Here is a 51684-nt window from a genome sequence, read left to right on the forward strand (position 1 = left end):
CGCCGGCGCGGATGCCTGGCTCGCGGCGCGCGACGTGCAGCCGCCGAGAGGCAGGGAAAGGGCCAGCGCGGCAAGCGCGGCGGCCGGGAATACGGGGAAAAAGCGAAGCGGATCCATGGCTCTGGTTTATCGTTAATCGTGCAGTCTAGAATATGAGCCTTTGCTCATATTGTTAACTCGCATTCGCACGCGCCGCGGCGCGCGCGCAGGCTGCGGCAGAGCGGCGCCTGGCCGCCCGGGCGGCCCGCGCCGGCTCGCATCTGGCGCCATTTGCGGGCTTTCCCGGCGGCGCAAACTGGCCGATAATTGCGCCGCCGCGCCAGCGGCAAACCTACTTTTTAGTACGTCTTCAGGGCGGGGTGCAATTCCCCACCGGCGGTATGGCCTTACGGGCCGAGCCCGCGAGCGCCCGCCACTTGGCGGGGTCAGCAGACCTGGTGCGATGCCAGGGCCGACGGTAACAGTCCGGATGAAAGACGATGTGCCAAAGCGTCGACTGCGCCATTCCCGGATGGCGCCGCAGCCGTTCGGCGATCAATTCCCTGGAACGTCTTTTGCAATCTTTACCTGCGGAGCGTTTCACATGTATCTGAATATTGAATCCCCAAGCACCGAATCCAACCCGCCATACCGTCCGCAAGGACTGGCGCCGTTCGAGCAGCGCCTGGCGCGCGCGCTGGACGACCTGCGCGCCGGCCGCGCCGTGCTTCTGATGGACGACTTCGAGCGCGAGAACGAAGCCGACCTGATCGTCGCCGCCGAGAAGATCAACGTGGAAGGCATGGCGCGCCTGATCCGCGATTGCAGCGGCATCGTCTGCCTGTGCCTCACGGACGAACGCCTGCAACAGCTTGACCTGCCGCCCATGGTCGAGAAGAACGGCAGCCGCAACGGCACCGCCTTCACCGTCACCATCGAAGCCCGGCACGGCGTCAGCACCGGCGTCTCGGCCGCCGACCGCGTGACCACCATCCGCGCCGCGATCGCCGACCATGCGGTACCCGATGACCTGGCCCGTCCCGGCCATGTCTTCCCGCTGCGCGCGGTGCCGGGCGGGGTGCTGCAGCGCCGCGGCCACACCGAAGGTTCGGTCGACCTGATGCGCCTGGCCGGCCTGAAGCCGGCCGCCGTGCTGTGCGAGCTGATGAACCCGGACGGCAGCATGAGCAAGGCCGAACAGATCGAGGTGTATGCCGCCGCCCACGGCCTGGTGCAGCTGACCATCGACGAACTGGCCACTTACCTGGCGCAGAAGCAGTAGGCTGTGGCGGCGCCTGGCGGCGCCGCGTTGCGCTCAGGCGCGGCGCCGCAGCGGCTCCGCCCTGGCCTGCCCGATGAAGCGCGGCGCACGCTTCTCGGCGAAGGCGGCCAGGCCTTCGCGGTAGTCCGCGCTGTCGCCCAGCTCGGTGATGTAGTCCCGCTCAAGTTCAAGCTGCGCATCCAGCGTGTTGTTGATGCTGGCGTGGAAGGCTTGCTTGGTGCGGGCCAGGCCCAGCGTGGCGGCGCCGGCGAAGTGGCGGGCCAGCTGTTCCGCCTCGGCCGCCAGGCGCTCGTCCGCCACACATTTCCAGATCAGTCCCCAGCTTTCGGCGCGTTCCGCGCTGAGCTTTTCTCCCAGCAGGGCCAGGCCCTTGGCGCGGGCGGTGCCGATCAGGCGCGGCAGGAAGTAGGTGCCGCCGCTATCGGGCAGCAGGCCGACATGGCAGAACGATTCGACGAAACTGGCCGACTTGGCGGCGATCACAATGTCGCAGGCCAGCGCGATGTTGGCGCCGGAGCCGGCCGCAACGCCGTTTACCGCACAGATCACCGGAATCGGCAAGGCCTGCAACGCCTGCACCAGCGGCGCGTAGTAGCGGCTCACCAGTTCGCCCAGGCCGGCGGAAGCCGCGTCCTCGTCCTCGGCGCTATGCTGGGCAGGGTGGAAGTATTTGTCGACAATCTCGACCAGCTCGTCGGTCTCGCTGCCGGCCGGCTTCACGTTTTCGCTCAGGTCGTGGCCGGCGCAGAAGCCGCGCCCGGCGCCGGTCAGCAGCAGCACGCGCACCGAGCCGTTGCGCCTGATGGAACGCAGCGCGCCGCGCACCTCCATATGCATAGCGGCGGTGAAGCTATTGAGTCGTTCGGGACGGTTCAGCGTCAGTCGCGCGATGCCGTCTTCGATGGAAAACAGGATGTGTTGGTACGCCATGATCAGCTCCAGTCGGATGAGGGGGTTGCCATTACGCGCGCACCACAGGAATGCCGCGCAGGGTGCTGCCGTTGCCGGCGCTGGTACGTGCATGCTCGGCCACCAGCGGGCCGTAGCCGGTTTCGATGCCGAGGCGTTGCGCCAGTTGCGCCTGGCGCGCGGCGGCGCGCGCCACGTTGCGCAGCTTGACGTGGCCGAAGCCCAGCATCATGGCCGGCAGGCCGGCCATGGCCAGGGCCGCGTCCATGTGCTCCGGCGCCAGCTTGGCCGCGACCTCGCGCATCTGTTGTTCATAGTGCGCCGCCAGCTCGCGCTCCAGGCGGCGTTCATGCTGGTAACGGAATGGATCGAACCAGCCGCCCCGCAGGCGGCGCAGCGCCGACAGGGCTTTCAGCAGCGGCAGCATCCAGGCGCCGAAAGTGCGCTTGCGCGCTTCGGCGCCGGCCTTGCGGCCGAGCGCCGGCGCCATATGGAACTGCAGCTTGTAGTCGACGCCGGGCCGCCCTTCGAACTGGCGCTCCAGGCTTTGCACGAACCCGGCGCCGCTGTACAGGCGCGCCACCTCGTATTCGTCTTTCACCATCAGCAGGCGGGCGAAGCCGTGCGCCACGGCCCGGCTGAACGGCAGCTCCGCTGCACCGCAGCTGCGCGTTTCCGCGCCGATGACCTCGTCCAGCAGGCACTGGTAGCGCTGCACCCAGGCGGCGCCGCCGTATTCCTGGAGCTGGGCGCGGTGCTGCGCCATCAGCCCGGACAGGCTGCCGGCATCGGCCCGCGCCGCCGCTGGCGCAGCGGCCGGCGCCATCAGCTGCTGCAGGCGCTCCGGCGCGGCGGCGGCCAGGCGGCCGAGCGCCAGCGCACGCAGGTTGAGCGGCACCGCCACATTGTTCAGGCGGATCGCGCGCGTCAGGGCCGCCAGCGAGACCGGCACCCAGCCGCGCTGCCATGCCATGCCGAGCATGACGATGTTGGCACAGATGGTGTCGCCGAAGAAGTACTCGGCCAGCGCCTGGGCATCGCAGGTGGCGCTGTCGCTGCCGCCCGCCGCGTGGCGGACTTTCTCCAGCAGCGCGTCCGCATGCAGGTTGGCGTCCGGGTCGCGCACGAAGCTGGCGTTGGGGATCGCGTGGCTGTTCAGCGCCAGGCGGGTGTGGCCGTGCTGCAGCGTCTGCAGCGCCTCGGGGCTGGCGGCCACCACCAGGTCGCAGGCCAGCAGCAGGTCGGCCTGGCGCACATCGATGCGCACCTGGTTCAGGTCGGCCGGCGATGCGGCGAGCCGCACGAAGGACAGCACAGCCCCGCCCTTTTGCGAGAAGCCCATGAAGTCCAGCACCGAAGCCTGGCGCTGTTCCAGATGGGCGGCCATGCAGACCAGCGCGCCCACCGTCACCACGCCGCTGCCGCCGACGCCGGTCACCAGCAGGTTGTACGGCTGCGCCAGCGGCGGCGGCGCGGGATGCGGCAGCAGGGTCGCGGCCTCCTCGAGCTGCTGCATGACGCCGGCAGCAACCCGGGACTTGCGCGGCACGGCGCCGACCACGCTGACAAAGCTGGGACAGCTGCCGCCCTGGCAGGCGAAGTCCAGGTTGCAGGAGGACTGGTCGATCCTGCGTTTGCGCCCTTGCGGCGTCTCCGTCACGCCCACCGACAGGCAGTTCGACTTGGCGCCGCAGTCGCCGCAGCCCTCGCAGACCGCTTCGTTGATGAACAGGCGGCGTCCCGGCGTGCCCGCCTTGCCCTGCTTGCGCAGGCGGCGCTTCTCGGCGGCGCAGCCCTGGTCGTAGATCAGCGCAGTGACGCCCGGGATTTCGCGCAGCTCGCGCTGCAGCGCATCCATCTCGTCGCGGTGGTGGAAGGTGGCTTGCTGCGGGAACTCGCGTTCGCGCCCTTTGTACTGCTGCGGCGCATCGCTGACCACGGCCAGGCGCTTGACGCCTTCCGCCACCAGCTGGTGCGCCAGGCGGGGCACCGGCAGGCTGCCGTCGATCGGCTGGCCGCCCGTCATCGCCACGGCGGCGTTGTGCAGGATCTTGTAGGTGATGCTGGTGTTGGCCGCTACCGCCTGGCGCAGGGCCAGGATGCCGGAGTGGAAATAGGTGCCGTCGCCCAGGTTCTGGAAGATGTGCGGGCGCCGGGAGAACAGCGCCTGCGCGGCCCAGTCCACGCCCTCGCCGCCCATCTGGATCAGGCCGGTGGTGTCGCGCTCCATCCACGATGCCATGAAGTGGCAGCCGATGCCGGCGTGGGAAATCGAGCCTTGCGGCACCTTGGTCGAGACATTATGCGGGCAGCCGGAGCAGAAGTAGGGAATGCGGCGCACGCCGTCGGCGGCGTTGGACAGCGGCGGCGCCGCCAGCGCCCGCGTGAGCAGGGCGCGCCGGTCATGCGCGGGCAGGTGGCGCGCCAGCCAGGCGGACAAGGCCGGCAGCAGGCGCGAGGGACGCAGCTCGGCGTCGTCCGGCAGCAGCGCCATGCCATCGGCGTCGCGCTTGCCCAGCACGCGCGGGCGGGCGCTGTCCGGCCGGTTGTACAGGTGGTCCTTGAGCTGCTGCTCCACCACGGCGGCCTTCTCTTCGACCACCAGGATTTCCGACAGGCCGTCGGCGAAGGCGTCAAGGCGGCCGGTCTCGAGCGGGTAGCTCTGGCCGACCTTGTAGATGCGCACGCCGGCTGCATCGAGTTCGGCGGCCGTCAGTTCCAGGCGGCGCAGCGCTTCCAGCAAGTCGAGGTGGGCCTTGCCGCAGGTAACGATGCCGATGCGGGCGTGCGGGCTGCGCGCGATCCATTTGTCGATGCTGTTGACGCGCGCGAAGGCGCGCGCGGCGCGGATTTTCTCGCTCAGACGCAGCTCGATCTGCGGCCCGGGGAAGTCCGGCCAGCGGTTGTGCAAGCCGCCGGCCGGCGCCACGTAGTCGGCCGGCGCGTTCCAGCGCGTGGCAATGCGGTCGAGGTTGACGGTGCCGGCCGATTCCACGGTTTCCGAGATCGCCTTGAGGCCGACCCAGGCGCCGCAAAAACGCGACAGCGCCCAGCCGTACAGGCCGAACTCGATCAGCTCGGCAACGTTGCACGGGTTCAGTACCGGCATATGCCAGGCCATCATGCTCGGGTCGCTGTGGTGCGACATCGAGGACGAGACGCAGCCATGGTCGTCACCGGCCACCACCAGCACCCCGCCCAGCGGCGAGGAACCATAGGCATTGCCGTGCTTGAGCGCATCGGCCGCGCGGTCGACGCCGGGGCCTTTGCCGTACCACATGGCATACACGCCGTCGACCGCGCGCTCGCTGTCGCTGGCCAGGCGCTGCACGCCCAGCACGGCGGTGGCGCCCAGTTCCTCATTGATGGCGGGCAGGAAGCGCACCGCGCTTTCCTCCAGCGCCTTCCTGTTCTTCCACAGCTGCTGGTCGACGGCGCCCAGCGGCGAACCGCGGTAGCCGCTGACGAAGCCCGCCGTGTTCAAGCCGTTCTCGCGGTCCAGCTTGCGCTGCATCAGCAGCAGGCGCACCAGCGCCTGTGTACCGCTCAGGTATATCTGTCCCGAGGCCGCATGCAAGGCGTCGCTAAGCTGGTAGCGCTCGTCCACGGCGGCGACGGCCAGTTTTTCATTCATCTTGCCCATGTGTTCTCCAGGTTGTAGCGGGGAATGCGCGGCGCTCAGTCGCCGGCGGTGCGGATGCGCTGGCGCGGCAGGCCGGCTCGCTGCAGCAGGCCGGACAGCTCATCCATCATGGCGGGCGAGCCGACCACCAGCGCCAGGTCGACGCTGTCGAGGTCGACCTCGCGGGCGCAGATGCGCGCGAGCGTGTCCTGGTCCAGGCGGCCGTGGTAGAGCGGCAGGCCGGCCGGTGCGCCCGGCCGCGCGCAACTGAACACCAGCACGCAGCGCAAGCGCTCGCCGAGGCGGCGCCGCAGCTCTGCGAGCGCCGGCAGGAACAGGGTTGACGCGTGGTCCTGCTCGCCGATCAGCAGGGTGAAGCGGCTGCGCGGTTCGCTGTGCAGCAGATGCTTCAGCAGCGAATACAAGGCGGTGACGCCACTGCCGATGCACACGCCCAGGTAGTGCCGGCGCCGCGCCGGCTCGGCGGCCACGGTAAAGGCGCCGGCCGGCGGCGCCACCGGCAGCTCGCTGCCGGGCGCCAGCCGGTGCTGGATCCAGGCCGCCATCGCGCCCTGGCCGTGCTTGATGGCCACCTGCAGCGGCGCTTCGTGCGGCGCCGAGCAGATGGCATACTGGCGCTCCAGCTGCTCGCCGCCGACGCTGGCGCGCAGCGTCAGGTACTGGCCGGACTGGTAGCGGAAGGCGCTGCGCAGCCGCTGCGGCACCTCGAAGGTGAGTACGCTGGCGCCAGCTTCCGGCGCCACGCCACATACGCGCAGCGGAAAGAACAAGCGGGCGGGGCTAGGCATGGGAAGCGCCGCAACTTACTTGCCCAGCCGCACAAGCTGGTTGTAGATGTTCTTCCGATGCATCTCTTCGGTACCGCCGACGCTGGCAAAGCCCAGGGCATCGCGCGCCAGCCTGGAAATGCCGTTGTTGTGATAACCGATGCTGCCGTACAGCTTGACCAGGCTGATGGCGCCGTTGATCAAGTCTTCCGCACCGACCAGCTTGGCGGCCGAACAGGTCAGCAGCGCTTCGCGGTCGCCCGCCATCAGCTGGGTCAGCGCGCCGTACGCCAGCCAGCGGCCGCGCTCGGCGCCGATCTTCAGGTCGGTCAGGCGGCGCTGCACGTACTGGTGCTCGGCGATGCTGTCCTGGAAGCTGCTGCGCTGGCCGGCGTACTCCATGGCATCGGCCAGGAACGGCGTGACCAGGTGTGACGCCACCAGGCCGTAATACAGGCGGCCCAGCGAGATGATGTCGATCAGCTGCTGCAAGCCCTTGCCCGGCTTGCCCAGGATTTGCGAGGCGGCCACCGGCACATTCTCGAAGTGCAGGGCGCCGGTCGGCAGGTTGCGGTTGCCCAGCTTGTCGTCGGCCTTGCCGATGCGCAGGCCGGGTGCGTCCTGGTCCAGCAGCACCAGCGAGATCGCGCCTTCGTCGTTGGCGCGCGCCACGATCAGCATGAAGTCGACCACCGGTGCGTGCGCGATATTGAATTTGCCGCCGTTCAGCACATAGCCCTCGCCGGCCGGCGCCAGGCGCGTTTCGATGCTGCGCACATCGGTGCCGGTACCCGGTTCGGCGATGCCGGTCGACGACAGGTCGCCACGCAGGATGGCGGCGAAGTATTTGTCCTGCTGCGCCGGGCTGCCGTAGTTCACCAGGGCGCGCACCAGGCCCGCCTGCGCAATGACCGACAGCAGCAGCTCCGGCGTGCGGATGCTGCTGGCCAGTCCTTCCAGCGCGGCGGTGAAGGCCCACCAGTCGGTGCCCGTGCCGCCGAAATTGGCCGGCACGATCAGGCGCCACAGCCCGGCGGCGCCGAGCTGGCGCCAGCCGTCGTGGTCAAAGCCCTCCGGCTGTCCGGCGCGCGCCGCGAGTTGGGCGCCCAGCGCCGCGTAGCTCCCGCGCAGGGCGAGCTGTTCCTCAGTCCATTGCAACATCATGATAAGTACCTGGGTGGTTGATCGTGGAATGGCCGCCGGCGCCCGGCCGGCGGCTCGCTGCGCCGGCGCTTATTCGCCCTGGTAGGCGGCGACCTGCTGCTTGAACTGCTCGGGCACCAGGGTGGTGCTGTTGGTGGCGTAGTCGAACATCACGTGGGTCGATGCGCCTTTGGCGACGATGGTGTTGGCTTCGTCGTTGCGGCGCATGATGTGCTCCATGTCGAAGCTCTTGCTGCCGAAGCGGGTCACGCGGCTGCTGACGGTCAGCATGTCGCCATACATTGCAGGCTGGGTGTACTCGCAGGAAGTCTTGACCATGATGTGCGGCAGCTTCTCGGTCTTCGGGATCTGCAGCACGTCGAACATGTAGCCCAGGTAGGCGTGCTGCAGGTAGTCGTAGTAGACCGGGCTGCTGACGTGGCCCATGGAATCGGTGTCGCGGTACTTCACTTCGATGGTGGTTTGAAAACCGTCCTTCTTCATGCTTGGCTCCCCATTTCTTGGTGATTGATAGACGCTTTCAGCGAAAGCATGAAGCCATTTTATTGTTGCAAATAAGAGTAGATAAATACGTAAAATTAGGTATGGCGCCGCTGGCCGCCCGCGCTCAACCTGGGGCCGGCCCATAAAGAAAAACCGGCGCCGTGCCCGGGGGGCAGCGGCGCCGGCGAGCTGGCGGACCGGAGGTCAGGTGGAGAGCAGGCCCTGCAGGCGCGCCTGGTACACCGCTTCGGTGCGCGATTTGGCGAACAGCTTGCCCGAGATGTTTTTCAGGTGCGTTTGCACGGTGCGGAAGGAGATCGCCAGCTGGCGCGCCACTTCCTTGTCGCTGCTGCCTTGCGCCACCAGTTCCAGCACGGTGGTTTCGCGGGCGGTGAGCACGCTGGCCGGCGCCACGCCCGGCCTGGCGGGCGCCGGCCGGTCGCCGCGCGCACGCTCCAGGATCATGCGCGCAATGTCCGGACTGATGGGCGCGCCGCCGGCGTGCAGGTCGAGCACGGCGCCGGGCAGGCTGGCCACGGCGTTCGGGCCGCACAGGTAGCCGGCGGCGCCGGCGTCGATGCAGCGGTGCAGCACCGCGTCATCGCACAGGCGCGACAAGGTCAGGATGCCGCAGCCGGGGTGGCGCGCGGCGCAGGCTTCGACCACCGCGATGGCGCGGCCGTCGGCCAGGTCCAGGTCGACCACCAGGATGTCCGCTGCGCTGTGCTGCAGCCAATCCAGCGCGGCGCCGCTGCTGTCCAGTTCAGCCAGCACCTGCAGGCGCGGTTGGCTTTCCAGGACCAGCTTTTGCGCGTCGCGCAAGCGTGGGCAATCTTCGACGATGACGATGCTGATGCACATGATGCGCTCGCAATGTCAGCGGTAGCCGCGCTCAGGCGGCCGCGAGGCCTGTCGTGCGCTCAACTGGGCATGGCGTAGCAGCAGCCGCTGTGCCGCCAGGTAGCTCGGCACCTCCACCACCAGGCCGTCGACTTCGGCGCGCATCAGGCCCTGCCGGCGCGCCGCCTCGAAGGCGGCCACCTGGCGCTGCGCCAGCGCGGCCTGCTCGCTGGTCGGCGTCAGCCAGCGGTTGGCCACCGCCACGTGGCTGGGGTTGACCACCGCCTTGGCCTTGTAGCCGATGCCGTGGCCGGCGCGCATATCGGCCTCGGCCCCCAGCGCGTCGGAGTAGGTGTAGGGGCAGTCGATGGCCAGCACGCCGGCCGCCGCGCATTCGAGCAGGAAGCGCGAGCGCGGATAGTGCAGTTCGGCGCCGTTGCGGCTGCGGTCCGCGCCCAGGTCCGCCACCGTATCCTCGGTCGCCACCAGCATGGCCTTGATGCGCGGGCTGGCCGCTGCGATCGGGATGGCGCGCACGATGCCCAGCGCGGTTTCGATGTTGGGCACGATTAGGGTGGCGCCGTGCGCGATGCCCAGTTCCGCCTCGAAGCGGCTGATCTCGCGCTCGAGGGCCGCGACCTGCTCCACGCTTTCCACCTTGGACATCATGACGATATCGGGCCGGCCCGGCATCACGCCGGCCAGGTCGGCCAGGCCGCAGCTTTCGAGCGGGTTGATGCGCACGGCAGGCACCACGCCGCGTGCGCGCCATTCGGCGTAGGCCCTGGCCGCCAGCGCGCGCGCTTCGGCGCGCCGCTGCGGCGGGGTGAAGTCCTCCAGTTCCTGCACGATGACATCGGCGCCGCAGGCGGGCGCATCGCGCAGGACGGACATGTCCATCCCCGGCACGAACAGCCAGGAGCGCAGCAGGGACAGGGGGTTGTCGGTTGAAATTGCCATGGTCTTTTTCTTTTCCTTGAATGATCTAAGCCATCGACAGGCCGCCGTCGACCGCCATGGTGGTGCCGCTGACAAAGGAAGCCTGCGGCGACAGGTACCAGGCGATGGCCGCCGCCGCCTCTTGCGCGCTGCCTTCGCGGCGCAGCGCGGTCAGGCCGTGCAGGCGCTCGATATGGCCCGGCGCCGCGGTGGTGGCGTCCAGCATGGGCGTGCGGATCAGCGCCGGCGCCACGCAGTTGACGGTGATGCCGCGCGGCCCCAGTTCGCGCGCCAGGGTCTTGCTCATCGCCACCACTCCGCCTTTGCTGGCGGCATAGGCCACGGTGCCGGCCAGGCCGCCGCCGCGCAGGCCGGCCACGCTGGCGACGGTGCAGATGCGCGCACCGGCCGCCATGCGCGCCGCCGCTTCGCGCACCGGCAGGAAAGTGCCCAGCATATTGATGCTGGCCATCTCCATGAAGCGCTGCGCCGAGAGCTCCATCAGCGGCGTGGTGTCGACCACGCCGGCACAGGTGGCCAGCGCATCGATGCGGCCGCGCCATTCGATGACCTGGCCGACAATGCGCTTCACCTCGGCCTCGTCGCACAGGTCGAGCGTGAAGCCGCTGTGGCCGGGGCCCAGTTCCCGGAGCAGCGCAGCCAGGCGCGCGCCATCGCGGTCCAGGCCGGCGATGGCGTAGCCTTGCTGCGCCAGCAGCCTGGCGGTGGCGGCGCCGATGCCGCTGGCGGCGCCGGTGACCACCGCTACCTGGGCGCTGGCGGATGCCGTCATGACGTGCGCCATGGCCTTAGGCTCCCGGCGCCAGGGCGGCGGCCGGCGCCGACGCGGCCTTCAGGTCGGGCGCGATCCAGCCGTTCAGGTCGTACTCGGCCAGGCAGCGCTCGACGAAGCCCTTCATCTCGCCCACCAGGCCGGTGCCGTTGGCCACGGCCAGCGTGTCGAGGCGGCTCTTCTCGTAGCTGCCCGAGTAGTTCAGCTCATACAGCTCGTGGCGCGAACCGAATTCGGAGCCGACCGCATCCCACAGCAGCTTCATCAGCTTGACGCGCTGTTCGGCATCGACGCCGTCGGCGCCGCGCACATAGCGGTCCAGGTAAGGACGCAGTTCGGGCTGCAGGAAATCGTTGGCGTGCGACGGCAGGTAGATCAGCGAACTGGCCACGTTCTTGCGGATCAGGTTGATCACGCGGCTATAGGCGTCGCCGGCGCTGGCGCGGTAGGCCAGGGCCGACTCCAGGTTCGGCAGCACGAAGTCCTCGACCCACGGCTCGGCCTTCCAGGCCATCGAGTCGGACAGGCCCCACAGCATGTGGCGCAGCGCGATCGCTTCGCCCAGCGCCCCCTGCACGCCCTGGAAGCCCTTGGTGCCCGCCATTTCCGTGGCTTTCAGGAACAGGCCGCAGATGAACTCGAACTTGACGGCCAGGCGGGTGCAGCCGTGCATCAGGGTGCGGCCGAAGAAGCCCGAGTGCTCGATGAACTTGTTCGACATTTCCACCCCGTACATGAACACGTCCTTCCACGGGATGAAGACGCGGTCCAGCACCAGGATCGAATCGTTTTCGTCCATGCGGCTCGACAGCGGGTGGTCGTACGGCGCCCCGGTGGCGGCGGCGGCCAGCTCGTAGGACTTGCGGCAGATCAGCTTCACGCCCGGCGCATTGGTCGGCACCATGAACACCGGCGAGTATTTCTTGTCCGCGTACATCACGTTGTAGTGGGCCACGAAGGTGAAGTGGGTCAGGGCGGCGCCGGTGGCGACCACCTTGGCGCCGCTGATCACCAGGCCCTCCGCGGTTTCCTCCTCGACACGGATGAAGACGTTGGACTGGTTCGGGTCCAGGTGGCGGTCGACCGGCGGGTTCACCACCGCGTGGTTGATGTAGGGCAGGCGCTCGCGGGCGAAGTCGTACCAGCGCACGGCGTTTTCCCTGTATTCGCCGTACAGGTCGCGGTTGGCGCCGAAGGTGCCGATCCAGGCCGCCTTGAAGTCCGGCGTGCGGCCCATCCAGCCGTAGGAGATGCGGGCGCTTTCGGCAATCGCGTCGCGCGCCTTGATCTGCTCTTCCGGCGAACGCGGCGCCTGGAAGAAGCGGTGGCAACGCAGGCCGCTGCCATTGTCGATCTCGGTGGTCAGGAGCTCGCGCTTGGCCGGATCGTGCAACGAATCGTAGAAGCGGGCGATCATGCGCACCGCATTGCGGAAGGCCGGATGCTCCGCCACGTTTTCCACACGTTCGCCGTTCAGCCACACTTCGCGGCCGTCGTTCAGGCTGGCCAGGTATTCGGCGCCGGTGTACATGGCGTTGTCGGCAGCGCGGCCGCCGCTCGACGGCATATCTTTAAAATCGACTTTCATCAAAGGTTCCCCTTGTAGATTGGTAGTAAATGATTCTCATTCACATAAAAAATTATAACTTGTGCAATACGGTTTGATTTAGTGCTTTATTTCTGAAAGATTCCTGTTCAAGCCGCGCTGGGCGGCTGCAACAGGCGGATGGCAATCAACAGGGCGCCCGACACCGCCGCGCAGCCGGCCAGGTAGACCGCACTGACGCCGTGGGCGCCGGCCAAGGCGCCGGCCAGCGGGCTGGTCAGGCCGAGCGAGATGTCCAGGAAGGCGACATAGGCGCCCATCGCCGCGCCGCGGCTTTGCGGCGGGGTGCGCTTGACCGCTTCCACGCCAAAGCCGGGGAAGGCCAGCGAGTAGCCGAAGCCGGTCAGGGCGGCGCCGGCGTAGGCCAGCATCGGCGACGGCGCTTGCCAGATGCACAGCTGGCCGATCACCTCGATCAGCACGCACACCAGGGCGACGCGGGCGCCGCCGATCTTGTCCGGCAGATGGCCGAACAGCAGGCGGGCGCCGATGAAGGCCGCGCCGAAGGCGCTGAAGGCGAGCGCAGGGCTGCCCCATCCCTTGCCGGCGAACAGCAGCGAGATGAAGGCGGTGATCACGCCGAAGCCGACGCTGGAGAGCGCCAGGCCCATTCCCGGCAACCAGACCGCGCCCAGCACCTTGTAGAACGGGATGCGGCGCATGGCGGCCGGCGCCAGGCCGGCGGTCTTCGCCAGCAGCAGCATGGCCAGGGCGGGCGCCAGCATGCCGGCCAGCGCGATACCCTGGAAGCCGTACTGGCGGTAGAGCGCCATCCCGGCCGGCGCACCGGCGGCATAGGCGCCATACATGGCGATGCCGACCCAGGCCATGACCTTGCCGGCGTTTTGCGGGCCGACCAGGCCGACGCCCCAGCTCAGGGCGCCAGTTACGATCAGGCTCTCGGCGCAGCCCAGCAGGACGCGGCCGGCGACCAGCACCGCCACCGACGTCGCGGGCTGGTTCGCCACCGCCAGCGAAGCCAGGTAGACCAAGGCGGCGCCGACGGCCAGCACGAAGCCGGTCATCACGGCCAGTTTGGCGCCGCGGGTGTCGCACAGGCCGCCGGCCCAGGCGCGGGTCAGCAGGGCGGCCGCGAACTGGGCGCCGGCCACCACGCCGACCGTGAAGGTGCTCTGGCCGAGGTGGCCATGCACGTGCAGCGGCAGCACCGGCAGGGCGATGCCGATGGCCATGAAGCTGGCGAACACCGCCAGCACGATAGGGAAAATCCTCGGTACCACATTGGCAGCCTGGGGGGCGGCTGCCGCGGCCGGGGTGGCAAAATCTTTAGGCGGGCTCATGTAAAATCTTTCAAAGTTCACAATAGAATTAGCGAAGGCGAGCAATTGCTCACAAACAGACAAAATTCTAAAATTAACAACCCACCCCGAAAACTCGCATTAGGAATCCCGCATGCTGGACATCCCCCGCCCCCGCAAAGTCCCACGGCAAGCGCGCTCCAAGAACACCGTTGAGATCATCCTGGAAGCGACGGCTCGCGTTTTTGCCGAGCATGGCTATGCCGGCACCAACACCAACCTTATCGCCGAGAAGGCCGGCATCAGCGTCGGCTCGCTTTACCAGTACTTCCAGAACAAGGACGCGCTGATCGCGGCGCTGCACCAGCGCCATGCCGAACAGATGCAGGAAACCGTGGAAGCGGTCCTGTCCAAGCCCAATGAGCCGACCCTGGCCGGCCACATCGGCGCCATGGTGCGGGCCCTGCTGGCCGCCCACCTGCTGGAACCGGACTTGCATAAGATGCTGGAGCTGCAATTCCCGTACTTCGATGCGCCGCAGTCGGAGAATGAAGCCGACAAGGGCATCTTCACGCGGGTGCGCTCGCTGCTGGGCGAGTGGCGCAACGAGATCGTGCCGCGCGACCTCGACCTGGCCACCTGGGTGATACTGCACATCATGGAATCCATGGTGCATGCGGCCGTGATCGATGCGCCGCACTTCGAGATGGCCGACATCGAGTCATCCATCACCGATGCCGTAATGGGCTACCTGACTTACCGCCCGTGAAGCGGCAACCGATACGTGCTTGCCGGAATACTGGTATTATGTACAGTATTTGATGACCGGGTTTGAGATAGCTCAAACCCGGCGTAAGAATTTATTCCCAGCTATAGTATCGGGCTGACCCGAAAGGCATACACGCATGGAAGAAATCCGCATCCGCGGTGCACGCACGCACAACCTGAAAAATATCAACCTCGACCTGCCGCGCAACAAGCTGATCGTGATCACCGGCTTGTCCGGCTCCGGCAAGTCCTCGCTGGCGTTCGACACCCTGTATGCGGAAGGCCAGCGCCGTTACGTGGAATCGCTGTCGGCCTACGCGCGCCAGTTCCTGCAGCTGATGGAAAAGCCGGACGTCGACATGATCGAAGGCCTGTCGCCCGCCATCTCGATCGAGCAAAAGGCAACCTCGCACAACCCGCGCTCGACCGTGGGCACGGTGACCGAGATCCACGACTACCTGCGCCTGCTGTACGCCCGCGTCGGCACCCCTTACTGCATCAACCACCCGGACCACGCGCTGGCCGCGCAGTCGGTGTCGCAGATGGTGGATGCCGTGCTGGCCATGCCCGAGGGCACCAAGCTGATGATCATGGCGCCGGTGGTGGCCAACCGCAAGGGCGAACACGTCGACCTGTTCGAGGCCATGCAGGCGCAGGGCTTCGTGCGCTTCCGCGTGCAGAGCGGCACGCACGAGGCCAAAATCTATGAAGTGGACGACCTGCCCAAGCTGAAGAAAACCGAGAAGCACACCATCGACGTGGTGATCGACCGCGTCAAGGTGAATGCCGACATCAAGCAGCGCCTGGCCGAATCGTTCGAAACCGCGCTGCGCCTGGCCGACGGCCGCGCCGTCGCCTACGAGATGGATACCGGCGCCGAGCATGTGTATTCCAACAAGTTCGCCTGCACCACCTGCGGCTACTCGCTGCAGGAGCTGGAGCCGCGCCTGTTCTCCTTCAATAACCCGATGGGCGCCTGCCCGGAGTGCGATGGCCTGGGCCATATCGAATTCTTCGACCCGCGCCGCATCGTCGCCTTCCCCAACCTGTCGCTGGCTTCCGGCGCGGTGAAGGGCTGGGACCGCCGCAACCAGTTCTACTACTCGATGCTGGCCGCGCTGGCGGCCTACTACGACTTCGACCTGGATACGCCGTTCGAGCAGCTGCCGGCCAAGGCGCAGGACGTGGTGCTGCACGGCTCGGGCAAGACCGCCATCCCGTTCACTTATATGAATGAACGCGGCAAGGCGGTGGTCAAGGAACACACCTTCGAGGGCATCGTCAACAACCTGCAGCGCCGCTACCGCGAAACCGATTCGATGGCGGTGAAGGAGGAGCTGGCCAAGTTCATCAACGAGAAGAAGTGCCCGAGCTGCGAAGGCGCGCGCCTGCGCGTGGAGGCGCGCCATGTGAAGATCGGCAGCGGCAAGCAGGAACGCGCGATCTACCAGATCGCCGACAAGCCGCTGCGCGACACCCTGTCCTACTTCGAGCAGCTGAAGCTGAAGGGCGCGAAGAAGGACATCGCCGACCGCGTGATCAAGGAAATCGTCTCGCGCCTGACCTTCCTGAACAATGTGGGCCTGGACTACCTGTCGCTGGAACGCAGCGCCGACACGCTGTCCGGTGGCGAAGCGCAGCGCATCCGCCTGGCGTCGCAGATCGGCTCCGGCCTGACCGGCGTGATGTACGTGCTGGACGAGCCGTCCATCGGCCTGCACCAGCGCGACAACGACCGCCTGATCGACACCCTGAAGCACCTGCGCGATATCGGCAACTCGGTGCTGGTGGTGGAGCACGATGAAGACGCGATCCGCACCGCCGACTACATCGTCGACATGGGCAAGGGTGCCGGCGTGCACGGCGGCGACGTGATCGCCGCCGGCCCGCTGAAGGACATCCTGAAATCGAAGGAGTCGCTGACCGCGCAATACCTGAGCGGCAAGCTGGGTATCGCGGTGCCGAAGAAGCGCCATGTGGCCGACCCGCAGCGCCAGCTGACCATCACCGGCGCCACCGGCAACAACCTGAAGAAAGTGACCCTGAACCTGCCGGTCGGCCTGATGACTTGCGTGACGGGCGTCTCCGGCTCGGGCAAATCGACCCTGGTCAACGACACCCTGTACCCGGCCCTGTCGCGCCACCTGTTCGGTTCCCAGACCGAGCCGGCGCCGCATGAATCGATCAGCGGCCTGGAACACTTCGACAAGGTGATTTCGGTCGACCAGGCGCCGATCGGCCGCACCCCGCGTTCCAACCCGGCCACCTATACCGGCCTGTTCACGCCGATCCGCGACCTGTTCGCCACCGTGCCGGTGGCCAAGGAGCGCGGCTACTCGGCCGGCCGCTTCTCGTTCAACGTCAAGGGCGGCCGCTGCGAAGCCTGCCAGGGCGACGGCGTGATCAAGGTTGAAATGCACTTCCTGCCGGACGTGTACGTGCCGTGCGACGTGTGCCACGGCAAGCGCTATAACCGCGAAACGCTGGAAGTGCACTACAAGGGCAAGAGCATCACCGAAGTGCTGGACATGACGGTGGAAGACGCGCACGAATTCTTCAAGGCGGTGCCGGTCATCGCGCGCAAGCTGCAAACCCTGCTCGACGTGGGCCTGGGCTATATCAAGTTGGGGCAGAGCGCCACCACCCTGTCCGGCGGCGAGGCGCAGCGCGTCAAGCTGTCGCTGGAACTGTCCAAGCGCGACACCGGCCGCACCCTGTATATCCTGGACGAGCCGACCACCGGCCTGCACTTCCACGATATCGACCTGCTGCTGAAAGTGATCCACCGCCTGCGCGACCACGGCAACACCCTGGTGATCATCGAGCACAACCTCGATGTGATCAAGACCGCCGACTGGATCGTCGACCTGGGTCCCGAAGGCGGCGCCGGCGGCGGCCAGATCATCGCCAGCGGCACACCGGAAGAAGTGGCGGCCAACCCGGCCAGCGTCACCGGCAAATACCTTGGTCCATTGCTGAAGAAGAAATAAGGGACCCCACGGGGGGCCGCGTTGTACAAATGCGCGGCCCACAAGTAGAATTCAAAGCGAATTCTCCCCATTAAGGAACCCCTATGTCGTCCACTGACCAGCTCAAAGCGGAAGTCTTTGCCCAAATCTCCCACCTGCTCGAAGACAAGAGCATCGTGATCACGGACGATATGGCGCTCATCGGCGGCGACAGCGTGCTCGATTCCATGAAACTGGTGGAACTCTGCCTGGCGCTGGAAGACAAGGCTTCGGAGCTGGGCTTTGAATTCGACTGGACCTCGGAAGCGGCCATGTCGCGCTCGCGCAGCATGTTCCGCACGGCCGGCTCGCTGGCGGCGGAATTCCTGAGCCAGATGGAAGCCCGGAAATGATCGTCGTCACCGGCGCTAGCAAAGGGCTAGGCAGGGCCATCTGCGACCGCCTGGCCGCCAGCAATGTGCCGGTGTTCGGCCTGGCGCGCAATGTCGACGGCCTGCCCTTCGACGCCATGGCCTGCGACGTTTCCTCTTACGACGACGTCAAAGCCGTGACCCAGCACCTGAAGAAGGACGGGCGCACCATCACCGGCCTGGTGAACGCCGCCGGCATCGCCTCCATGAACCTGGCGGTGACCACCCCGTCCAGCACGGCGCAGAAGATCATCAACACCAACCTGCTCGGCACCATCTACTGCTGCCAGCTGGTGGCGCCGCTGATGCTGCGCCATAAACAGGGCTCCATCATCAATTTCTCGACCATCGCCGTGGCCCTGGGCCTGAAAGGCGAGTCGATCTACGCCGCCTCGAAGGCCGGCGTGGAAGGCTTTACCCGCGCCTTCGCGCGCGAGATGGCCGATTTCAACGTCAAGGTGAACTGCATCGCGCCGGGACCGATCGATACCAGCCTGCTCAAGGGCATCACCAGCAAGCAGATCGAGAACATCGTCGCGCAGCAGATCATTCCCAAGCAATTTACCAAAGAGGCGGTGGCGGACCTGGTGGAGATGTTGCTGGACCCGCGCAGCCATTCGATTTCTGGCCAGGTGTTACACGTCGGAGGAGCATGATGAAGCTCTTGGAAAAGCTGTCGAGTATCTGGAGTGGCGTTGACTATCCCTTCCTGATCCATGCAGGCCAGGAGCTTTACTTCTCGGACGTGACGGCGCAGGCGCCGGTCGACCTGTCGGCCATCCGGCAGGGCGACGTGGTCGCCATCATCGGCGACTTCAACCCGGCCTCCATCCTCACCCTGCTGCAGCTGATCGACCTCGGCGTGATCGTGGTGCCGCTGACGGTGGAGACGACGCACGAACACGAGTACTTCTTCGAATCGGCCCACGTCGATGTGGTGGTGAACGGCAACCAGGTAACGCGCCGCAGCCACGCCGGCCAGCATGAGCTGATCGATGGCCTGCGCCGCCTGGGGCACGCCGGCCTGGTGCTGTTCTCGACCGGCACCACCGGCCGCCCGAAAGCCATCCTGCACGACCTGACCCTGTTCCTGAAGCGCTTTGAGACGCCGCGTCCGACCCTGCGCACCATCAATTTCCTGCTGTTCGACCATATCGGCGGCATCAACACCCTGCTGCACACCCTGTTCAACAAGGGCGTGGTGATCGCGCCCGAATCGCGCACGGTGGAATCGATCCTGGCCACCTGCGCCAGGTACGACGTGGAAGTGCTGCCGACCACGCCGACCTTCCTGCGCATGATGCTGATGAGCGGCGCGGTGCCGGACAAGGTGCCGCCCTGCCTGAAGGTTGTCACCTACGGCACCGAACGCATGGACCAGCCGACCCTGGACGAGTTGTGCCGCCTGCTGCCGGACGTCGATTTCCGCCAGACCTTCGGCATGTCCGAGCTGGGCATCGTGCGCGTGAAGTCCGAGGCGCGCGACAGCCTGTACATGAAAGTCGGCGGCGAAGGCGTGGAAACCAAGGTGGTGGACAACGTCCTGAAAATCCGCTCCTCCTCGCGCATGCTGGGCTACCTGAACGCGCCCTCGCCGTTCGACGCGGAAGGCTGGTACGACACCAAGGACGTGGTGGACGTGAAGGACGGCTACTACAAGGTGACGGGCCGGGTCAGCGACGTGATCAACGTCGGCGGCCTGAAATTCATGGCGTCGGAAGTGGAGCGCGTGGCGCTGACCTTCCCCAGCGTGTCACTGGTCAAGGCCACCGCCCGCCCCAACCCGATCACCGGCCAGCACGTGGAACTGATGGTGCAGCCCACCGCCGAAGGCGCGGTCGACAAGGATGCGCTGATGGCCTTCCTGAAAGACAAGCTGCAGCCGCATATGGTGCCGAAGCGGATCCGCGTTGAGAACGTGGCCGTGGGCCACCGCTTCAAGAAGGCATGACATGACTTACCAGACCCTGATCCGCCAGATGAAGGCGGCCACCTTCGCCGAGGCCGCACAGCTGGCCATCCCCGTCACCAGCGCGCAGGGCAAGACGGTCGGCAAACTGGTGCCGGTGGGCGAATGGATCCTGGACGACCGCGAGAAGATTGAACTGATCAGCGGCTGGCGCAAGCGCGCCATGCGCATGTTCCTGACCCAGTTCGAATCGACCTACGAAAAGGCCCACGGCTACCTGAAGAACCTGTCGGTGGCGCAGGAAAACCGCCTGCTGTTCCTGATGTACGACGACGCCGGACGTTTCGTCGGCCATATGGGCCTGGCCGACGTAAACGGCGCAAGCGGCGAGCTGGATAACTTCATGCGCGGCGTGGACGGCGGCAACCCGAACCTGGTGTTCCTGGCCGAACTGGCCCTGCTGCACTGGGCCTTCGGCACGCTGGGCCTGCAGCAAAGCGTGGTCAGCGTGCTGTCGTATAACTGGCTGACCGTGCAGCTGCACGAAGAAGTCGGCTTCACCGTGACCGAGAACCTGCCGCTCAAAAAGAGCGAAACCGATGGCGTGGTCACCCACGCCACCTGCAGCGCCGCCGAAGCCAACGTCAAGTATTCGTACACCAGGCTGGCACTGCAAAAGTCCGACTTCTACGCGAAGTTCGCCTGGCTGCAGCGTTAAGCCGCGCGGCGCGCCGCCGCCAGCCAGCGCTCCAGCTGCGGGAAGCGGTCGTAGCCCCAGAACGGTTCGCCGTCGGCCAGCACGAAGGGCACGCCGAACACCCCTTGCGCCAGCGCGTCCTCATTGGCCTGCTTAAACTGCGCCTTGATGGCCGGGTCTTCGATGCCGGCCAGGAAGGCCGAGCCATCGATGCCCTGCCCTTCCGCAATCCCCAGCAGGACCGCCTTGTCGGCAATATCCACCCCGTCCGCGTAATAGGCCTGGAAGCAGGTGCGGGCAAACGACACCGCCGCCTGGTCGCCGTGCACGGCGCGCACCCACAGCATGGCGCGGCCTGGCGCCACCAGCATTTGCGGGAAGGCGCTGGACGGGTTGAAGGGGATCGCCTCCTCCTGCGCGGTGCGCTCCATATCGCGCTGCACATAGCGCCACTTGGACGGCACCAGCGGCGACGGCAGCACCTTCGTCACTTCCGTCAACGCCGGCAGCAGCACCGGGTGCCAGCGCACGGTGGCGCCGTTGGCCGCTGCCAGCCATTCGATGCGGCGCGCAGCGAAGTAGGAATAGCCGGAAGCAAAATCAAAATAGAAATCGAGGACCATGTCCGCTCCTTAATAGTTTTCGCCAAAGTCGCTGTTGTTCTTCGGCAGTCCGCGCAGGATGCCCCATAGGCTGCTATGGCTCATGAAATAAATCCCCACAGGCAGCAACAAAAGTAAGTAGCGCATTTTCCACTCCATTTCGCACACCCGTGCGAATTACGGTTAAAAAAAGGCCGCAGGCAAGCCGCGGCAACCCAAAGTCACAAATCGTTAAAGCTCTTGTACGTCGAAATCAGGCGGTTGAAGGCGCGCCGCGCGTGGCGCGGCGACTGCACATCGTGCAGGAAGCGGGCGTCGTGCAGCAGGCCCACCACCAGGCTGTTAATCTCGAACACCAGCTGTTCAGGATCGGTATCCGGCCGCAGCTGGCCGGCTTCCATCGCCTGCAGCACGGTCTTGCGCAGCGAGGCGCGCCAGGCCAGCACGCCTTGCGCCAGGCGGTCGCGCACCGTGCTGCCCTCGAAATCGTCGAACTCGAAAGCACCGGCGGTGTACAGGCAGGTGGTGCGCAGGCCCTCGTCCGCCGCGCGCTCGAACCAGGCCGAAACCTGGGAGATCAGGCGCGGCAGGCCGCGCGGCAGCGCCAGCGAGGGCATGAACACTTCGGCTGCGAAGCGGCGGTCATACTCGTCCAGCACGGCGCACTGCAGCTGCTCCAGCGAACCGACGCGTGAAAACACCCCGCTCTTGCTGATGCCGGTACGCTTGGCGACTTCGCCCAGCGACAGTTTGCCGATCCCCTCCGCCGCCGCGATTTCCATGGCGGCGTCGAGGATGGTGGCGAAAGTCGCTTCGCTTTTGGCGGTCAGGGTGTCCATGGGCTGAACTTTAGCACACCTGTGCGAAATAGCAAGCGGTTCAATACGGGTCCGGCGTCCAGACGGCGTACATCTCGCCGTCGTCCTCCACCCCGGCTTCGACGAAGCCGCAGGCAGCGTACAGCTCGCGCGCCACCGCGTTGCCCGGCTGGTAGCTGGTCCAGATGCGCAGCATATCGCCATGCTTGCCGATTTCGGCCAGCGCCAGCTCGACCGCGCGGCGGCCGTGGCCGCGGCCCTGGTGGCGGCGGTCCACCATCAGGTGGTAGATCGCATAGTCGCCCGGCTCGTCCTCGGCGCCGGGCGCGGCGTACATCAGGAAGCCGACCACGCCGTCCTTGTCGGCGATCGCGCGGCACTGGTAGTTCGGGTGGAAGCTGGCCTGGGCGATCGCGTACAGGGTGCTGGCGGCATGGTCCTGCTGGTGCTCATGCAGCTCCAGTTCCGCGATGTTGGCGAAATTCTCCTTGGTGACCAGGTGCAGGTTGGTCGTGATCCACTTCTTCAGGAAGCGTTGGTATGGTCTCATTGTGGACTCCTTCTTCTTCGTTATTGCTCAAGAACGGCATTCATCTCGCCGTCCTCGTCGATTTCCGTTTCGACGAAACCGAGGCTGGCGTACAGGTCGCGCGCCAGCGCGTTGTCAGGCTTGTAGCTGATCCAGATCTTGCGCACGCCGCCGCGCGCGCGGATTTCCGCCAGCGCCAGCTGCAGGGCGCGCCGGCCGTAGCCCTTGCCCTGCTGGTGGTAGTCGACCATCAGGCGCCATACGCCGAATTCAGCGGGATAGCCTTCGCCCGCCAGGTCGACATACATCAGGAAGCCGACCAGCTGTTCGCCGGCATAGATGGCGCGGGTATGCATGTGCGGGTAGAAGCTGGCCTGCGCTATCGAATACGAGTTGCTGGCAACGTAATCGCACTGGTGGTCCAGCAGACGCAAGTCGGTCACGTCGTCGAAGTTATGCCGCGTGACGGCTTTCAGTTGAATCTCCATGATTCATCTCCTCATTGCGCCGGGACCGAAAAAACAAAAACCCCGGCAAGTTTCCTTACCGGGGTCTTGTTGCGGGACGTCCGGCTCGGGGGTGGCAGTTCGCCAGCAGCCCCGAGCGCACGCGCATCGGGGCTATCTGGTGTTCTTAAACTTGATAGCCGTACGTGGCATGGTCGTCCTTTCTGAAATTGGGTTAATGAAAATCAATGAGCGTCGATTCTGCGCTCTTCAGGAATGTAGTGTCAAGAAAAACTTTGTATAAAAATTCACTCAGCCCTGCATGCACGCATTACGCCGCAGGCGCTTGCCGTTGACCGTGTTCAGCACGCGGTAGCGCTGCCCGGCGCTGTCGCCCAACGCCAATGCGGCTTCCTGGCAATTGCGCAGCTTGTCGTGGCTGCCGCTCCAGCCGCGCCCGCATTGTCACGGTACCCATCCGTGCTCCACCTTCCGCCGCGCTTTGCTACTGTTTGTCCATGCGAATCCTCGACAAAATCGCCCCGGCCGTGCTGGCGGTTGCGAGCTGGTCGGCCATGGCCGCCGAGCCCAGCCGGATCAGCGTGCACACCCTGGCGGGCGGCAAGGAAGTCGCACGCATCATGCTGCCCATCGGCCAGCAGCACAGCGTGCAGGTCGAAGCCAACCAGGTCGAGCAGGAGCGCGGCGGCATCACCCATGCGCGCGGCAATGTGCGGGTGACCATCCGCAGCGGCGGCGCCACCACCGCTGTAGTGGGCGACGAAGTCATCGTCCGGCGCAAAGTACTCGACGCGCGCGAACTGGCCGCCATCCGCGCGCTGGAAGCGATGGGCGCGCCCGGCAAGCGCGACGCCGCACGCGACCGCAAGGAACTGGCGCGGCTCAAAACCATCATTGCTGCGCACGGCTGGCCCGGCCTGCGCTTTGCCGGCCCGGAACTGGCGGCCAACGCCTTCACCGTGCTGATGCGCACGCCGCCGCGCGAGATGGAAGCCCTGCTGCCCGCCCTGCGCGAGGCCCAGGCGCAGAACGATGTGCCGGGCGCCCAGCTGGCGCAGGCCGAAGACCGCCTGCTGGTGGCGAAAGGCCTGCCGCAGCGCTACGGCACCCAGCTCGCCAGCGGCAAGCCCGTCATCATCGAAGACGAGGGCGCGCTCGACATCCGGCGCAAGATGCTGGGCCTGCCGGCCATGCCGACCAGCTCCGGCCAATAGCGCCTAGTCGTCCCAGCGCTGGCGCGCCAGCTGCTGCTTCTGCACCTGGCGCGACGGTTCGCTGCGCTTGTGGCTGCCCGCCCTGCGCTGCCGCGCCAGCACCACCAGCGGGTTGCGCGGTTTCGGTAGTTTGATCGTTACTTTCATTGCTTATCCTTTCACGCACACGACTTGTTTCAGCGTGTGCACAATCTCGACCAGGTCGGACTGGTGCGCCATGACCTCGTCAATGTCTTTGTAGGCGGCAGGGATTTCATCCACCACGCCACCGTCCTTGCGGCATTCAATGCCTTGCGTCTGTTCGGCCAGGTCGAAGCGGTTGAACTTGCGTTTCGCCTCGCTGCGGCTCATGCGGCGGCCGGCACCGTGCGAGCAGGAACAGAACGATTGCTCGTTGCCCTTGCCGCGCACGATGTAGCTGCGCGCGCCCATGCTGCCGGGGATGATGCCCAGCTCGCCCTCGCGCGCCGAGATCGCCCCTTTGCGCGTGACGTACAGCTTGTGGCCGAAGTGCGCTTCCTGCGCCACGTAGTTGTGGTGGCAGTTGATCGCTTCCCCGTCCAGCCTGAAGGGCGGCACGTGCGGCTCCAGCGCTGCCACCACGCGGCGCATCATTTCGCGCCGGTTCAGCATGGCGTAGTCCTGCGCCCAGTCGACCGCTTCCACGTAATCGTCGAACAGCTCCGAGCCCTCGCTGAAGTAGGACAAGTCGCGGTCCGGCAAGTTCACCTTGTGCCGCATCATTTCCTTGCGCGCGGCGGAGATGAAATAGCGCCCGATCACGTTGCCGATGCCGCGCGAGCCCGAGTGCAGCATGATCCAGACGCGCTGCTCCTCATCGATGCACAGTTCGATGAAGTGGTTGCCGCCGCCCAGCGTGCCGAGCTGGCAGATCCAGGTTTGCGCGAACTTTTGCTGCATCTTCATGATGCCCTTGTGGCGCGCCACGATGCGGTCGAGGCGGTCGTTCAGCGGGCGGCCCGCGCGCGCATGGGCCGAGCCGCGCACCTTGTCGTAGGCATGCTGCTCGAAACCGACCGGCACCATCGCTTCGATCGCGCTGCGCACGCGCGCCAGGTTGTCCGGCAGCTGGCCGGCGGTCAGGGTGGTGCGCACGGCGTTCATGCCGCAGCCAATATCGACCCCGACCGCGGCCGGAATAATGGCGCCGCGCGTCGGGATCACGCTGCCCACCGTGGCGCCGATGCCGGAGTGGACGTCAGGCATGGCCGCCACGTGCGGATGCACGATGGGCAGGCTGGAAATGTTCAGCAGTTGCTGGATAGCCGAATGATCGATGTCATCGGTATAGATGTGCACAGGCACCAGGCCTTTGTGCAGGCTTTGTTTGATTGGCATAACGTCTTTCGTTATGCCGGGGCTTGGGAAACAAAAACCCCGGCGAGTTTCCTGGCCGGGGTTCGTGTTGGAAGAACGACCGGCTCGGGTGGCAAGAGTGCCGGCCCCGAGCGCGTGCGCTGGGGGCTATCGATGTTGCTGCGATGTGATAGCCGTACGTGGCATGGTCGTCCTTTCGTGAATTCTCGTTAATAAAAAACTACTGAGCGCGATTCTGCACTTTAGGGACATTCAGTGTCAAGGTGGGATAGTCAATAAATGAAATTGCCTATTTAACAATTAAACTTCGCAAATATGATACTCTTGTTCATTTAGAACAATATTTACCCATATGAACTGCTTATCCAAACTCATCGGCGCTGCGGCTTTGCTATTCGCTGCAGGAACTTCGACTGCCGCGACCATTTCCATCAAAGGCACGATGGATTTGCAAACCAGTGGCTGGTTCGACCTCTTCGTTTCGTACTCGAGCACCACCCCTCTGCAGCAACCCCTGTTGTTCCAAACTGGCGACCAGGTGGAATTCGATTTCACATTTGCCGGAAACAAGGCGATTCGCTTCACCGAGGTTGAAGACGCAAGGATATTCGGGGTGGGGGTTTCATTCAAGAAACTGAATGGTGACAGCCTGACACCAAGTGATGATGGTGTCCCAGTGGTAGTTTCGAATCGCAACATTACCCTTACGGGCGTCCGGAAATTGTGGCCTGGTGCAGACAACTCCGGCACGCATGCACTGGGTTTTGGTGCGCCGCCGGAAGCGCTCCAGAACGTGAGCATCCGTTCGCTTGATCACTTTGGCTTGGCTGACGGTCAAAGCCTGGATTTCACCGGCTTCAAAGGCTACTTCACGATTGATGACCTCGGTGGGCCTCCGAGCTTTGCAGAAGTAGTTAACTTCGACATTGGCGGCCCGACCCGGGAGTTGAAACTGGTCGACGCCGGTACTCCTGGCACCGCCGTACCTGAACCAGCCACTATGCTGCTGAGTGGGATCGGCTTAATTGCTCTTGGCGCCACCCTGCGCCGCCGCCGAAAGTAAAGCAATAAAAAAGCGCGCCAACGGCGCGCTTTTTTTCGGTCACCTTGGATCAGCCGTTCAGGCGCTGCTCCAGCTTGGCCATATTGTCCTTCAGCTCTTGCGGCAGGTGGTAGGCCAGCTTGTCGAACAGTTCTGCGTGCAGCTTCAGTTCGGCGCGCCAGGCGTCCTTGTCGATCGAGGTGATGGTTTCGAACTCTTCGGCGGTGAATGGCAGGCCGTCCCACATGATGTCGCCATAACGCGGGGTGGTGCCGAAGATGTTTTCGACGCCGCCGCCAGTGCCTTCCACGCGCTCCAGCATCCACTTCAGCACGCGCATATTGTCGCCGAAGCCTGGCCAGACGAAGTGGCCGTTCTCGTCGGTGCGGAACCAGTTGACGCAGAAGATCTTCGGCAGGGTGGCGCCCTTGCCTTCCAGGCGCTTGCCCATGTCCAGCCAGTGCTGGAAGTAGTCGCTCATGTTGTAACCCATGAACGGCAGCATGGCGAACGGGTCGCGGCGCACCACGCCTTGCTGGCCAGCAGCGGCGGCGGTGGTTTCGGAACCCATGGTCGCGGCCATGTAGACGCCTTCGATCCAGTTACGGGCTTCGGTGACCAGCGGCACGGTGGTGGAACGGCGGCCGCCGAAGATGAAGGCGGAGATTGGTACGCCGGCCGGATCATTCCATGCCGGGTCGATCACCGGGTTCTGCTCGGCGGACACGGTGAAGCGTGCGTTCGGGTGCGAGGCCTTGGTGCCGGACGCCGGGGTCCAGTCTTTGCCTTGCCAGTCGATCAGGTGCGCCGGGGCTTCCTTGGTCAGGCCTTCCCACCACACGTCGCCATCGTCGGTCAGCGCGACGTTGGTGAAGATGGTGTTCTCGTTCAGGCAGGACATGCAGTTCGAGTTGGTCTTGGTGTTGGTGCCAGGGGCCACGCCGAAGTAGCCGGCTTCCGGGTTGATCGCGTACAGGCGGCCGTCCTTGCCCGGCTTGATCCAGGCGATGTCGTCGCCGATGGTGGTGACCTTCCAGCCGTTGAAGGCTGCAGGCGGGATCAGCATGGCGAAGTTGGTCTTGCCGCAGGCCGATGGGAAGGCGGCTGCCACGTAGTGCTTCTTGCCTTCTGGCGATTCCACGCCCAGGATCAGCATGTGCTCGGCCAGCCAGCCGTCGCCGCCCGCTTGCGCTTCCTTGTAGCCCATGGTGGAAGCGATGCGCAGTGCGAAGCACTTCTTGCCCAGCAGCGCGTTGCCGCCGTAGCCGGAGCCGTAGGACCAGATTTCACGGGTGTCCGGGAAGTGGACAATGTATTTGGTCGGGTTGCATGGCCATGGCACATCCTTCTCGCCGGCCGCCAGCGGCTTGCCGACGGTGTGGATGGCAGGCACGAATTCGCCGTCGGTGCCCAGCACGTCGTACACGGCTTTGCCCATGCGCGTCATGGTGCGCATGTTGACGGCGACGTATGGCGAGTCAGACAGCTCCACGCCGATGTGGGCGATTGGCGAACCCAGCGGGCCCATCGAGAACGGCACCACGTACATGGTGCGGCCGGCCATGCAGCCGTCGAACAGGCCGTTCAGGGTGCCACGCATTTCCTGCGGGTCGATCCAGTTGTTGGTCGGGCCGGCTTCTTCCTTCGTCTTGGTGCAGATGTAGGTGCGGTCTTCAACGCGGGCAACGTCGGATGGGTCGGAGCAAGCCAGGTAGGAATTCGGGCGCTTGGCTTCGTTCAGCTTTTTCATGGTGCCGGCGGCAACCATTTCCGCGCACAGGCGGTCATACTCTTCCTGCGAACCGTCGCACCAGTAGATGCGGGCCGGCTTGGTCAACGCGGCGACTTCCGCCACCCAATTGATCAGCTTTTGCTGTTTGATGTAAGCTGGCGCGTTCATTGCTGTAACGCCTCCCATAACGGGCTGATTCATAGTACCTCCAATGCCAATAAAGAATTCTGTCTTGTCCCGGCACGGCAGGAATCGTCGTCAGCTGATAGCTTGCGCGCTGAAGACAGGATGCTTCGGCGGAGTACGGCGGTTCTGTCGAATGCGCCCGATTTCTCGAGGGCGCGGGCGCCTGGCGGGGGTGGGCACAGGCGCTGGAACATGTGCTGCTGGAGCCGGTCTGGGCTCCCTGATTTGGGCCGATTGTACACCTGCACCCCGTCCTTTCCGACAAAAATGTAGGAATAATGCTTGAGTAAAGTAGTAGGCTATTCCAGATATTCACAATCACGTTATTTCCCTACCATTTTCATCACAAAATCTGCTAACTGCCATGAAAATCGCGATCCTTGATGATTACCAAAATGCAACCAGTGGCTTGAAATGCACTAGCCTGCTGGCCGGGCATGAGGTCAAAGTGTTCACCAATTCGGTGAAGGGCATGGGCCAACTGGTGGCGCGCCTGGCGCCCTACGAGGCGCTGGTGCTGATCCGCGAACGCACGTCGTTCAGCCGCGCCCTGCTGGCCAAGCTGCCGAACCTGAAAGTCATCTCGCAGACCGGCAAGGTGAGCGGGCACATCGATATGGATGCCTGCCGCGAACTGGGCATCACCGTGCTGGAAGGGGTCGGGTCACCCACCGCCCCGGCCGAGCTGACCTGGGCCCTGGTGATGGCCGCGCGGCGCAAGCTGTTCCAGTACGCCGGCAAGCTGCGCGACGGACAGTGGCAGCAGGTATCGATCCGCCCCGAGCACAATACGCTGGGCAAGGTGCTGGCGGGCAGCACGATGGCGATCTGGGGCTATGGCAAGATCGGCAAGCTGGTGGCCGGCTATGCCAAGGCCTTCGGCATGCGCGTGATGGTCTGGGGCAGCGAAGGCAGCCGCGCTGCCGCCGTGGCCGATGGCTACGAGGCGGCCGCCTCGCGCGAAGCCCTGTTTGCCGAGGCCGATGTGCTGTCGCTGCACTTGCGCCTGGCCGACGGCACGCGCGGCATCGTCGGCGCGGCCGACCTGGCCCGCATGAAGCCCGACGCCCTGTTCGTCAACGTCAGCCGCGCCGAGCTGGTCGAGGCCGGCGCGTTGGAAGCGGCGCTGGCCGCCGGCCGCCCCGGTTACGCCGCGCTTGACGTGTTCGACACCGAACCGCTGCCGGAAAGCTCGCCCCTGCTGCGCATGCCCAACGTCCTGTGCACGCCGCACCTCGGCTACGTGGAACAGGACAGCTACGAGCTCTACTTCCGCCACGCCTTCCAGAACCTGGTCGCCCACATCAACAGCTAAGCCCGGCAGGCGGGCCCGGCGGCTACACGGCCGGGTTGGTATCGACCAGGGGGCCGGCAGGATCGCCGTACCGCCCCGCGATCGAGACGGGCGGGGCGGGCAGGGGGTGCGACTTGGTCCACAGTCCGGCCCAGCCGGGCGGCCAGCTGAGGGCCGGGCCGCTGTAGGGCTTGAGGTTGGCGCGCACGGGGACCACCGGGACCGGGGGCATCTCGGCCAGCGGGGCGCCGGGCGCGCGCGCCATGTCCAGGCTGTACATATAGCCGGGCAGCAGCGCGTCGCACACTTGCGCGAACCAGGCGGTGTGGTCTTCGTCGCGGCCGAGCGCTTGCGCCAGGCCTTGCGGGTCGAACCGGGCCAGGGCGTGCACCAGTTCTTCGGTGCTGGCGCCGGGCTGGTCGCCCCAGCCAAGCACGGGGTTGAAAATGTAGTCGGCGCCGGAGCCGTACCAGCCCTCGCGCCAGGAGCGCTGCATCCAGTCGCGCGGGCCGGTGAACAGGTGCCAGCGCCAATGCAGGCCGGACGGCTTGGGCCAGCTGTACAGGTATAACTTCTGGTAGCCCGCTTTGTGCAACTCGCGCACCACGGCCATCAGCCGGGCGTGCGGCATGCGGTCGGGCGGGGCGCGCCGGAACAGGATGGCTTCGCCGTCGGCAAACTGCACTTCGTCGGTGGAGAGGTTGAGGTCGAGCGTGCGCGACTCGTTGCCGAAGCGGGCGGAAATCCAGCCAGTCAGCAGGTTTACTGCGGTGATCACTCCGTAGCCGCGATAGCGGTGGAAAATCACGGTTCCGGGGGCAAGCGCTTTCATGGGTGGGGCGGGCAAAGAAGCCAGTGTAGTCAACAGTCCGGCAGAATGCCAGGCGCGATTTCAGCTATCATGCTGGCCATTCCTTTGCTTCTATTCTATTTCATCATGAGCCTGCGCATCATCGCCACCGGTGGCACCTTCGATAAGCACTATAACGAACTGAACGGCACCCTGGCCTTTACCGAAAGCCACCTGCCTGCCGCGATCAAACGCGCGCGCATCACCACCCCTTGCGCACTGGAAGTGGTGTCGCTGCTCGACTCGCTGGACATGGTCGATGCCGACCGCCAGCGCGTGCTGGCGGCGTGCCAGGCGGCGCCGGAAAAGGCCATCGTCATCGTGCACGGCACCGACACCATGCCGGAAACGGCAGCCGTGCTGGGTCCCGCGATCAAGGATAAGACCATCGTCTTCACCGGCGCCATGATCCCTTACGAGATCGACAATTCGGACGCCTTCTTCAATATGGGTTTTGCCTGCGGCGTGGCGCAAGTGCTGCCGCCGGGCGTGTATGTGGCCATGAACGGCCAGATTTTTGCCTGGGATAACGTGCAGAAAAACAAAGCGGCTGGAGTGTTCCAGCCGCTCTGACCGTCGCTTGCCGCGTCAGGACTTGTTGGGCAGCGCCAGCAGCTCGTGGCGCGCTTTCGGTTCCAGCGCTTCCAGCCTGGTGTGGCTGCTGGCCGCCGCGTGCGCCGGCAGCAGGCGCTGGCCATAGGCGTCGTAGTCCTGCAGCACGGCAGCCATGGCGCTGGCCAGGGTGGCGCCGCTGCCCTGGCCGGGCGCAAGCGGCAGGCTGGCAGGGGCCGGCAGGCTGGCCGGCGCCTCGGCGCTGCGGATTGCCTGCGCCAGTTCGCCCACCGCTTTGCTGAGCGGTGACTGGGCGAACCAGACGTCGACCATCTCGTGCTGGCTGCCATCGGTCCTGGTGTAGCTGGACGCCAGGCCGACGATATTTTCCTGCTGCTGGCGCGCCAGGGCCTGGGCCGCGAGGTTGAGTTCAGCAATCTGGTGCTGGGCCAGTGTGCCCAGCTCGCCCGCCTGGGTGATGCCGTCGGCATTGGCGTCGACCCAGATGCGCAGCTGGCCGAAGGCCTGGTCGGCGGCGCTGATCACGCCATCCTTATTGCTGTCCAGTTCGGACAGCGCCTGGTAACCGTCTTGCGCCTTGCTGCCATTGGCCAGCATGGTGCCGCTGCCGAACAGCTCGGCGCCGTCGTTGATCACGCCGTCGCCATTCAGGTCGCGCACCAGCATGCCGTCGCCGCGGCCGATCCAGCCGGTCTGTCCGGCCTGGCCGTCGGCATCGACGTCGAATTGCACGCCGGCTGCCAGGCCCAGCGTTTGCACGCCGCCGCCGTCGAGGTCGAGCGCGATCGGGGTTTGCCAGAACGCCAGCGTCTGTTCGCCATTCAGCAGCGAAATCTGCTGCTGGACGAAGGCGCCGACCTGGGTGGTGGTGAAGGCTTTCAGCTGCGTGGTCGACAGGGCCGCCATCTGTTCCGCCGTCAGCGACTTGATCTGCAGCGTGGTCACCGCAATGATCTGCTCGGTCTTCAGGGCCGCAAACTGTGTGGTGGACATGGTGCGCAGCACGCCGCCCTTCAGCGCGGCCAGGTCGGCGGTTTCCAGGGCGACGATGTCGTCCGTCGACAGCGCCGGCAACTGGTGCGAGGTCAGCGCGGCCAACTGGGCCGTGGTCAGGCCGGCGATCTGCAGGGTGGACAGGGCGCCGATCTTGTCCGAACCCAGGCCGGCAAAGTTGGCGGCTTTGATCGCGGCCAGGTCGCCGGTATCCAGCGCGGCGAAGGCATCGGTCGAGAGGGCGGCCAATTGCTTGGTGTTCAGCACGCCGATGTGGTTGGAGCTCAATCCCAGCGCGTGCGTGCTGGTCAGCACGGCCAGGGCGGCGGTGCTGAGCGACATGAACTGGCGCGAGCCGAGCGAACCCAACTGGGCGCTGCTCAGCGCCAGCAGTTGCGCGCTGCTCAGGCCGGCCAGCGCACTGGTGCTCAGCGCCGACAAGCCTTCGGTATCGAGGGCGGCGATGAAGTCGGTCGACAGGCCGGCGATCTGACGGCTGCCGATGGCGCGGAACTGGGCCGAGTTCAGCGCGTTCAGCTGCGCCGTGTCCAGCATGGCGAACTGTTCGCTCTCCATGCCGGCAATCACATTGGTGCGCAGGCCGCCGATGTCGGCCGTTTCAATGGCGGCCATGGCGGCCGAAGACAGCGCATTGACCTGGACCGCGCTCAGGCCGGCCATCTGGTTGCTGCTCAGGGCGACGACTTGCTCGGTCTTGATGCCGGCCAGCGCGGCGGTCTGCAGCGAGGCCACCTGGCGCGTGCTGAGGGCCGCCACTTGCGTCGTGCTGAGGGCGGCGATATGGCTGGAGCCGAGCTGGCGCACGACCGCGGTATTCAGGGCACCCACTTGCAGCGTGCTCAGGCTACCCAGGTCGTCGTCCGCCAGCGCCAGGAACTGGCGGCTGCTCAGGGCGGCCACCTGGGCCGTGGTGAGGGCCACCACCTGGTGCGAGCCAAGCGCGATGATCTGGCTGGTGGTCAGGCCGCCGATGCTGGCGGTGCGCACCGCGACCAGGTCGGCCGTTTCCATGGCGGCGATGTTCTCGGTCGAAATCATCGACAGCTGCGCCTTGCTCAGCAAGGCTGCCTGGTCGGTGCTCAGGCCTACGAACTGGGCCGTGGTGAGGCCGGCCATGGCGCTGCTGCGCAGGGCCGCGAACTGGCTGTCGGTCAGGGCGTCGAGCAGGCTGCCGGCGCCGGCGCCCAGCACCGGGATCTGTTCCGAGGTCAGTGCCGCGATCACCTGCGTGCGCAGGCCCGCCACGGCATTGGTGCTGATGACGCTGATGTTGTCGGTCGACAGGGCGCCGAATTGGCTGGGGCTCAGGCCGCCCAGCTGCACCGAGGTCAGGGCCTTGAACTGGCTCGTTTGCAGGCCCTGGATGCCCTTGGTGGAAATGGCTTCCAGCTGGCGCGTGCCCAGCGCACGCAGCTGGTCGGTACTGAGGCTGGCCACTTGCGCACTGTCGAGCGCATTCAGCACATTGCGGCTCAGGCCGGCGATGCTGGCGGTCGATAGCAGCGACAGCGCGCTGCTCGACAAGGCCGCCAGGTGGCGCGTGCCCAGCGCCGCCACCTGGGTGGACGTCATGGCGGCGATCTGGCTGCTGCTCAGCAAACCGACCTGGTCCGAACTCAGGCCGCCAATCGCGCGCGTGCTGAGCGCGGCGAAGTCTGCGGTTTCAATCGCGGCCAGGGCCGCGCTCGACAGGCCGTTCAGCTGCGGCGCCTGCAAGGCGCTGGCCTGGGTCGTGGTCAGCGCTGCGATCTGGCTGGTGTTCAGGCCCTTGATCGTGGTGCTGCGCAAGGCGCCGATCTGGCCCGTGCTCAGGCTGGCGACCTGGGTGGTGCTCAGGGCGCTCAGCTGGTCGGAGCTGAGGGCCGTCATGATGCGCGTGCCGAGCGCGGCCAGTTCGCTGGTCGAGAACGAGGCGATCATGTCGGACGGCAGCGCGGCCAGCTGGCGGCTGCTCAGCAGCGCAAACTGGGCGGTGGTCAGGGCCTCGAGCTGGGCGCTGGTCATGACGGCCAGCTGGGCCGTGCTGAGGCCGAGGATGGCGCTGCTGCGCAGGGTCGCCACGTCGGCCGTGGACAGGGCCAGGATGTCGTCGGTGCCCAAGGCCCGCATCTGGGCGCCCACCAGCATGGCAATCTGGCCGCTGGTCAGCGCCTCGATCTGGGCCGTGCTGAAGGCAGCCAGCTGGGCGGTGCCGAGCGCGCGCACGAAACTGGTGCTGAGGACCACCAGGTCCTGGGTTTCCATGCCGGCAATCGAGGCCGTGCTCAGTGCGCTGGCCTGGCGCGAGGTCAGGGCGCTGGCCTGCTCGGTGGTGAGGGCGCGCATCTGGTCCGATGTCATGCCTTTCAGGCCGAACATGGACACGGCGCGCAAGTCTTCCAGCTGCAGGGCGGCGATATTGGCCGTGCTCATGGTCGAGAAGCTGCGCGAGCTGAAGGCGGCCACCTGGGCCGTGGTGAGGGCGACCACCTGGGCCGTGTTCAGGGCTGCCAGCAGGGCCGGGTTGGCGTTGGCGGCGGCATTCAGGTTTATCGGCTTCAGCGCGGCGATCACCGCCGGGCTCAGCGCCCCCAGGTTTGCCGTGGAAATGGCGGCCAGCCGCGGACCGGTGACCCCGGCCATCTGCGTCGGTGAGAACGCAGCAATCTGGCTGGCATTCAGCGCCGCCCAGTCTGCAGTTGAGATCGCGGCGACTTGCGCTACAGTCAGTGCCGCCAACTGGGCGGTGGTCATATCTGTGATCGTACTCATGGTTCACCCGCCATGTCCTAGGACTGCTTAGGTTACCACAAATCGACCCTGACTAATTCCGGAAGGCAATAGATTGCCTAAAAAAACGACAGTAGCCGCGCCACTACAGGCGGAACGGCCGGACGTTGCCCGGCCGCAATACTTTCAGTATGAAAGGTTCAGGCCTTGGCCTCGCCGCCGAGGGCTTCCACCACGTCGTGCAGCAGCTTGTTCAGCTCGCCCGTCATCAGCATGAAATCGCCATCGAAGCGCTCGTCGTCGTTGCGGGTGACGGCGTCGTTTTCCTTCATCACGTCGAGCGGCTTGACGCCCTTGATGGCCAGCGCTTCGGTCAGCACGAAGCTGATCTTGGAGTCCCAGGTCATGGCCAGGCGGGTGCACTGCTTGCCGGCGGCAATGTGGCGGCGCACTTCTTCCGGCTCCAGGGTGTGGCGCACGTAGCGCACCGCAGCCTTGCTTTCGCCGGTGGCGCGCAGTTCGGTGTCCATGTCGACGGTGAAGCCGGCCGGCGCTTCGTCGTCCTGCAGCCAGGCGGTCATCACGCCGACCGGCGAGCGCTGCACGCGCAGGCTTTCGATCGGCATGCGGTCGACCGCCTTCAGCAGCATCTTGATGATGTCGTCGGCCTTGGCCGGGCTGGCGGCATCGACCACCAGCCAGCCGTTGACCGGGTCGATCCAGCACCAGGTGTTGCTGCGGATGGTGAAGGCGCGCGGCAGCAGTTCGTCGTGCACGCGTTCCTTGAGTTCTTTCATGGCTTTCTTGCCGGGGGCGAAGCCTTGCTGCTCTTCCAGTTCGGCGGCGCGCGCCTTGGCCACCTGGTTGACCACGGTCGACGGCAGCAGTTTTTTCTCGGTGCCCAGCACCATCAGCATCTGCTTGTTGACCACGTGCACCAGGCCGCCGTTCGGGCGCGGCTTGTCCCAGCCCTGGCGCATCAGCTCATTGCTGCTGGCAGGGGTGAACGCTTGCGACTGGAGAGCTTCTTCGAGTTGTTCTGGAGTAAATGCCCAAGGGGCGGGCAGGCGGTACACCTGGAGATTCTTGAACCACATAAACGTTATCGACCTTGATCAGCTTTTTCCACGGGAACGACATTTTACATGGCTCATCACGGGCAAGTCATGACCTTTGTCTTATTGCCGTCACGGAAGGGGTCCTGGCCGCGCGCGCCGACCAGGTTGGTGTATTCGCAATACTCCTGGTTGCCTTTGCGGTAACGCTTCATCGTCACGCCGTCGCCGATGTCGGACGTCTGCTGCAGCACCCACTCCTTGGTTTGCGCCTTGCTGATGGCCGTGCCGAGCTTGGTGTCCGGCTGGATGTAGGTGGCGAACTTGTTCAGGCTTTCCTTGCGCAGCTGGCGGTCCACCCCGGCGGCGGCATGGCGCGCGCGTTCCAGCGTGCTGTCCGGGGCCTTGCCGGGCAGGGCGAAGGGATCGGGCGCGGCAGGTTCAGCCGGCACGGTCACCGCCTCCGCCACTGGCGCGGCTTGCTCGGCGGCCGCCGGCGCACTGGCGCTGCGGATGGCGGGTGGTGGCGGCGACGGCGCGCGGCGTACGGGCGCGGCAGGCGCGGCGGGGTCGGCGGCGCGGGCGGTGGGCACGGGCACGGCGCGGCGCGGCACTGGCGCCTGCAGGTAGACCACTTCGCTGGCGCGCTGCGGCGTGTGCAGGGGCAGCGGCACCGTGCTGCGCCAGCCCAGCAGCACGGCGGCATGCAGCATGGCGATGACGGCGAGCCAGGCCTGGCGTGGGAGGCGGCGCGCGCTCATTTGGGGCACCTCACCAGGCGGGCTTGCGAACCCTTGCTGATGGCTTTGTAGCTGACATGGTCCACTTCCTCGCACACCATTTTCCCGCGCAGCATATAGCGCTTGTGGACGATGCCGCGCGCGTCGGCAAACGATTCCGGCGGCGGCGGCGCGCGGTAGGCCGGGCCGTTGATCGAGTAGCGGTCGGCCTTCTCTTCATCGACGATGGTGGCGAACCTGTTCAGGCTTTCCTTGCGCAGCTGGCGGTCGACGCCGGCGGCGGCCAGGCGCGCGCGGGCCAGCGTGCTGGCGGCCGGCGTGGCGGGTCGGGCGAAGGGGTCGTCCGGCAACACGGGCGGCACCGGCGCGGGGGCGTCGGCCAGCGCGCCGGGCAGGTCCGGACTGGCGGGCATGGCCGGGGCGGCCGGCTGGCCGGGCATGCCGCCTGGCGGCGCGCCACGGCCGGCTAACGGAGCCACCCCCGGCGCGACTGCGCTGCCGCGCGCCGGCACGGCGCGGCGTGCGCTGGCGGGCGGGACGCTGGCAGCGGGCCGGGCGGCGGGAAGCTGGAGAAACACCACATCGCTGGCGCGCTGCGGCAGGGCCGGGCGCGCCGGCGGCGGTGTGCTGCGCCAGGCCAGGAAAGCGGCCAGGTGCAGGCAGGCGATAGCAGCTAGGCAGGCCTGCCGTGGCAGGCGCGCAGTCTGAGTAATCATGTCCGTTCCAGGTGGAACCGGCGTCAGGGATTTCCGGTTCGCGCCGGAACGGTATCACATATTAGCAAAAAGATCACCCTGCACTGGCAGCGGCCGCGCCGCCTCGTCCAGCGGGCACAGGGCCGACATGCGCACGCCGAGCAGGCGCAGGCGCTCGTCCAGCGGCACCCGGCGCAGGCATTCGCCGGCGGCGCGGCGGATGGCTCTGGCGTCCGCGGTGGGCAGCGGCAGCGTGACGTCGCGCGTCACGGTGCGGAAGTCGGCGTAGCGCAGCTTGATGCCCACGGTGCGGCCGGCATAGCGCTTGCGCGCCAGGTCGTCGGCCACCTTCTGGCACAGGCGGGTGAAGATTTCCGACAGCTCGTCGCGGTCGCGTTTGGCGTGCAGGTCGCGCGCAAACGTGGTCTCGCGGCTGACGCCTTTCGGCTCGTGGCTGGTGCTGATGGCGCGCTCGTCGCGGCCATGGGCGATACGCTGCAGCCATTCGGCGTAGTTCAAGCCAAAGTGCTGCTGCAGCAGGGCCGGGTCGGCAGCGGCCAGCTGGCCCACGGTGTCGATGCCAAGCGCCACCAGCTTCTGCTCGGCCTTGGGACCGATGCCGTTCACCTTGCGCACCGGCAGCGGCCAGATGCGCGCCGGCACATCGTCGTAGCCGACCACGGTCAGGCCGTTCGGCTTGTCCAGGTCGGAGCAGATCTTGGCCAGCAGCTTGTTGGGCGCCACGCCGATCGAGCAGGACAGCCCGGTGGCGTCCCGCACCGCGTCCTTGATGCGCTGCGCCAGCGCGCGCGTTTCGCCCGGCACCTCGCTCAGGTCGATGTAGATTTCGTCGATGCCGCGGTCTTCGATCTGCGGCGCGATGCTTGCCACGGCTGCCTTAAACAGGCGCGAATACTTGCGGTAGGAGTCGAAATCGACCGGCAGCAGGATGGCGTCCGGCGCCAGCGCGGCCGCCTTCATGGTGCCCATGGCGGAAAACACGCCCAGCGCGCGCGCCTCGTAGGTGGAGGTGGTGATCACGCCGCGCCCGACATAGTCGCGCAGGCGCGCAAATTCGCGCGTGCCGTCGGGCAGCTCGCGCGGCTGGTGGCGCCCGCCGCCGCCGATCACCACCGGCAGCCCGCGCAGCTCCGGGTAGCGCAGCAGCTCCACGGACGCGTAAAAGGCATCCATGTCGAGGTGGGCAATGCGGCGGGGCCAGTCCATAGGGGGCGGGTTCATAGTCGGGTTCGCTTGGATACTGTAATTATATACAGCATTTTGCGCAAGCGGCGGGCTGGCTATACTGCAACGCATGCGCACCCTCCCCTTGCTGCCCTTGCTGCTGGCCCTGGCCGCCGGCCCCGCTGCAGCCGCCTGCCCGGCCCCCCTGCATGCCGGCGCCAGCGACCTCGGCCTGGCCTCCTTCCGCGCAGACGACAAGGTGACCGGCGCCGCCAACGACGTGCTGCGCGAACTGGCGCGGCGCACCGGCTGCCCGCTCGACATTACCTGGTACCCGCGCGCCCGCCTGTGGGCCGAGTACGCCAGTGGCCGCATCAACCTGACCGGCAGTTCCGCCCGCACGCCGGAGCGCGACCGCCTGGCGCAGTTCGTACCGTACGTGACCACCCGTTTCGACCTGGTGCTGGCGCGCCGTGTCCCCGGCCGCTTCAAGAGTCTGGCCGAATTCGTCGAACGCAGTCAGGCCCGCCTGAACCTGGTGCGCGGCATCTACTACACGCCGGAAGTGGAAGCCCAGGTCGCGCGCCTGCGCGCCCAGAACCGGGTCGAGCTGGTCAACGATTTCGATATCGCGTTCCGCAAGATAGCGCTGGAGCGGGCTGAAGCCACGCTGGCGCCCGTGACGATTTACAAGCGCTACCTGCACAGCGCCGGCCTGCAGGAGCGCGTCACGGTGATGCCGGTGGCCGAGTCGGGTCCCCTGCTGGTGGGCGCATATTTTTCGCGCAGCAGCATGCCGCCGGCCGCCCGCAAAGCCTTTGCCGACGCCCTGCTGGCCATGGTGGCCGACGGCACGGTGGCCCGCATCTACGGCAAATACGTGGGCGAAGCCCATGGCCGCGCCCTGGTGCCGGAGCACGGCAAAGGCATCATTGCGGCGTACCAGTCAATCCCCTGAAGCAGTTGTGGCGGGCGCGCCACGCCGGCGCCGATCGGTACGCCGCGCCGTGGTGCCTATGCCATCATCAGGGCACCAAACTACTTTCTAGCGAGGCAAGGAGATGGGTTTTTCGAACATGAATATCGGCATGCGCCTGGCCATGGGGTTTGCGCTGGCCATTGCTATCCAGCTTGCAATGTCGCTGACGGGGATCAGCCGCCTGCGCCACAACGCCGAATTGACTGACCGCCTGATCAGCGACCGTTACCAGAAGGTGCAGCTGACCAATGAGATGCGCAGCTATTCCAACCGCTCGGCGCAAGCGCTGCGCAATGCCATGCTGGCGCCGGACAAGATCAGCAGCGATGGCTTCCTGGCCAGCATGGCCGAGTCGGAGAAGACGGCCGCCGCCGCCGCCGCCAAGCTGGAGCCGCTGCTGCAGATGGCCGAAGGCAAGCAGCTGTTCGCCGACCAGCGCGCCGCGTTCGAGGCCTTCCGCGCCAAGCGCGATGCCGCCCTGGCCCTGTTCCGCGAGGGCGACCAGGACGGCGCGGTGCAGGCGCTGTTCAAGCAGGTGGTGCCGCTGCAAAACGCCTACTTCGGCAAGCTCGATGCCATCCTCACCTACCAGAGCAAGCTGATGACCGATGATGGCGCGGAAGCGGCGCGCTCGGCCAGCAACGCCACCATGCTGATGCTGGGCATGCTGGTGCTGGCGACCATCGTCTCGGTGGCGGCGGGCTACCTGATCACGCGCTCGGTGACCGGCCCGCTGCTGCAGGCCGTGGCCGTGGCGGAAACCGTGGCGCAGGGCGACCTGACAGCCGACATCACGGTGCGCCGCAACGATGAAACCGGGCGCATGCTGAACGCGCTGAAGGAAATGGTGACGGCATTGACCCGCACCGTGGGCGCGGTGCGCACCTCGACCGACACCATCAACACGGCGGCGTCGGAAATTGCGGCAGGCAACCTGGATCTGTCGCGCCGCACCGAGCAGCAGGCCGCCAGCCTGGAGGAAACCGCCTCGTCGATGGAGGAGCTGACCTCCACCGTGCGCCAGAACGCCGACAATGCGCGCCAGGCCAACCAGCTGGTGGTGTCGGCCGCCGGCCACGCCAACGAGGGCGGCAAGGTGGTGGGCGAGGTGGTGGAAACCATGGGCGGCATCAAGGCCAGCTCGGCGCGCATGGCCGACATCATCAGCACCATCGACGGCATCGCGTTCCAGACCAATATCCTGGCGCTGAATGCGGCGGTGGAAGCGGCGCGCGCGGGCGAGCAGGGGCGCGGTTTCGCGGTGGTGGCGTCGGAAGTGCGCAACCTGGCGCAGCGCAGCGCCGGCGCGGCCAAGGAAATCAAGGCATTGATCGACGATTCGATCCAGAAGGTGGATGCCGGCGGCGTGCTGGTGGACCGCGCCGGCGCCACCATGCAGCAGATCGTCACCTCGGTGCAGCAGGTGGCCGACATCATGAACGAGATCACCTCGGCCAGCCAGGAACAGTCGTCGGGCATCGAGCAGGTCAACCTGGCCATCGTGGAAATGGACAATGCGACGCAGCAGAATGCCGCCCTGGTGGAACAGGCGGCAGCGGCGGCGCGCAGCATGCAGGAGCAGTCGGAGCACCTGGTGGAAGCAGTGGCGGTATTCCGGCTCGATGCGGCGGCGGCGGCCAGCGCACGCATGCAGGCTGCCGCTCCCGCCCGCGCGCCAGCGCCGGCGCGCAGCACGGCGCCGGTACTGCGCGGGGCGCGCAGCGGCACGGCCACGGCGCGCGCGGCAGCCCGCGCCGCCAGCGCGCCGGAATCGGCCGGTGCCGGCCAGGCCGATGCAGCAGAAGCGGCACCGGCGCGTGCGGCGGCGCCCAAGCGCGCTGCAGCCCCGGCCAAGGCCGCGCCGCCCGGCGACGACTGGGAAGAGTTTTAATCAGCCTGGGCGCGGAACCACTGCGCCGTCGCCTCGTCGGCGGGGAAGAACGCTTCGATGCGCAGTTCATGCAGGGTCACGTCGTGTGGCGTGCCCAGGGTGGTGATGGTGGTGAACAGGTTCAGCTCCACGCCATCCTTGCGCACCGTGAAGGGCAGGAAGGGCAAGGCGCGCCGCTCCAGGTTGGGCACGCTCGACACGCTGGCGACGCCGGGAATCGCCAGCAGCTCCTGCAGCAGGCTGGACGCTTCACTGCCCGGCCCGTCGCCCATGGCTTCGCGCTGGATCCACTGCAGCAGGTCGGCGCCCACGTCCTGCCAGTTGACGATGTACTGGCGCAGCGCCTGCGGGTCGAGCGTCAGCTTCATCATATTGCTGCTGGGCGGCGGTCCGTCCAGCAGCCAGTGCAGCAGCTTGCCGGCCGGGCCGTTGCTCATGACCAGGTTCCACAAGCGGTCCACCACCAGCGCCGGATACGGCGCCTGCTGCTGCAGCATGAAATCGAGCGCCTGCTTCACCGCCTGCATTTCCGGATCGCTCAGTTTGCGCTCCTGGTAGGCCGGCGCAAAGCCGGCCGCCAGCAGCATCACGTTGCGTTCGCGCAGCGGGATATCGAGCACGATGCCGAGTTTCAGGATCATCTCGCGGCTGGGCTGCGAGCGCCCGCTTTCCAGGAAGCTGATATGGCGCTGCGAAATGCCGCTCTCGGTTGCCAGCCGCAGCTGGCTGAAACCGCGTTTGCCGCGCCAGTAGCGCATCGCCGCCGCGTAATCGCTGAAATACTGCCCTGGTACCGCTGCGCCCATAAGTCCACCTTCTCAGTCAAGGAAACCGGTCACGCTGGCCAGGCGGCCATCCGCCGCCAGCACCGCCAAATCCGTGCCGCGCGCTACCGGTTCCGCCCCCGGCACGCCCAGCGTCCACGAGAAGCGTACCATGTCGTTGTGGCTGGCCGGGGTGCCCGCCAGCGCAAAGCGGTGGCCCGGGAAGTGGTCCTGGGCGCCGGCGATCATGGCGTCCAGGCCGGCGTGGCCCGCGCCCTGCATCAGCGGGTCCTTGTAGGCGGCCTGCGGGGCAAAGGCCGCTTCCACCGCGGCGCGGCGGGCGCCGGGGGCGCGTTCGTTCCAGGCGGCCAGGTATTGTTCGACGATGTGCATGGTGTATCTCCTTTCGTGTTGTGACAGGCCCATTGTCAGGAATTGTTCGCCGTGCGACGATTACCTGCCAGGTAATCAAACGACACCCATGAAATCCGCCCCCATCCTGCTGCTGGCAGCCCTGGCCGGCAGCGCCAGCGCCAGCTGCCCGAGCTCCCTGCCGCTGCAAGGGGCGCTCACCATTGCCACCTGCCCTCCAATGAAGGAGGGCTGCGTGCCGGCCGAGCAGGCCTTGCACAGCTACATGCAAGCGCTGCCGGACGCCGGCGACGAGGTGCTGCGCATCGGCGCGCATGGCAGCCCCTGGCACCTGTACGGCGCCGACTACCGTATCCTCGGCATCGGGCAGCTGGCCGGCATGGTGCGCGCCCAGGGCGGCAAGATCCGGCGCGTGCTGCTGCTTTCCTCGTGGAGCGCGGTGGCGCCGGACCGGCAGCGCAAGGCGCTGGCGCAGCAGCTGGCGCAGGCGCTGGGCGGCATGCCGGTCGAGGGCCAGGATGGATTCGTCTGGCTGGACGGCAAAGGCGGCAGCTACACCACGCGGCAAGCCGCCTCCCTGTTCGCGGCCGGTCCATACGCGGTCGAGCAGGGCAGTCCGGTCATGGCGGCGCTGGCGGCCGGCTGGCCCGCCATGCTGGAGGCCCAGTTCATGCAGCAGAAGGAAGCCGGCGCCCTGCTGCGGGCCGGCGTCGGCCATGAGATGTTCAGCCTCTGCCCGGAGCGCGCACTGGCGGCCTTCGAGGCGGCAGCGGCGCTGGCGGAACCGGTCGCCGCGTATAATGCGGCCATCCTGCGCCTGGAGCGTAATGCCCGGGGCGACGCGCAGGCGGCGCGCGCCCTGCTGCAGAAAGCCGCAGCCCAGGGCGACCAGCCGTCGGCAGCTTTATTGGCCAGCCTGGCCCGCAACAAGAAACCGGAGGGGAAATAATGAAGTTCATGCACCTGGCCTGCTTTGCCACCAGTCTCGCAGCAAGCGTCGCCGCCTGCGCGGCGGAACCGGTGCAGACACGCGACATTCCGCTCGAAAACTTCATGGGTGCCGGGCGCCTGCCGCTGCGGATCGACCTGAAAGTCCCGGTGCCGGTCGACTACATGCCGGCCAAAATCAAGAAGATCGGCTACCAGTACTGGATGCGCCCGGCCGACGCCGCCAGCGCCACGGCGGCCCAGCTGCCGAACCGCAACGGCTATATGTACGGTTCCACCGCCACCAACGTGACCTACGAGGTGCGCACCAAGATGTTCTACGGCATCGACGACCCGGGTTCGCTGAACAAGATGAAAGCCGCCGCCACCAACATCAAGGTGACGCCGTTCAAGGACGGCAAGCACCCGGCGGTGCTGCTGTCCATGGTCAGCAATACCACCGGCCAGCCGGCCTACTTCATATACATGGCGACCGGCGTCAAGAACGAAGTGTTCTTCCTCTCCTTCCGCGCGCCGGACGGCCGGCCCGACATCGGCGACGCCGTGTGGGCCAAGCTGGCCGAGAACCTGAAAGCCGGCATCAGGTAAGCAGGATGGCGCGGAAGTCGTTGACGTTGGTGCGCGTGGGCCCGGTCACCACCAGGTCGCCCAGCGCCGCGAAGAAGCCGTAGCCGTCGTTGTTGTCGAGCAGGGCGCGCGCGTCCAGGCCCAGTGCCGCCGCGCGCTGCAGCGTGTCCGGCGCCAGCACGGCGCCGGCATTGTCCTCCGTGCCGTCGATGCCGTCCGTGTCGCAGGCCATGGCATGCACGCCGGGCGTGCCCTGCAGGGCCACGGCCAGCGCCAGCAGGTACTCCGCATTGCGTCCGCCGCGCCCATTGCCGCGCACCGTGACGCTGGTTTCGCCGCCCGACAGGATGACGCAGGGCGGCCGCAGCGGGCTGCCATGCGCGATCACTCCTTGCACCAGGGCCGCATGCGCCAGCGCCACCGTGCGCGCCTCCCCTTCCAGCCGGTCGCCCAGCACCAGCGGCCGCAGGCCCTCGGCGCGCGCCGCGTCGGCCGCCGCCTGCAAGGCCTGGCGCGCGCTGGCGATAACGGCCACGCAGTTGCGCTGCAGGCGCGGGTCGCCCGGCTTGGGCGTTTCCAGCGCCGGGTCGTGCAGCACGGCGCTGACTTCGGGCGGGATGGCGATGCCGTAATGCCGCAGGATGCGCAGCGCGTCCTGCGCAGTGCTGGCATCGGGCAGCGTGGGGCCGCTGGCCACCACGGCCGGATCGTCGCCCGGCACGTCCGACAGCACCAGCGTCACCACGCGCGCCGCGCCGCAGGCCAGCGCCAGGCGCCCGCCCTTGATCGCCGACAGGTGCTTGCGCACGGTATTGACCTCGCTGATCGGCGCCCCGCTGCGCAGCAAGGCCTGGTTGATGTCGCGCTTCTGCTGCAAGGTGATGGCGCCGGCCGGCAGCGCCATCAGCGCCGAGCCGCCGCCCGACATCAGGCACAGCACCATATCGTCCGGCCCCAGGCCTTGCACCGCCGCCAGCATGCGCTGCGCCGCCGCCGCGCTGGCGTCGTCCGGCACCGGGTGGCCGGCCTCGATCACCTCGACCAGGCGGGTCGGCGCGCCGTGGCCGTAGCGCGTCACCACCACGCCGCTGAGCGGGCCGTGCCAGCGCCGCTCCACGCCCTGCGCCATGCGCGCCGCCGCCTTGCCGGCGCCGATCACCACGGTGCGGCCCTTGGGCGGCGGCGGCAGGTGGGCGCCGATGGTTTCCAGCGGATCGGCCGCGCGCAGGGCGGCATTGAACAACTCTGCCAGCAGGGCGCGTCCCGTCTTCACAGCATCTCTCCTTTGCGTCCGACACAGGCCAGCACCAGCGCGCCGCCGGCCGCCAGGCTGGCCGCCAGCAGCAGCATGCCGTTGGCGGTACTGTGGGTGGCGTCCTTGATGGCGCCCACCAGGTAGGGGCTGGCGAAGCCGGCCAGGTTGCCCAGCGAATTGATCATGGCGATGCCGGCCGCCGCCGCCGCGCCGCCCAGCATGGCGGTCGGGATGCTCCAGAACACGGGGAAGGTGCTGAGGATGCCGGCCGTGGCCACGCTCAGCGCCGCCAGCGCCAGCACGGGGCTGTGCGCGTAGTGGGTCGACGCCACCAGCCCGGCGGCGCCGACAAAGGCCGGGATGGCGGCATGCCAGCGCCGTTCGCCGCTGCGGTCGGAATGGCGTGCCACCACCACCATGCACAGCGCCGCCAGGCCATAGGGAATCGCCGTCAGCAGGCCGATGTCGAGCACGTCCTGCACGCCGGCATTGCGGATCAGCTGCGGCAGCCAGAAGCCGACGCCGTACAGGCCCATCACGAACAGGAAGTACATCAGCGCCAGGATCCACACCCGGCTGCTGCCAAACACGTGGCGCAGCGGCCAGTGCGCGCGCGCGGCGCCGTCGCGCGCCAGTTCGTGCTTGAGCACCGCCTTTTCCTCGTCGTCCAGCCAGTTGGCGTCGTCGATGCCGTCGTCCAGCACAGCCAGCGTCAGCACGCCCAGCGCCACCGCCGGCAGGCCCTCCAGCAGGAACAGCCACTGCCAGCCGGCCAGGCCGGCGTGGCCGGCGAAGTGCGACATGATCCAGCCCGACAGCGGGCCGCCCACCACGCCCGCCACCGCCACCCCGCTCATGAAGATGGCGACGATGCGGGCGCGCCGCTGCGCCGGGTACCAGTAGGTCAGGTACATGATCACGCCGGGGAAGAAGCCGGCTTCCGCCACGCCGAGCAGGAAGCGCATCACATAGAAGGCGGCCGGACTGCTGGTGAACATCATGGCGGCCGACAGCAGGCCCCAGCTGGCCATGATGCGCGCGATCCAGCGCCGCGCGCCGACGCGCAGCATCAGCAGGTTGGCCGGCACCTCGAACAGGAAATAGCCGAGGAAGAAGATACCGGCGCCCAGGCCGTACACTGTGTCCGACAATTGCAGGTCGGCCTGCATCTGCAGTTTGGCGAAACCGACGTTGACGCGGTCCAGGTAAGCCACCACGTAGCAGACGAACAGGAAGGGCAGGAGGCGCCAGCCGACGCGCGCGTACAGCTTCTCGGTAGTGATCATTATTGTTGTATTTCTAACTATCAGACCCTAGAATCATTGCACATTTTTTCCTGAGGAGTCCAAGAAGTGAAGAAACGTTATGTAGCAAGCCTGCTGCTGCCGCTGCTGGCCGCACCCGCCCTGGCCGCCGATGTGCCGCAGCCGCCGATCGCCGCCAAGACCCAGTGGATGGAAACCCGCCACGGCGAGCAGGTGACCGACGATTACCGCTGGTTGCACGATAAAAAAGACCCGGCCGTGATCGACTACCTGAACGCGGAGAATGCCTACACCGCCGCGATGACCGAGAACATCAAGCCGTTCGCCGATGCGCTGTACAAGGAGTTCAAGGACCGCACCATGCCGGCCGACCTGTCGGTGCCGGCGCGCCGCGGCGATTACTACTATTACACCCGGGTGGAAGCGGGCAAGCAGTATCCGCTCAACTGCCGCCGCCTGGCGGCCAAGGATGGCAGCTACGACGCCAGCGCGCCGGAGGAAATCATGCTGGACCAGAACGCCATGGCCGAAGGCCTGAAGTTCTTCCACGTCGGCGCGATGGTGGCCAGCCCGGACGCCAGGCTGCTGGCCTATACCACCGACAACAACGGCTTCCGCCAGTACGAACTGCATGTGAAGGACCTGGCCAGCGGCAAGGTGCTGGCGCTTTCCATGCCGCGCGTGACGTCGCTGGCCTGGGCGGCCGACAACAAGACCCTGTTCGTGGTGCAGGAAGACGCCACCACCAAGCGCGCCGACCGCCTGTTCCGCGTGTCGCTGGACGGCCAGCAGGAACAGGTCTACCACGAGGCGGTCGAGCAGTTCAACCTCGACGTGGTCGGCAGCCTGGACCGCAAGCACATCTTCCTGGTGTCGGGCGCCACCGACACCACCGAAGTGTTCATGCTGCCGGCCGACCAGCCGACGGGCAAGTTCAAGTCCGTGCTGGGCCGCACCAAGGGCCACCGCTACTACGTCAGCCACCGCGAGGGCCAGCTCTACATCCGCACCAACAAGAATGCCAAGAACTTCCGCCTGGTGAGCGCGCCGGTCGCCAATCCGAAGAAGTGGACCGAAGTCGTGCCGCACGATAAAGCCACCCTGCTGCAGGGCGTGACCGCTTTCAAAGGCTACCTGGCGGTGCAGGAAAAATCGCAGGCCCTGGCGCGCACCCGCATCTACGACTTCGCCAGCAAGAAGTGGCTGACCGTGAAGTTCGACGATGAAGTGTATGTCGCCATGCCGTCCACCAACCTGGAGTACGGCCTGACCAAGTACCGCCTCAGCTACCAGTCGCCGCTGTCGCCCGCCGCCACCATCGACGTCGACATGAAAACCGGCGAGCGCACCGTGCTGAAGAAGCAGGAGATTGCCGGCGGCTTCGACTTCAGCCAGTACGAGACCAAGCGCCTGTGGGCCACCGCGCGCGACGGCGTGAAAGTGCCGCTGTGGGTGGCCTACAAGAAGGGCGTGAAGCTGGACGGTTCGGCGCCGCTGGTGCTGTACTCCTACGGTTCCTACGGCATCCCGCAAGAGGCCAACTTCTCCCTGATCCGCCTGAGCTTGCTCGAGCGCGGCGTGGTGTATGCGGCGGCGCACATCCGCGGCGGCAACGACCTGGGCGAGCAGTGGCATGACGACGGCATGCTGATGAAGAAAAAGAACACCTTCAACGACTTCATCGACAGCGCCGAGTACCTGATCAAGGAAAAATGGACCAGCCGCGACCGCCTGGCAATCCAGGGCGGCAGCGCCGGCGGCCTGCTGATGGGCGCGGTGGTGAATATGCGCCCCGACCTGTTCAAGGCGGTGCATGCGGCCGTGCCGTTCGTTGACGTGATGAACACCATGATGGACGCCAGCCTGCCGCTGACCACCGGCGAGTACCTGGAATGGGGCAATCCGAACGAGAAGGCGGCCTACGACTACATGCGCAGCTATTCCCCGTATGACAACATCTTGATGAAAGATTATCCCGCCATGCTGGTGACCACCGGCCTGAACGACAGCCAGGTCATGTATTGGGAGCCTGCCAAGTACGTGGCCAAGCTGCGCCGCCACAAGACCGACAGCAACCCGCTGCTGCTGAAAGTGAATATGGGGGCCGGCCACGGCGGCGCTTCCGGCCGCTATAACGCACTGCAGGAGAAGGCGTTCGAGTACGCCTGGATCATGTCGCAGATCGGGGTCACCAAATAATTTTTGCGATTTTTTGGAAAAACCCTTGCATTGGTTTTTAAAACCATCCTATAATGCGGCCTCTTCTGAACGTTGTGACAAACGTTCGACAGTGAAGGCGAGGGCGTTTAGCTCAGTTGGTAGAGCGGATCCCTTACAAGGATTAGGTCGGGAGTTCGACCCTCTCAACGCCCACCAGGTGCTGTGATGAAGAATTGGAGCGGTAGTTCAGTTGGTTAGAATACCGGCCTGTCACGCCGGGGGTCGCGGGTTCGAGCCCCGTCCGCTCCGCCAATATTCAGAGAGAAGCCCGGCTAGTCCGGGCTTTTTTCATTCCCGAGGCACTGGATGCATCCCTACATCCGCTACCGCCGCCAGATGGCGCGCCACTCCCTGCGGCAGTTCCTTGCCAGCATGGTCAATTCCCTCGAAATCCTCGGCCTGGTGTTCGCACCCGTCGCGCTCGGCTTATTGGCCTTCCTGTCCATGCCCGTCATGCTGGCGGTGACGCATGGCGCCGCCAGCGCGCTGGCTGCCATTGCCGGCCAGGCCATGCTGGTGGCGCTGCCCGTGCTGTTGCTGCGCAAGCGCCTGCACCCGGCCGATGCCGTGGCATGGGAGCGCACGCTGCCGGTGCCCGCCGCCCTGGGCTGGCGCGGCGACTGGCTAGTGGCAGGGCGGCTGGTGGGCTGGATGGCTGGCGCCTGCGCCGTTTCCGCCGCCATCTGGCTGTACCAGTGGCCGGCATGGCTGCGGCCCGTCTGGGGACGCGCCCTGGGCGCCCTGGCGGCCTCGCTGGCACTGGGCTGGGCCCTGGCAACCGCCATCGTCGCCGCGCGCCGGCTGCGCCTGCGCCAGCGCGGCATTCCACGCAGGCCGGGCCTGCGGCCTGGCGTGGCAGCCGGGGCCAGCTATGCGCCCCGCCCTTTGCGGCCGCGCTACCTGGCCCTGTGGCACCGCCTGTTCTGGCTGCCGTTCTGGCGCGGCGAGAACAAGGTCGGCGTCCAGCAATGCGCCCTGCTGCTGGCGGCGCTGGCCGGCGCGGCGGCCTGGAGCACGCACGCGCTGCCCTTGCCGCGCGCGGCGCTGGGCCTGTTCACCAGCCTGGCCCTGGTGCTGCTGGTGGACCGCGGCGACAAGGCGGTGCGCGAACAGGCCGCAGCCATTGCGCAGCCGCTGGCCATGTGGCCGCTGGCACCCCAGCCGCTGCTGCTGGCCGCGCGCGGCTTCACCTTGCTGCCAGCCTTGCTGGTCCTGGCACTGCTGGCCAGCGTGCTGGCTGCGCCGCTGCCCGCTGCCGCCAGCGGCTTGCGCGGCGGGCTGGCCGTGCTGTGGCTGGCCGCTGCCGCCGGCGCCGCCGTCGCGCTTGTCGTGCTGCCGGCACCGCCGCGCGGGCGCGTGGTGCTGGTGGCCTTGTCCATCCTTCTCCTGACCGCGATTGGAAGCGAACTATGGGCCTGACCATCGAGTCCCTGAATTTTGAATACACCGGCCGCGTGCTGTTCCGCGGCTTTGCCATGCAGGCCGGGCCGGGCATCACCTGGCTGCGCGGCGAGAACGGCGCGGGCAAGACCACGCTCATGAAACTGATCGCGGGCGCCATGGCGCCGCACCACGGCAGCATCCGCCTGGGCGCTATCGACCAGGCCGCGCACGCGTTGGAGTACCGCCGGCAATGCTTCTACTGCGGCGGCGACACGCCGCAACTGCCATGGCTGACAGTGCGCGAAATGCTGGACTTGCACGTGGCGCTGTATCCGGGCACGGACGCGGCGCTGCTGGAGGAGGAGCTGCGCGCCATGCGCCTGCTGCCGGTGCTGGGACAGGCGGTATCGGCCCTGTCGCTGGGGCAGCACAAGAAGATGCAGTTGGCGCTGGCGTTCGCGCTGCCGGTGCAGCTGCTGCTGATCGATGAACCGTTTAACGGACTGGATGCGGCCGCGCTGGAATACGTGCGGGCGCGGCTCGCGGCGCGCCAGGGCATCGTTGTACTGACCAGCCACCTGGAGCCGCAGGTGCCGATCGCGCACATCGTGCAGATTTAAAGCGCCAGCTATTTGGCGCCAGGCGAATCTGCATTATAATTCTGCCTCTTCTGGGCGTTGTGACAAACGCCCGGCAGCGATGGCGGGGGCGTTTAGCTCAGTTGGTAGAGCGGATCCCTTACAAGGATTAGGTCGGGAGTTCGACCCTCTCAACGCCCACCAGGTGCTGTGATGAAGAATTGGAGCGGTAGTTCAGTTGGTTAGAATACCGGCCTGTCACGCCGGGGGTCGCGGGTTCGAGCCCCGTCCGCTCCGCCAGTACATAGAGAAAAGCCCCGAAGTTTTTTCGGGGCTTTTTTCGTTTTGGACCCAGTCAGTTCACATGCCCGGGGTTCGGTTGTGCGTTACTGGCCAACGGCCCGAGACGACGAAATACCTGGGGTCTGACCCTTGGGTCAGACCCCGCCTTACCGGGTTCAAGCAGCGATAGCCGCCGGCTCATCATCCGCGCTGGAGCGGATCAGGTAATCGAAGGAGCCCAGCGCCGCCTTGGCCCCCTCGCCCACCGCGATCACGATCTGCTTGTACGGCACGGTGGTCACGTCGCCCGCCGCGAACACGCCGGTCACCGACGTCTGACCCTTGTTGTCCACCTCGATCTCGCCATGCTTGGACAGGTCGATGGTGCCCTTCAGCCACTCGGTATTCGGCACCAGGCCGATCTGCACAAACACGCCTTCCAGGTCGACGCGATGCGACTGGCCGCTTTCGCGGTCGGTATAGCTCAGGCCATTGACCTTCTTGCCGTCGCCATGGATCTCGGTGGTCTGCGCCGACTTGATCACCTTCACATTGCGCAGGGTGGCCAGCTTGCGCTGCAGCACCGCGTCCGCGCGCAGTTCGGCGCCGAACTCGATCAGGGTCACATGCTCGACGATACCGGCCAGGTCGATCGCCGCTTCCACGCCCGAGTTGCCGCCGCCGATCACCGCCACGCGCTTGCCCTTGAACAGCGGGCCG

Annotated in this window: 46 protein-coding genes, 4 tRNA genes and 1 riboswitch; of the genes, 22 read left to right on the plus strand and 28 right to left on the minus strand. The window is 66.5% G+C overall.

Features of this window, described 5'->3' with window-relative positions; all coding sequences use genetic code 11:
- Window positions 1-341 precede the first annotated feature (341 nt).
- Window positions 342-485, plus strand: a riboswitch (FMN riboswitch).
- Window positions 486-583: 98 nt separating this feature from the next.
- Window positions 584-1261, plus strand: coding sequence for a 3,4-dihydroxy-2-butanone-4-phosphate synthase (ribB, locus tag ACE3TQ_RS15460; RefSeq protein WP_374583173.1), 678 nt, complete (start codon window positions 584-586; stop codon window positions 1259-1261).
- A 33-nt stretch (window positions 1262-1294) separates the two neighbouring features.
- Here the strand turns inward: ribB and ACE3TQ_RS15465 are convergent, their stop codons facing one another.
- The 10 genes from ACE3TQ_RS15465 to ACE3TQ_RS15510 form a co-directional block, all read right to left on the minus strand.
- On the minus strand, window positions 1295-2191 hold the full coding sequence (locus ACE3TQ_RS15465; protein ID WP_374583174.1) for an enoyl-CoA hydratase: 897 nt from the start codon (window positions 2189-2191) through the stop codon (window positions 1295-1297).
- A gap of 31 nt (window positions 2192-2222) precedes the next feature.
- On the minus strand, window positions 2223-5804 hold the full coding sequence (locus tag ACE3TQ_RS15470; RefSeq protein ID WP_374583216.1) for an indolepyruvate ferredoxin oxidoreductase family protein: 3582 nt from the start codon (window positions 5802-5804) through the stop codon (window positions 2223-2225).
- 44 nt (window positions 5805-5848) lie between these two features.
- Window positions 5849-6601: an FAD-binding oxidoreductase gene (locus ACE3TQ_RS15475; protein ID WP_374583175.1), complete on the minus strand. Its 753-nt coding sequence runs from the start codon at window positions 6599-6601 to the stop codon at window positions 5849-5851.
- Between the two features lie 15 nt (window positions 6602-6616).
- Complete coding sequence (locus tag ACE3TQ_RS15480; RefSeq protein WP_374583176.1) at window positions 6617-7744, minus strand: acyl-CoA dehydrogenase family protein; 1128 nt, start codon at window positions 7742-7744, stop codon at window positions 6617-6619.
- A 69-nt stretch (window positions 7745-7813) separates the two neighbouring features.
- A complete protein-coding gene (locus ACE3TQ_RS15485; protein WP_374583177.1) occupies window positions 7814-8227 on the minus strand; it encodes an acyl-CoA thioesterase in 414 nt (137 codons plus the stop codon).
- Between the two features lie 204 nt (window positions 8228-8431).
- Window positions 8432-9088 carry a response regulator transcription factor gene (locus ACE3TQ_RS15490; protein WP_374583178.1) on the minus strand — a complete coding sequence of 219 codons (657 nt, stop codon included), beginning with the start codon at window positions 9086-9088 and terminating at the stop codon, window positions 8432-8434.
- A 15-nt stretch (window positions 9089-9103) separates the two neighbouring features.
- Entirely contained in the window at window positions 9104-10027 is a 924-nt protein-coding gene (locus ACE3TQ_RS15495) for a CoA ester lyase (RefSeq protein ID WP_374583179.1), read from the minus strand.
- A gap of 25 nt (window positions 10028-10052) precedes the next feature.
- Window positions 10053-10811 carry an SDR family NAD(P)-dependent oxidoreductase gene (locus ACE3TQ_RS15500; protein WP_374583180.1) on the minus strand — a complete coding sequence of 253 codons (759 nt, stop codon included), beginning with the start codon at window positions 10809-10811 and terminating at the stop codon, window positions 10053-10055.
- A gap of 4 nt (window positions 10812-10815) precedes the next feature.
- Window positions 10816-12387, minus strand: coding sequence for a 4-hydroxyphenylacetate 3-hydroxylase family protein (locus tag ACE3TQ_RS15505; protein ID WP_374583181.1), 1572 nt, complete (start codon window positions 12385-12387; stop codon window positions 10816-10818).
- Between the two features lie 107 nt (window positions 12388-12494).
- Window positions 12495-13706 carry an arabinose transporter gene (locus tag ACE3TQ_RS15510; RefSeq protein ID WP_374583182.1) on the minus strand — a complete coding sequence of 404 codons (1212 nt, stop codon included), beginning with the start codon at window positions 13704-13706 and terminating at the stop codon, window positions 12495-12497.
- 112 nt (window positions 13707-13818) lie between these two features.
- On the opposite strand from ACE3TQ_RS15510, the gene ACE3TQ_RS15515 reads away from it, so the two are divergent.
- From ACE3TQ_RS15515 to ACE3TQ_RS15540, 6 genes are all read left to right on the plus strand, one after another.
- Complete coding sequence (locus tag ACE3TQ_RS15515) at window positions 13819-14433, plus strand: TetR/AcrR family transcriptional regulator (protein ID WP_374583183.1); 615 nt, start codon at window positions 13819-13821, stop codon at window positions 14431-14433.
- 136 nt (window positions 14434-14569) lie between these two features.
- Window positions 14570-17422 carry an excinuclease ABC subunit UvrA gene (uvrA, locus tag ACE3TQ_RS15520; RefSeq protein ID WP_374583184.1) on the plus strand — a complete coding sequence of 951 codons (2853 nt, stop codon included), beginning with the start codon at window positions 14570-14572 and terminating at the stop codon, window positions 17420-17422.
- 83 nt (window positions 17423-17505) lie between these two features.
- A complete protein-coding gene (locus ACE3TQ_RS15525) occupies window positions 17506-17793 on the plus strand; it encodes a hypothetical protein (protein WP_374583185.1) in 288 nt (95 codons plus the stop codon).
- The gene (locus ACE3TQ_RS15530; protein ID WP_374583186.1) at window positions 17790-18467 is read left to right on the plus strand and encodes an SDR family oxidoreductase; all 678 of its coding nucleotides are present in this window, start codon (window positions 17790-17792) and stop codon (window positions 18465-18467) included. Before ACE3TQ_RS15525 ends, ACE3TQ_RS15530 begins: the two co-directional genes overlap by 4 nt.
- The gene (locus ACE3TQ_RS15535) at window positions 18464-19762 is read left to right on the plus strand and encodes a class I adenylate-forming enzyme family protein (RefSeq protein WP_374583187.1); all 1299 of its coding nucleotides are present in this window, start codon (window positions 18464-18466) and stop codon (window positions 19760-19762) included. Before ACE3TQ_RS15530 ends, ACE3TQ_RS15535 begins: the two co-directional genes overlap by 4 nt.
- A 1-nt stretch (window position 19763) precedes the next feature.
- Complete coding sequence (locus ACE3TQ_RS15540; protein WP_374583188.1) at window positions 19764-20438, plus strand: hypothetical protein; 675 nt, start codon at window positions 19764-19766, stop codon at window positions 20436-20438.
- On the opposite strand, the gene ACE3TQ_RS15545 is transcribed toward ACE3TQ_RS15540, so the two are convergent.
- The 4 genes from ACE3TQ_RS15545 to ACE3TQ_RS15560 all read right to left on the minus strand — a co-directional run bounded on the left by ACE3TQ_RS15545 (window position 20435) and on the right by ACE3TQ_RS15560 (window position 22854).
- Window positions 20435-21040 carry a 2-hydroxychromene-2-carboxylate isomerase gene (locus ACE3TQ_RS15545; RefSeq protein WP_374583189.1) on the minus strand — a complete coding sequence of 202 codons (606 nt, stop codon included), beginning with the start codon at window positions 21038-21040 and terminating at the stop codon, window positions 20435-20437. The genes ACE3TQ_RS15540 and ACE3TQ_RS15545 overlap by 4 nt on opposite strands.
- Window positions 21041-21240: 200 nt before the next feature.
- Window positions 21241-21858, minus strand: a complete 618-nt coding sequence (locus ACE3TQ_RS15550) for a TetR/AcrR family transcriptional regulator (protein WP_374583190.1) — start codon at window positions 21856-21858, stop codon at window positions 21241-21243.
- Window positions 21859-21898: 40 nt separating this feature from the next.
- On the minus strand, window positions 21899-22387 hold the full coding sequence (locus ACE3TQ_RS15555; protein ID WP_374583191.1) for a GNAT family N-acetyltransferase: 489 nt from the start codon (window positions 22385-22387) through the stop codon (window positions 21899-21901).
- 20 nt (window positions 22388-22407) lie between these two features.
- The gene (locus ACE3TQ_RS15560; RefSeq protein WP_374583192.1) at window positions 22408-22854 is read right to left on the minus strand and encodes a GNAT family N-acetyltransferase; all 447 of its coding nucleotides are present in this window, start codon (window positions 22852-22854) and stop codon (window positions 22408-22410) included.
- 476 nt (window positions 22855-23330) lie between these two features.
- On the opposite strand from ACE3TQ_RS15560, the gene ACE3TQ_RS15565 reads away from it, so the two are divergent.
- Complete coding sequence (locus tag ACE3TQ_RS15565; protein WP_374583193.1) at window positions 23331-24047, plus strand: DUF6624 domain-containing protein; 717 nt, start codon at window positions 23331-23333, stop codon at window positions 24045-24047.
- Between the two features lie 3 nt (window positions 24048-24050).
- Here ACE3TQ_RS15565 and ACE3TQ_RS15570 read toward each other — a convergent pair whose 3' ends face one another.
- Both ACE3TQ_RS15570 and ACE3TQ_RS15575 read right to left on the minus strand, forming a co-directional pair.
- Window positions 24051-24194 carry a hypothetical protein gene (locus ACE3TQ_RS15570; protein ID WP_374583194.1) on the minus strand — a complete coding sequence of 48 codons (144 nt, stop codon included), beginning with the start codon at window positions 24192-24194 and terminating at the stop codon, window positions 24051-24053.
- A gap of 3 nt (window positions 24195-24197) precedes the next feature.
- Window positions 24198-25406: an RtcB family protein gene (locus ACE3TQ_RS15575; RefSeq protein ID WP_374583195.1), complete on the minus strand. Its 1209-nt coding sequence runs from the start codon at window positions 25404-25406 to the stop codon at window positions 24198-24200.
- A gap of 331 nt (window positions 25407-25737) precedes the next feature.
- On the opposite strand from ACE3TQ_RS15575, the gene ACE3TQ_RS15580 reads away from it, so the two are divergent.
- Window positions 25738-26448 carry a PEP-CTERM sorting domain-containing protein gene (locus ACE3TQ_RS15580; RefSeq protein ID WP_374583196.1) on the plus strand — a complete coding sequence of 237 codons (711 nt, stop codon included), beginning with the start codon at window positions 25738-25740 and terminating at the stop codon, window positions 26446-26448.
- Between the two features lie 49 nt (window positions 26449-26497).
- Here the strand turns inward: ACE3TQ_RS15580 and ACE3TQ_RS15585 are convergent, their stop codons facing one another.
- Entirely contained in the window at window positions 26498-28360 is a 1863-nt protein-coding gene (locus ACE3TQ_RS15585) for a phosphoenolpyruvate carboxykinase (GTP) (RefSeq protein ID WP_374583197.1), read from the minus strand.
- Window positions 28361-28709: 349 nt separating this feature from the next.
- Between ACE3TQ_RS15585 and ACE3TQ_RS15590 the strand changes: the two genes are divergently transcribed.
- Complete coding sequence (locus ACE3TQ_RS15590; protein ID WP_374583198.1) at window positions 28710-29660, plus strand: D-2-hydroxyacid dehydrogenase family protein; 951 nt, start codon at window positions 28710-28712, stop codon at window positions 29658-29660.
- Window positions 29661-29682: 22 nt separating this feature from the next.
- Here the strand turns inward: ACE3TQ_RS15590 and ACE3TQ_RS15595 are convergent, their stop codons facing one another.
- Entirely contained in the window at window positions 29683-30471 is a 789-nt protein-coding gene (locus tag ACE3TQ_RS15595; RefSeq protein WP_374583199.1) for an L-asparaginase, read from the minus strand.
- 105 nt (window positions 30472-30576) lie between these two features.
- Here ACE3TQ_RS15595 and ACE3TQ_RS15600 point away from each other — a divergent pair, with 105 nt between their 5' ends.
- On the plus strand, window positions 30577-31062 hold the full coding sequence (locus tag ACE3TQ_RS15600) for an asparaginase domain-containing protein (RefSeq protein WP_374583217.1): 486 nt from the start codon (window positions 30577-30579) through the stop codon (window positions 31060-31062).
- A 15-nt stretch (window positions 31063-31077) separates the two neighbouring features.
- Here the strand turns inward: ACE3TQ_RS15600 and ACE3TQ_RS15605 are convergent, their stop codons facing one another.
- From ACE3TQ_RS15605 to dinB, 5 genes are all read right to left on the minus strand, one after another.
- Window positions 31078-34827 carry a heme utilization protein gene (locus ACE3TQ_RS15605; protein WP_374583200.1) on the minus strand — a complete coding sequence of 1250 codons (3750 nt, stop codon included), beginning with the start codon at window positions 34825-34827 and terminating at the stop codon, window positions 31078-31080.
- Between the two features lie 158 nt (window positions 34828-34985).
- Window positions 34986-35882 carry a recombination-associated protein RdgC gene (locus ACE3TQ_RS15610; RefSeq protein WP_374583201.1) on the minus strand — a complete coding sequence of 299 codons (897 nt, stop codon included), beginning with the start codon at window positions 35880-35882 and terminating at the stop codon, window positions 34986-34988.
- A 56-nt stretch (window positions 35883-35938) separates the two neighbouring features.
- On the minus strand, window positions 35939-36601 hold the full coding sequence (locus ACE3TQ_RS15615; RefSeq protein WP_374583202.1) for a hypothetical protein: 663 nt from the start codon (window positions 36599-36601) through the stop codon (window positions 35939-35941).
- Window positions 36598-37296 (minus strand): hypothetical protein, encoded by a 699-nt coding sequence (locus tag ACE3TQ_RS15620; RefSeq protein WP_374583203.1) that lies wholly within the window; start codon window positions 37294-37296, stop codon window positions 36598-36600. The genes ACE3TQ_RS15615 and ACE3TQ_RS15620 overlap by 4 nt, the downstream gene beginning before the upstream one ends.
- 54 nt (window positions 37297-37350) lie before the next feature.
- The gene (gene dinB, locus ACE3TQ_RS15625; protein ID WP_374583204.1) at window positions 37351-38502 is read right to left on the minus strand and encodes a DNA polymerase IV; all 1152 of its coding nucleotides are present in this window, start codon (window positions 38500-38502) and stop codon (window positions 37351-37353) included.
- An 88-nt stretch (window positions 38503-38590) separates the two neighbouring features.
- Between dinB and ACE3TQ_RS15630 the strand changes: the two genes are divergently transcribed.
- Window positions 38591-39418 (plus strand): substrate-binding periplasmic protein, encoded by an 828-nt coding sequence (locus ACE3TQ_RS15630; protein ID WP_374583205.1) that lies wholly within the window; start codon window positions 38591-38593, stop codon window positions 39416-39418.
- 118 nt (window positions 39419-39536) lie between these two features.
- Window positions 39537-41330, plus strand: coding sequence for a methyl-accepting chemotaxis protein (locus ACE3TQ_RS15635; protein ID WP_374583206.1), 1794 nt, complete (start codon window positions 39537-39539; stop codon window positions 41328-41330).
- Here ACE3TQ_RS15635 and ACE3TQ_RS15640 read toward each other — a convergent pair.
- Both ACE3TQ_RS15640 and ACE3TQ_RS15645 read right to left on the minus strand, forming a co-directional pair.
- Window positions 41327-42136, minus strand: coding sequence for a helix-turn-helix domain-containing protein (locus ACE3TQ_RS15640; protein ID WP_374583207.1), 810 nt, complete (start codon window positions 42134-42136; stop codon window positions 41327-41329). The genes ACE3TQ_RS15635 and ACE3TQ_RS15640 overlap by 4 nt on opposite strands.
- Before the next feature lie 12 nt (window positions 42137-42148).
- Window positions 42149-42487 (minus strand): nuclear transport factor 2 family protein, encoded by a 339-nt coding sequence (locus ACE3TQ_RS15645; RefSeq protein WP_374583208.1) that lies wholly within the window; start codon window positions 42485-42487, stop codon window positions 42149-42151.
- Between the two features lie 88 nt (window positions 42488-42575).
- Between ACE3TQ_RS15645 and ACE3TQ_RS15650 the strand changes: the two genes are divergently transcribed.
- Window positions 42576-43415: a hypothetical protein gene (locus tag ACE3TQ_RS15650; RefSeq protein ID WP_374583209.1), complete on the plus strand. Its 840-nt coding sequence runs from the start codon at window positions 42576-42578 to the stop codon at window positions 43413-43415.
- Complete coding sequence (locus ACE3TQ_RS15655) at window positions 43415-44002, plus strand: hypothetical protein (RefSeq protein WP_374583210.1); 588 nt, start codon at window positions 43415-43417, stop codon at window positions 44000-44002. Before ACE3TQ_RS15650 ends, ACE3TQ_RS15655 begins: the two co-directional genes overlap by 1 nt.
- Here the strand turns inward: ACE3TQ_RS15655 and ACE3TQ_RS15660 are convergent.
- Window positions 43995-45281 (minus strand): glycerate kinase, encoded by a 1287-nt coding sequence (locus tag ACE3TQ_RS15660; protein WP_374583218.1) that lies wholly within the window; start codon window positions 45279-45281, stop codon window positions 43995-43997. The genes ACE3TQ_RS15655 and ACE3TQ_RS15660 overlap by 8 nt on opposite strands.
- Entirely contained in the window at window positions 45251-46522 is a 1272-nt protein-coding gene (locus ACE3TQ_RS15665) for an MFS transporter (protein ID WP_374583211.1), read from the minus strand. Before ACE3TQ_RS15665 ends, ACE3TQ_RS15660 begins: the two co-directional genes overlap by 31 nt.
- Window positions 46523-46588: 66 nt before the next feature.
- Between ACE3TQ_RS15665 and ACE3TQ_RS15670 the strand changes: the two genes are divergently transcribed.
- The 7 genes from ACE3TQ_RS15670 (at window position 46589) to ACE3TQ_RS15700 (ending at window position 50982) form a co-directional block, all read left to right on the plus strand.
- The gene (locus tag ACE3TQ_RS15670; protein WP_374583212.1) at window positions 46589-48700 is read left to right on the plus strand and encodes a S9 family peptidase; all 2112 of its coding nucleotides are present in this window, start codon (window positions 46589-46591) and stop codon (window positions 48698-48700) included.
- Between the two features lie 101 nt (window positions 48701-48801).
- A tRNA-Val gene (locus ACE3TQ_RS15675) sits at window positions 48802-48877 on the plus strand.
- Between the two features lie 19 nt (window positions 48878-48896).
- Window positions 48897-48973: transfer RNA gene (locus ACE3TQ_RS15680), tRNA-Asp, on the plus strand.
- A 54-nt stretch (window positions 48974-49027) separates the two neighbouring features.
- Window positions 49028-50140, plus strand: a complete 1113-nt coding sequence (locus ACE3TQ_RS15685) for a hypothetical protein (protein WP_374583213.1) — start codon at window positions 49028-49030, stop codon at window positions 50138-50140.
- Entirely contained in the window at window positions 50131-50724 is a 594-nt protein-coding gene (locus ACE3TQ_RS15690) for an ATP-binding cassette domain-containing protein (protein ID WP_374583214.1), read from the plus strand. The genes ACE3TQ_RS15685 and ACE3TQ_RS15690 overlap by 10 nt, the downstream gene beginning before the upstream one ends.
- An 86-nt stretch (window positions 50725-50810) precedes the next feature.
- Window positions 50811-50886 (plus strand) — tRNA-Val (locus tag ACE3TQ_RS15695).
- Between the two features lie 19 nt (window positions 50887-50905).
- Window positions 50906-50982: transfer RNA gene (locus ACE3TQ_RS15700), tRNA-Asp, on the plus strand.
- Between the two features lie 158 nt (window positions 50983-51140).
- Here the strand turns inward: ACE3TQ_RS15700 and ACE3TQ_RS15705 are convergent.
- A partial coding sequence (locus ACE3TQ_RS15705; RefSeq protein ID WP_374583215.1) for an FAD-dependent oxidoreductase occupies window positions 51141-51684 on the minus strand: 544 nt, incomplete at its 5' end.

The sequence above is a fragment of the Pseudoduganella sp. genome, assembly GCF_041914865.1.
Lineage (GTDB): Bacteria > Pseudomonadota > Gammaproteobacteria > Burkholderiales > Burkholderiaceae_D > Rugamonas.

Coding starts and splice junctions, on each gene's coding strand:
- ACE3TQ_RS15615 (WP_374583202.1), bottom strand. CDS start 36,601: ATGAGCGCGCGCCGCCTCCCACGCCAGGCCTGGCTCGCCGTCATCGCC.
- ACE3TQ_RS15495 (WP_374583179.1), bottom strand. CDS start 10,027: ATGGCAATTTCAACCGACAACCCCCTGTCCCTGCTGCGCTCCTGGCTG.
- ACE3TQ_RS15600 (WP_374583217.1), top strand. CDS start 30,577: ATGAGCCTGCGCATCATCGCCACCGGTGGCACCTTCGATAAGCACTAT.
- ACE3TQ_RS15485 (WP_374583177.1), bottom strand. CDS start 8,227: ATGAAGAAGGACGGTTTTCAAACCACCATCGAAGTGAAGTACCGCGAC.
- ACE3TQ_RS15470 (WP_374583216.1), bottom strand. CDS start 5,804: ATGAATGAAAAACTGGCCGTCGCCGCCGTGGACGAGCGCTACCAGCTT.
- ACE3TQ_RS15630 (WP_374583205.1), top strand. CDS start 38,591: ATGCGCACCCTCCCCTTGCTGCCCTTGCTGCTGGCCCTGGCCGCCGGC.
- ACE3TQ_RS15540 (WP_374583188.1), top strand. CDS start 19,764: ATGACTTACCAGACCCTGATCCGCCAGATGAAGGCGGCCACCTTCGCC.
- ACE3TQ_RS15530 (WP_374583186.1), top strand. CDS start 17,790: ATGATCGTCGTCACCGGCGCTAGCAAAGGGCTAGGCAGGGCCATCTGC.
- ACE3TQ_RS15565 (WP_374583193.1), top strand. CDS start 23,331: ATGCGAATCCTCGACAAAATCGCCCCGGCCGTGCTGGCGGTTGCGAGC.
- ACE3TQ_RS15575 (WP_374583195.1), bottom strand. CDS start 25,406: ATGCCAATCAAACAAAGCCTGCACAAAGGCCTGGTGCCTGTGCACATC.
- ACE3TQ_RS15570 (WP_374583194.1), bottom strand. CDS start 24,194: ATGAAAGTAACGATCAAACTACCGAAACCGCGCAACCCGCTGGTGGTG.
- ACE3TQ_RS15645 (WP_374583208.1), bottom strand. CDS start 42,487: ATGCACATCGTCGAACAATACCTGGCCGCCTGGAACGAACGCGCCCCC.
- ACE3TQ_RS15505 (WP_374583181.1), bottom strand. CDS start 12,387: ATGAAAGTCGATTTTAAAGATATGCCGTCGAGCGGCGGCCGCGCTGCC.
- ACE3TQ_RS15550 (WP_374583190.1), bottom strand. CDS start 21,858: ATGGACACCCTGACCGCCAAAAGCGAAGCGACTTTCGCCACCATCCTC.
- ACE3TQ_RS15500 (WP_374583180.1), bottom strand. CDS start 10,811: ATGGCGCACGTCATGACGGCATCCGCCAGCGCCCAGGTAGCGGTGGTC.
- ACE3TQ_RS15475 (WP_374583175.1), bottom strand. CDS start 6,601: ATGCCTAGCCCCGCCCGCTTGTTCTTTCCGCTGCGCGTATGTGGCGTG.
- ribB (WP_374583173.1), top strand. CDS start 584: ATGTATCTGAATATTGAATCCCCAAGCACCGAATCCAACCCGCCATAC.
- ACE3TQ_RS15620 (WP_374583203.1), bottom strand. CDS start 37,296: ATGATTACTCAGACTGCGCGCCTGCCACGGCAGGCCTGCCTAGCTGCT.
- ACE3TQ_RS15640 (WP_374583207.1), bottom strand. CDS start 42,136: ATGGGCGCAGCGGTACCAGGGCAGTATTTCAGCGATTACGCGGCGGCG.
- ACE3TQ_RS15525 (WP_374583185.1), top strand. CDS start 17,506: ATGTCGTCCACTGACCAGCTCAAAGCGGAAGTCTTTGCCCAAATCTCC.
- ACE3TQ_RS15610 (WP_374583201.1), bottom strand. CDS start 35,882: ATGTGGTTCAAGAATCTCCAGGTGTACCGCCTGCCCGCCCCTTGGGCA.
- ACE3TQ_RS15465 (WP_374583174.1), bottom strand. CDS start 2,191: ATGGCGTACCAACACATCCTGTTTTCCATCGAAGACGGCATCGCGCGA.
- ACE3TQ_RS15490 (WP_374583178.1), bottom strand. CDS start 9,088: ATGTGCATCAGCATCGTCATCGTCGAAGATTGCCCACGCTTGCGCGAC.
- ACE3TQ_RS15655 (WP_374583210.1), top strand. CDS start 43,415: ATGAAGTTCATGCACCTGGCCTGCTTTGCCACCAGTCTCGCAGCAAGC.
- ACE3TQ_RS15480 (WP_374583176.1), bottom strand. CDS start 7,744: ATGATGTTGCAATGGACTGAGGAACAGCTCGCCCTGCGCGGGAGCTAC.
- ACE3TQ_RS15545 (WP_374583189.1), bottom strand. CDS start 21,040: ATGGTCCTCGATTTCTATTTTGATTTTGCTTCCGGCTATTCCTACTTC.
- uvrA (WP_374583184.1), top strand. CDS start 14,570: ATGGAAGAAATCCGCATCCGCGGTGCACGCACGCACAACCTGAAAAAT.
- ACE3TQ_RS15535 (WP_374583187.1), top strand. CDS start 18,464: ATGATGAAGCTCTTGGAAAAGCTGTCGAGTATCTGGAGTGGCGTTGAC.
- ACE3TQ_RS15605 (WP_374583200.1), bottom strand. CDS start 34,827: ATGAGTACGATCACAGATATGACCACCGCCCAGTTGGCGGCACTGACT.
- ACE3TQ_RS15635 (WP_374583206.1), top strand. CDS start 39,537: ATGAATATCGGCATGCGCCTGGCCATGGGGTTTGCGCTGGCCATTGCT.
- ACE3TQ_RS15585 (WP_374583197.1), bottom strand. CDS start 28,360: ATGAATCAGCCCGTTATGGGAGGCGTTACAGCAATGAACGCGCCAGCT.
- ACE3TQ_RS15685 (WP_374583213.1), top strand. CDS start 49,028: ATGCATCCCTACATCCGCTACCGCCGCCAGATGGCGCGCCACTCCCTG.
- ACE3TQ_RS15555 (WP_374583191.1), bottom strand. CDS start 22,387: ATGAGACCATACCAACGCTTCCTGAAGAAGTGGATCACGACCAACCTG.
- ACE3TQ_RS15560 (WP_374583192.1), bottom strand. CDS start 22,854: ATGGAGATTCAACTGAAAGCCGTCACGCGGCATAACTTCGACGACGTG.
- ACE3TQ_RS15510 (WP_374583182.1), bottom strand. CDS start 13,706: ATGAGCCCGCCTAAAGATTTTGCCACCCCGGCCGCGGCAGCCGCCCCC.
- ACE3TQ_RS15590 (WP_374583198.1), top strand. CDS start 28,710: ATGAAAATCGCGATCCTTGATGATTACCAAAATGCAACCAGTGGCTTG.
- ACE3TQ_RS15515 (WP_374583183.1), top strand. CDS start 13,819: ATGCTGGACATCCCCCGCCCCCGCAAAGTCCCACGGCAAGCGCGCTCC.
- ACE3TQ_RS15580 (WP_374583196.1), top strand. CDS start 25,738: ATGAACTGCTTATCCAAACTCATCGGCGCTGCGGCTTTGCTATTCGCT.
- ACE3TQ_RS15690 (WP_374583214.1), top strand. CDS start 50,131: ATGGGCCTGACCATCGAGTCCCTGAATTTTGAATACACCGGCCGCGTG.
- ACE3TQ_RS15650 (WP_374583209.1), top strand. CDS start 42,576: ATGAAATCCGCCCCCATCCTGCTGCTGGCAGCCCTGGCCGGCAGCGCC.
- ACE3TQ_RS15665 (WP_374583211.1), bottom strand. CDS start 46,522: ATGATCACTACCGAGAAGCTGTACGCGCGCGTCGGCTGGCGCCTCCTG.
- ACE3TQ_RS15595 (WP_374583199.1), bottom strand. CDS start 30,471: ATGAAAGCGCTTGCCCCCGGAACCGTGATTTTCCACCGCTATCGCGGC.
- dinB (WP_374583204.1), bottom strand. CDS start 38,502: ATGGACTGGCCCCGCCGCATTGCCCACCTCGACATGGATGCCTTTTAC.